The following is a 53,188-nucleotide window of genomic DNA, read 5'->3' on the forward strand; positions in this document are numbered from 1 at the left end:
CCAAGTTCGTCGTAGAACACCCGGTAGCGCACTTCCTGCGCGGCCGCGATCTCGGCCTCGTTGCGAGCGAGCCGCACTTCAAGATTGCCTATACGGCCCAGCGCAGCGCCCTTTATGACGGAATCGACGTTACGTCCGGCAAGCAAGGCGCTGCTGGCGTTCGGCCGAGTGTCACATTCCGGCATAACTGTATGCACGAGTGATTCTCCTTCGAGCCATCCCTCTTGGCACGGGGATACGGTGTAGGTGCAACAGGATTGTGACAGTACCGTGATACGACGTCATGGGCAATACTTCGTCGGCTGGCGAATACGATCAACCGGCTACGTTTAAGTGATCGCCCGTGCCGAATGACGGTGGAAAGCTCAGGCCGCGACGACCTGCCCCTCGACAGCATTGACCAGCGCCTCGGGGTCGAGCGGCTTGGTGACAAAGCCGCTGGCGCCATGGGCCAACACCGCATGACGGGTCTTTTCCTGGCTGTCGGCCGACAGCACCATGATCGGCACCGGCCGCACTGCACTTTCTTCCTCATGGCGGCGGATGGCGGCAATCGCGTCCAGCCCGTCCATGACCGGCATGTGCAGATCCATCAAGACCACGTCGAAGCGGTCCTTGTGCGCGGCGCCGGTGACAGCCTCGACGGCGGCCTTGCCGTTGCCGACCACCTTGACGCGATGCCCGGCCTTCAGCAGCGTGGCGCGGGCCAGCATGGCGTTGATGTCATTGTCCTCGGCGATCAGCACCGACAGGCCGCGCTGGCGGTTGCCGACGGCGCGCAGCGTCGGCGCGCCGCGCCTTTCCGGCTGCGGCGGGCCGAGGCTCGGAGCATGGCTGCTCAACAGCACACGCAGAAGTGTTCCGCCACGCACCGGTCTGGCCAGGAAGGTTGCGTAGCCGCTGGCTCGGAACTCGCCAAGCATGCCGCGATCGGTCGGCGCGATCAGCGTGATCGCCTCACAGTCGGAGAAACCGCTTTGGCGCAGGCGCTTGAGCAGCCTTCCGTCGCCTTCTTCCATCGCTGCATCGACCAGGATCGCATCGCAGCCGGCGGCGAAAGGCGCGGCCTGTGCGGCAGTGGTGGCGATGTCGACCGCGCCGCCATTGGCGCGGATGGTGCGGGCGATGGCGTCGGCCTCGACGGCGTTCTTCGACAGGATCACCGCGCGTCTGCCCGAGAGAGCATTCTGGTGGCCCTGCGGCGCTTCGGTGGCCGCTATCGCAGGGATTTCGAAGACGAACTCGGATCCCTGGCCGAGCCGGCTGGATACCGAGATCGTGCCGCCCATGGCGGCCACCAGGCGTCTGGAGATGGCAAGGCCGAGGCCGGCCCCGCCATGTGTGCGTGTCGACGTGCCGTCGGCCTGCTCGAACTCCTCGAAAATGCGCTCCAGGTCGGCATCACGCAGGCCCGGACCGGTATCGGCGATGGTGAAGCATATGCGGTCGCTGGTTTCGGTGCGTGCGCATGCTATGCTCACCAGCACGCCGCCGCTGTCGGTGAACTTGATGGCGTTGCCGATGAGGTTGAGAAGCACCTGCCTCACCTTGCCCGGATCGGCGGTGATCAATTGCGGCACGTCGGGTTCGACATGGCAACCCAGCCCGATATCCTTGGCGAAAGCCCGCGCTGCCAGCAATTCGATGATGTTGTCGGCGATCTCGCGCACCGACATCGGCTGCGGCTCGGGGTCGAAACGCCCGGCTTCGATCTTGGAATAGTCGAGAAGATCCTCGATCAGGGCAAGCAATGCGCTGGCCGAGGTCGAGACCGCGCCGACATAGGTTTGCTGCTCCGGCGACAGGCTGGTGTCGGCGAGCAACCTGGCCATCCCCATGATGCCGTTCATCGGGGTGCGGATTTCATGGCTGACGGTGGCGAGGAAGCGCGATTTGGCCTGGCTGGCATATTCGGCCCGTTCGCGTGCGGTGATCAGCGAGGATTCGGCGCGTTTGCGGGCGGTGATGTCGCGGGCGATGGCGCGGTGCGAAACCGCGCCGCTGTCCTTGTCGCGCACCGACAGTTCGATCCAGGAGAACCAGCGCTGCCCGCTCGGCGTGCTGATAGAGACATCGGTGGAACTCAGGCACTCATGGTCGGAAAAGGCGGCATCGGGAACCATGCCGACCTCGATGCCCAGTTCTGCCAGGGTCTTGCCGGCAAGGTCGCGCTGGTCGATCTCGACGAGATCGGCGAAGACCTTGTTGGCATAGACGATGTAGCCATCGCGGTCGCGATGGATGACGAGATCGCCAAGCGCGTCGATCAGGCCGCGAAAGCGCTCATCGCTCTCCTGCATCTCCCACATGCGGTCGGCCAGCGTCTCGATCTCGGCGCGGCTGCGGGCAGTGGTTTCGTCAAGAAGGGCAGAGGTGCGATGTTCGCTCCGCCTGGCGCGCAGATGCAGGGCAAGACCGGCAAGACCGGTTGCCAGCAATGCGACGCTAATGAAGATTGGTGCCCCGGTCAGATGCGCCAGCCCGGCCACCACCACGATGGCGACGAATGTCAGAAAGGGCAGGCTTTCGCGCCTGGAGAATTCCGGCTCGGGCACCAGCGGCGGGAGCACCGCATCGACGTCGTCGCCAGTGTCCGCCTGTTGGCTGCCGGATTCCGCGATCATGCGAAATCCTTGCCAGACAGAGATTATGGAAAATTGCGGCGGATCGTTCGAATTTTAGCGGATGAGCGCTTTTTGCCGAGGCGCGGCGGGTTTGCCGCAGATCTGGCGATTCCATCCCTTCCGGCAGTTGGGCGGAGTCACATATCCACGACGACGCGGCCGCGGATCTTGCCGTCGACGATGTCGCGCGCGGCATCGACGATGCCGTCGAACCCGATGGTGCTGGACAGGCTGGCGAGCTTCTGAAGATCGAGGTCGGTGCCGATGCGGCGCCATGCCTCGAGGCGGACTGCTTTCGGCGCCATCACTGAATCGATGCCGAGCAATGAGACGCCGCGCAGGATGAAGGGCGCGACGCTGGTCGGCAGGTCCATGCCGCCGGCCAGGCCGCAGGCGGCGACCGCGCCGCCATAGGAGGTCATCGAGAGCACATTGGCCAGCGTGTGGCTGCCAACTGCGTCGATGCCGCCGGCCCAGCGCTCCTTGGCCAGCGGCTTGGCCGGCTGGGCAAGCTCGTCGCGCGATATCACTTCGGCGGCGCCAAGGTCGATCAGATAGGGGCTTTCGGCATTGCGGCCGGTGGAAGCAATGACATGGTAGCCGAGGCTGGACAGGATCGAGACCGCGACCGAGCCGACACCGCCGGCCGCCCCCGTCACCACCACCGGGCCGCGATCGGGCAGGATGCCGTGCCGCTCCAGGGCCATGACGCAGAGCATGGCGGTATAGCCTGCGGTGCCGACGGCCATCGCGTCATGCGGGCTGATGCCCTGCGGCAGCGGCACCAGCCAGTCGCCTTTGACACGGGCGCGGCCAGCATAGGCGCCGAAATGGGTTTCGCCGACGCCCCAGCCGTTCAGGATGGCTTTGTCACCGGCGCGCCAGTCGGGATGGGAAGACGAGATGACGGTGCCGGCGAAATCGATGCCCGGCACCAGCGGCCAGCGGCGGATCACCGGCGCCTTGCCTGTGATCGCCAGGCCATCCTTGTAGTTCACCGTCGTTGCCTCGACCGCGATGGTGACATCGCCTTCCATCAGGTCGGCGTCGGTGAGATCGGTCACGGTTACCGACTGCTTTTTCTCGGCGTCACGCGAAACGAGGATGGCTTTGAAGGTTTCGGACATGTCTTTCTCCGCGATCGTGTTTGGCGACATGAACTGTGCGGCGATGGCGGCACGGGGTCAATCCTTCGAAGACTTGGCCTTCGAAGACTTGGCCTTGGAAGGCATGGCTTTGGAAGGCTTGGCGTTGGACGGCCCGGGCTCGCGCCGCCAGCCGAACAGCTCGTCGAAGACGACCAGTGCCGCGCCCACCGAGATGAAGGCGTCGGCAAGGTTGAAGACGGCGAACGACCAGACCGTCGTGTGGAACAGGATGTAGTCGATGACGTGGCCGTAGACGGCGCGGTCGATCAGGTTGCCGAGCGCGCCGCCGACGATCAGCGCAAAGCCGGTGCGGGCAAGGATCTGGGACGGCGCGATCCGCGTCGCCAGGAACAGCACGAAGGCAACGACGGCGAGCGAAATGACGATCAGCCCGGTGTCGCCGAAGGATGAGAACATCGAGAAGGCGATGCCGGTATTGTAGGTGCGAAACAGCGCCAGGAAGGGCAACAGATCAACCTTTTCCTGAAAAGGCAGACCGGCCTCGACCAGGTACTTTATCCACTGGTCGAGCGCGATGGCCGCGACGACGAGCAGTGCGTAGGGAGTCCATGATCTCACGGGCAGGCAACCTTCATTGCTGGTCCAGGATTGGCTCGAGCTTCAGCGCGCCGCGCCGGATCTCGAACAGCATGATGCCGGTGGCGACGGCCAGATTGAGCGAATCGGCACGGCCCGCTTGCGGAATCCTGAGCAGCCTGTCGCAGCTCGCAGCCAGGCTTTCGGGCAGCCCCTGCTGCTCGTTGCCCATCATCAGCAGCACGGGCCCGCGGGAAAAATCGACCGAGCGGTAGTCGACGGCGCCTTTCAGGTGGGTTCCGGCGACGAGGCCTGAGAAGCCGCCTCGCCAGGCAAGGAAAGCCTCGGTCGTCGCCTTGGCTACCGGCACGGCAAAGATCGAACCCATGGTGGCGCGCACCGTTTCCACGGAGAATGGATCAGTGGTATCGCCGACCAGGATGACGCCTTTGGCGCCGACGGCATCGACGGTGCGGATGACGGTGCCGAGATTGCCGGGATCGCGTACCCGATCGAGCGCCACCCAGACGTCGCCATTGTCGGCGCGCACATCCTTCAAGGCGAGGAATTTCTGCGAAAAGACGCCCACCACCATTTGCGGATTGTCGCGGCGGGTGATGGCGACCAGCACCTTTTCCGACACTTCTAGCACCATGCCGCCTGCGGCAACCGTGCGTGCGGCCACCTTCTCCACCGCCGCATTGCCGCGCCCTGCCTTGGCGAAAACTAACGTCCTGATCTGCCAGCCGAGATCGAGCGCATCGATAACCAGCTTCAACCCTTCGGCCATGAAGGCGTTCTGCTGGTCGCGGAATTTCTTCTGCGCGAGCGCCTTGATGTCCTTGACCAGCGGATTGGCGAGGCTGGTGACCTCCTTCACCTGGCCAGGTGCGCCTGCATGCCGCTCGTTCATTCAGCCACCCAACGCGAAAACAGTGAGGTCGAGAGCGCCCGGCCGGCGGACTTTTCACGGATGATCAGCTCACCCGATTCCATCTTGCCGCCCATGCCGGCAAACGTATCGCGCATCAAGGCGTGGATGGCGAAGAAGGAGGCGCGGATGGAATAGGCGGTCAGCACCACGGCAAGCGGCTTCGGCGTCAGGATCGCCCGGCAAAGTTCGGTCAAATCAGGCAGGTCCTCGAACAATTGCCAGACCTCGCCCTTGGGGCCACGGCCATAGGCCGGCGGGTCGAACAGGATGATGTCGTAGCGGCTGCCGCGACGCTCCTCGCGCTCGGCGAATTTGACCGCGTCGTCGACGATCCAGCGGATCGGCTTGCTGCCGAGGCCGGCCATCTCCTGGTTTTCACGGGCCCAGCCAATTGCCTTCTTCGAGGCATCGACATGGGTGACCTCGGCCCCGGCGCGAGCCGCCACCAATGAGGCGAGACCGGTATAGCCGAACAGGTTCAGCACCTTGACCGGCCGCTTCGCCGCCGCGATCAGCCCGGCCATGTGATCCCAATGGGAGGCCTGCTCGGGAAAGACGCCGACATGACGAAACGAGGTGAAACGGCCGAGATAGTCGATGCCGTCATGCTTCATCGGCCAGGTCTCGCCGAGTGGCAGCTTGGGAAAACGCCAGCGGCCGATACCCTCCTCGTCGGTGTCGCCGGTGAAGACGGCGTCGGCGCGCTCCCATTCCTTTGCCGGCAAGGCCTTTTGCCAGATCGCCTGGCCCTCGGGCCGTACGATACGGTAGGGGCCATATTGTTCGAGCTTTTGGCCGGTGCCGCTGTCGAGGAGCGCATAATCGGCATTGGGCGCCACTTCCAGGATCACGGGAAGATGTTCGGCGGGCAGAGCGCCTTCGCGGCGGGCCAGGATGCGCGGCGCCGAGTTCGGTTCGGAACGACTTTCCGTCTTCGCCTCATGGCGCTCGCGCGGTGGCGCTTCCGGTCTGGCGGGAGCCTGGCCGGGACGCGGACGCGACACGTCCGCCGCACCCTTCGCGGATGGATGTGGACGGTTGTCGCGGCGTTTGTCGCGAAAAGACTTCAAGCGGGGGCAACTCCGAACGGGGTGGCCGCTTTTGACATAGGGCAACCGGCTTCGCAACCAAGTCCGACAGGTCGGCCTCTCCGGTTCAGGTTGGCCGCGATGGACCAATGTCAAAGAAACAGGCAAATCTACCGGATGTCCCGCTCCGAACGCCTGCTCGACCTGATCCAGTGCCTGCGCCGGCATCGCCGGCCGGTGAGCGGGCAAGCGCTGGCCGATGAACTCGGGATTTCGATCCGCACGCTCTACCGCGACATCGCCACGCTGCAGGGCCAGGGCGCGCCGATCGAGGGCGAGGCGGGTGTCGGTTATGTGCTCAAGCCCGGCTTCATGCTGCCGCCGCTGATGTTCAGCGACGAGGAGATCGAAGCCATCGTGCTCGGCTCGCGCTGGGTCGCCAAGCAGCCGGACCAGCGTCTTTCGGCCGCCGCTGCCAACGCGTTGGCCAAGATCGCGGCTGTCCTGCCGGACGATCTGCGCGAGGATCTCGACGCGAGCACACTGCTGGTCGGCCCTCCCGCCATGGCCATCGAGACCATCGACCTTGGCCTCGTACGGCAGGCCATCCGCAACGAGCGCAAGCTCGGCTTTCTTTACCGCGACGCTGGCGGCGCTGCGTCCGAGCGTGTCGTGTGGCCATTTGCGCTGGGCTTCTTCGACAAGGTGCGGGTGGTGGTGGCGTGGTGCGAGATGCGGCACGATTTCCGGCATTTTCGCACCGATCGCATTACCGAACTCCATGCAACAGATACGCGCTATCCCCATCGTCGCCAGGCGCTGCTCAAGGAATGGCGGGCAACGCTCGACACGTCGCGTGGTTCGTGACGGCTACTGCCAGAAACTGACAGTAGCGCATCCTATGTTCGCCAAGTCGAAACGCTGAACCTTGGAGAGCAGACATGACCACCCCGAATTTCGTCATCCTCTATGTCGACCAGCCGCAGCAGAGCGGCGCCTTCTACAGCGCGCTGCTCGGCCGTCAGCCGGTCGAAAGTTCGCCGACCTTCGTGCTGTTCGTGCTCGATGCCGGCTTCAAGTTCGGCCTGTGGTCGCGCCATACGGTGGAGCCGGCAGCCGCCACGTCAGGCGGTGGCGCCGAAATCGTGTTTGCGCTGGATACGCCCGATGCGGTCGATGCCGCCCATGCCGACTGGTCCGGGCGCGGGCTGACAATCCTGCAGACGCCGACCGACATGGATTTCGGCCGTACTTTTGTCGCGCTCGATCCCGACAATCATCGCCTGCGCGTCTATTGGCTGTCCGACGGCGCACAAGCCGATGGTGACCAGAAATGAGCGCGTATTGGATCGCGGTGGCATCGGCCGAACATGTCCGGCGGGGTCGCGCAGCCGGCTTCATGCAGGTCAATCACGGCAAGGCGGCACCGCTGCGTCGCGTCAAGCCAGGCGATGGCATCGTCTACTATTCGCCGACCACTGTTTTGGGCGAGAAAGATGGCCTGCAGGCCTTCACCGCGATCGGCACGGTGCGGGAAGGCGGGCCCTATCAGGGCGATATGGGCGCCGGCTTCACGCCGTTCCGCCGCGATGTTGCGTGGGCTAAGGCCGAGGAAGCGCCGATCAAGCCGCTGCTCGACAAGCTCGAATTCACCGTCGGCAAGTCGAACTGGGGTTATCAGCTTCGCTTTGGCCTGTTTTCGGTCAGCGCGGCCGATTTTGCTCTGATCGCAGAGGCGATGGGCGCCAAAACGGCTGCGGCAGCGAATTAAGTCTTCATCGCCTTGTAGACGGCAATGCCGGCGGCAAGATCCTCGAGCGCCGCGCCGACCGACTTGAACAGCGTGATCTCACCGGCGCTCTCGCGACCCTTCTTCTGCCCGCGCGCCAATTCGTGCAGATCGGCGACGATGGTTTCCGGCTTCAGCACGCCGGAGGCCAGCGGCTGGACGATGTCGCCGGCTTCCTTGGTGGCGCCGGCGCGGGTGTCGACATAGACGCGGGCAAGCCTGATCGCGTCGTCATCGCTCTCGCGCATCGTCGGCGTAAAGCCTCCGACCAGGTCGACATGGGTTCCCGGCTGCAACAGCGCACCCTTGATCAACGGCGTGGTGGTGATCGTCGCCGAGGAGACGATGTCGGCCTGCCCAAGCTCGGCATCGAGATCGCTCGCCGCGCTGGCTGCAAAACCCTCGGCGCGCAGGTCGGCGGCGACTTTCTCGGCATTGGCCGGAGTGCGGTTCCAGATGCGGATGGTCTTGATCGGCCGTACGGCCGAGTGCGCCTTGGCGAGGAAGGGCGACAGCGCGCCGGCGCCGACCACCAGCAGCCGCGAGGCATCGTCGCGGGCGAGATAGGAGGCCGCGAGCGCCGAAGCGCAGGCGGTGCGCCACTGTGTCAGCCGCTGGCCGTCGATCAAGGCCTCGGGTTCGCCGGTGGCGCCATTGAGCAGGAGATAGAGCCCCATCACCGCCGGCTTGCCGATGGCATTGTTGTCGGGGGACACGGTAACGATCTTGACGCCGACGTGACCGCCGGCCGACGTGCCGGCCGCGTTGAGATCGGTCCAGGCCGGCATCAAAAGCAGGGTGGAGGCGGCACCATCTGGCCGCTCGATCGTATGATGATGCCTGACCGGCTGCACCGCACCGTCGCGAAACGCCATGCGCAGCGTCTCGACCAGCCTGGCAAAGCTCAGGGCATGGTCAACCTCTGCGGCCGAAATGGTCAGCATGCAAAACTCCGTGGGGACAAAACCGCCAACAGGCGGTTCAAGCGGTCGGCTTCGGCAATGCGGACCCTTGGGCGGACCCGTGGGCGGAGCCTGGGGCCGTTCCCGGAGCCTGGCTTTGTGATACCGCCGGCGCACGGCTGACCGCCTGGCGCAGGTTCTCGGCCTCGACGCCGCGCTGGCGCGCCAGCTTGCGATAGCGGCCCTGCTTGACCCAGGTTGCCAGGCTGCCGACGATCATGCCGATGGCGAGTGCCAGGAACAGGAAGATGAACAGCGGCAAAGTCAGGGTCAGCTTCGGATTGCCGGGGTTGAACGGATCCAGCGTGAAGGCGACCAGTTCGCGGTTGGCAACGGCGAGTGCGATCAGGATGATCGCCAGGGGCACGAAGATCGCGATGAGCATGAAGCGATTGAACATGATGTTTTCCGTCGGAAGCTGGCCTGTCCGAAGGCCGTCAGGCGCTGACGTCGCGCCTACTTGCCGCCGTTCAGCCTTTCACGCAGTTCCTTACCAGTCTTGAAGAACGGCACCCATTTCTCCTCGACCTCGACGGATTCGCCTGTGCGCGGATTGCGGCCGGTGCGGGCGGGACGATTTTTCACCGAAAAAGCGCCGAAGCCACGCAACTCGACCCGGTTGCCTTCGGCAAGGGCGTCGGTGATTTCATCGAAGATGGCGCCGACGATGTTTTCGACGTCGCGCAGGAAAAGATGCGGATTGCGCGTGGCAATAATCTGCACAAGTTCGGACTTGATCATGAGACGGGTCCCCGTGAAAGCAGTGCGGTCAAAATTATGAGGATGATTTTATTTGCTTTTTTCACTTGCCCCAAACGGCGTCTCAAGGGTGCCAGACGGAAACGAGACCGTCAAGAAACAAGCGGTCGGCTCCGAGTTCATGGATGACGTCGCCGCTGTAGGCGGGCAGGCCGAGCGCACTGCCGATGGTTTGCGCCATCGCTTTCGAGAACAGGAAGCTGCCGCGCCGTTCGGTATCCTTCCACTCGACGACCTTGAGCTTGGCATCGACGCCCTTGGTGGCCAGCCAGTCGACCGCTACGGCCTCGCCGCCGACGGCGTCGATCAGCCCGTTGGCAACGCCTTGGCGCCCGGTGAATATCGAGCCGTCGGCAAGCGCCAGCGCTTGTTCGCGGGTCATCTTGCGGCGTTCGGCGACGATGTCGACGAACCAGTTGTAACTGTCGAGGATGAGTTTGCGAACCATGGCGCGCTCGTCGTCATTGGTCGGCTTGAAGGGAGAGGGCGCGGCTTTCAGCGGCGAGGATTTCACCTCCTCCAGCTTGACGCCGAGCTTGTCCATCAGGCCGCTGACGTCGGGATACTGGATCAGCACGCCGATCGAGCCGACGATCGAGGTCTTGCGGGCAACGATGTGATCGGCGGCACTGGCGATCATATAGCCCGCCGATGCGGCGAGCGTGCCGACTTCCGCCACCACCGGCTTGTCGGCGGCCAGCTTGCGCACTTCTTCATAGATCGATTCACCGCCAACGGTGGTGCCGCCAGGCGAATCGATCGACAGGATCACCCCTTTCACCTTCGATGAAAGACGGATGGTTTCCAGGCGCTTGATCAGTTCCTCGTCCTCGGTGATCGTGCCTTCGATCTTGACCTTGGCAATATGGTCGACCGTCGAGCCGCCGAAATCGTCGCCATAGAACCAGGTTGAAAGCGCAATCACCCCAAGGGCTACGATGCCTATGGCGACAACGCGCCAGAATGTCAGCTTGCGCCGCAAACGGCGGCGGTCGATCAGGTCGTCGGCTCTCAGTGCCATGGTCAGCCTTTCAGTCGGCGGAAGGGGACGCTTTTAGACCATGATCCTCTCATCGGGAAGCAGTTCTCTTTCCGGCAGTGTCTCAGTCTGAAGTTTGCGCAAACGGCTAATCCTTTGGCCGAGTTGCGCAAACGCCCTATATACCGGCAAAAGGCATAGGAGATTTCATGATCGCCAAACACACAACCGCCGAAGATATGGCTCGAACTGTAGGCGTCGACCCGAACACATTCCGCCAAGCGTTGCGTAATGTGAAGCACCCTCGGAAACGCAACACTGATTGGGAAGTGAAAATTGGCAGCCCATCGTATTCGGGAATGCGCACCGTTCTTGTTGGTCTCATACAGAGGAAGGCGGCCTGACGCCGACCGGATCTAAAGCCAAAAGCGTCCCGCCGACGTGATCGGCAACGCCGCATACACGATCGGCCAGGCTGGCCAGGCGGGGCATCCGACATCTCCCCTCACGTTTTTGGGCAATTACCGCGAGGTCGGGCGGCGAGACAGGCGCTGATAAATTTTACGCCGCGTGTCTGTTTCTGCTATGGAGAACACGCAGTTGTGCGGACTTCGTTTTCGTCTGTACAAAGGCGGTTGTCACACTTTTGCAGTTTTCGTGGGCTTGTGCTTGCTTGAAAGCGCCGGCGTCCCACCTATAGGCGGTGCTCAAGGGCGGGCAGGGTTAGAAGAAAGCAGTGAATGTTAGCGCGACCTATTGAACCAACCAACGCCGAGGCGGTGTTGGCTCCCCCGGCGGACGGCCGGACGCGCGGCGATGCTTTCGACCGTGCACAGCGTCATTCGCGCCGCGTGCGCGTTCTCAAATTTGCCGTGCCAGTGGCCGCGGCACTGATAGCGGTCGCTTTCCCGGTCTATTCCTATCTCGCCGCACCCGTCGCCGTGAAGGTTCAGGCGGAAGGCACTGCCTTTTCCAACGGCAAGCTGGTGATGGCCAATCCCAAGCTCAACGGTTTCACCAAGCAGAAGCAGCCTTATTCGATGACGGCGCTGCGTGCCATTCAGGATGTCAGCACGCAAGGTATCATCGAGTTGGAAGGCATCGACGCCAAGGTGCCGATCGCGCCCGACAATGTGGCGGCGGTCAAGGCCTCGCACGGCACCTACGATCGCGACGGCAATACGATGAACCTGACCAGCGACGTGACGATCACCACGACCGACGGCATGCAGGCCAAGTTCAAATCGGTCTTCCTCGACATGGGCAAAGGCACTATGAAGACGGGAGATCCTGTCGATGTTAGCCGTGGCGGGTCGCGGATCACGGCGGATACGATGTCGGTCCAGGACAATGGCAAGGTTCTGGTTTTCGAGAACAAAGTGCGCGTCAACATCGATTCCGCCGCCTTGAAGGCGGCACAGGGAAACAGCGGAGAAACCAATGCGGCTCAGTAGTTCGACGCGGCTCGCGGCTGCAACTTCAGCGTTGCTGCTGCTCGGACTCGTGCCGTCATGGGCGCAGACGACCAGTCAATCAGGCCTCAAACTGTCCGGCGACAAGCCGATCCAGATCGAGAGCGACAAGCTGGAAGTCCGCCAGGCCGACAGTGTCGCCATCTTCACGGGCAATGTCAGCGTCGTCCAGGGGCCGACATTGATGAAGGCCGGCAAGATGACGGTCTACTACGTCAAGGACCCCAACGCCGCTGCCAAGGGCACGGAGGCCGCGGGTGCGGCGATGACGGGCTCGGCCAACATCGATCACCTGGAGATCTCCGACAAGGTTTACATCAAGTCGGATGCGCAGGTCGCGACCGGCGATCAAGGCAGCTTCGATATGAAGAGCCAGGTGCTGGTGCTTTCGGGCAAAAAGGTCGTTCTGTCGCAAAACGACAATGTTCTGGTGGGCTGCAAGCTTACGGTGCAGATGAAAAGCGGACTGGCTCAGGTGGATCCATGTGCTGGGCAACGCGTCCAGATGTCGATCACGCCGCCGCCGAAATCGGGAGCGACGAACCCCTGATGGCCAGCCTGTCGTCGTTGACGGCGCGTCTTCCGGGACGGGCCGCCGGCAAGCTTTCGGCGCCGGCCACGGTGACCGTCGATGCGGGAAAGTTCAAGGGAACCCTGATCGCCAAGGGGCTGACCAAGAGCTACAAGGGCCGCAAGGTCGTCAGCGGCGTCACCATCGGCGTGCGCGCCGGCGAGGCCGTTGGACTGCTCGGCCCCAACGGCGCCGGCAAGACGACCTGTTTCTACATGGTTACCGGCCTCGTGCCGGTGGATGAAGGCACGATCGAGATCGACGGCTTCGACGTCACGTCGATGCCGATGTACCGTCGCGCACGCCTCGGCATCGGCTATCTGCCGCAGGAAGCGTCGATTTTCCGTGGGCTCAATGTCGAGCAGAATATCCGCGCGGTGCTGGAAGTGGTCGAAAAGGACCGCAAGGTGCGCGAGCGCAATCTCGACGAACTGCTCGAGGAATTCCACATCAGCCATCTGCGCAAGGCGCCATCCATGTCGCTTTCGGGCGGCGAGCGGCGACGCCTGGAAATCGCGCGAGCGCTGGCGACGCGTCCGGCCTACATGCTGCTCGACGAGCCTTTCGCCGGCATCGATCCGATCGCTGTCGCCGATATCCAGCAACTGGTGCGCCACCTGACAGCGCGCGGCATCGGCGTCCTCATCACAGATCATAATGTGCGCGAAACGCTCGGCCTGATCGACCGCGCCTACATCATCCATGCCGGCCAGGTGCTGACCCATGGCAGGGCCGACGAAGTGGTGGCAAACCCGGATGTGCGGCGACTTTACCTCGGCGAGGGTTTTACGCTCTGAACGGTTCGTCGTTCATGGAAAACGCCAATCCCCTCCGTCTTTTCGTCTTGACGCAATTCCCAAGGGAAAGCGCTATGCGCTTTTCCGGGAAAACCGTTTCACACTTTTCCTGGAATTGCTCTGAGCGTGAAATTTGTTTCCTGACACGATTTTTGCGGTTCGCGCGGCGCTTTTTTCTCGATTTTGCTCCGGGATAACGCTCCGGTAAGCGCGTTTTGCTACCAATTGCCTTGACAAGCAAAAGCCGGGCCAGTTTTTATGGCCGGCTGCAAAATTCTTGCCCGGAAGTCGGGATGCGTAGACGAGGCGTTTGAAACCGAACCATGGCGTTGGCGGCCAAACTACAGCTACGACAATCGCAGTCGCTGGTGATGACGCCGCAGCTGATGCAGTCGATTCGGCTGCTGCAGTTCACCCATGTCGAGCTTGAGCATTTCATCGACGAGGAAATCGAGCGCAATCCGCTGCTGGAACGCGCCGAGCCGCAGGACGATGCCGCCAGCGACCAGGCGCAGAAGATCGAGGCGGAGCCGCAAGCCACCGCCGAAGGCGACTGGTTCGAAAACGAGACGCAGTGGAGCGCCGAGGCGATCTCGGACAAGCTCGACACGTCGCTGGAAAACCTGTTTCCCGACGACCCGGGCACCAGCGAGCGGCTCGGTCCCGACCTGACGGCACAATGGAAGTCGGCTTCGGGCAATGGCGCGGGTTCCTCATCCGAGTGGTTTGATGCGGGCGATATGGCGGCCGCGACGATCACGCTGCGCGACCATGTCGGTGAACAGGTGGCGCTAGCCTTCGCCGATCCGGCTGCACGGCTGATCGCCGCCGAACTCGCCGACGGCCTTGACGAGAGCGGCTATCTGCGTGCCGACCTGGCCGAGATCGCCGTTCGTCTCGGTGCGGATGCCGCCGCCGTCGCGAAGGTGCTGGCGGTGTGTCAGACCTTCGAGCCGGCCGGCCTGTTTGCCCGCGACCTAGCCGAATGCCTGTCGCTGCAACTTGCGGTGCGCAACCGGCTCGATCCGGCGATGAAGGCGCTGGTCGCCAATCTCGAACTCCTGGCACGGCGTGATTTTCACGCATTGAAACGGATCTGCGGTGTCGACGAGGAGGATCTGCTCGACATGCTGGCGGAGATCCGGGCGCTCGATCCCCGGCCGGGCATGGCGTTTTCGGGCGGCGCCAGCGACGCGATCGTCGCCGATGTCGAGGTGCGCGCGGCCAATGACGGCAGCTGGACGGTCGAGCTCAATGCCGAAACGCTGCCGCGGGTTTTGGTCGACCATATCTATTTCGCCCAGGTCTCACCGCAGGCCAAGAACCAGGCGGAAAAGGATTTTCTGGCCGAATGCCTGCAGAATGCAAACTGGCTGACGCGCAGCCTCGACCAGCGGGCAAAGACCATCCTCAAGGTCGCCTCGGAAATCGTTCGCCAGCAGGATGCCTTCCTCGTCCATGGCGTGCGGCAGCTGAAGCCGCTCAATCTGCGCACGGTGGCCGACGCCATCGGCATGCACGAATCGACGGTCAGCCGGGTCACAGCCAACAAATACATGCTGACGCCGCGCGGCGTGTTCGAGCTCCGGTATTTCTTCACCGCCTCGATCGCCGCCTCGGGCGGCGGCGATGCGCATTCCTCGGAAGCCGTGCGTGACCGCATCAAGCAGTTGATCGACGAGGAAAAACCCGTCGACGTGCTTTCCGACGACGCAATCGTCGACATGTTGCGTGAAAGTGGCGTCGACATTGCAAGGCGTACGGTCGCCAAGTACCGGGAAGGCATGAATATCCCCTCTTCGGTGCAGCGCCGACGCGAGAAACGGGCGATGGCCAGCGCCGGGCGCTGAGCGGGTCGATTTTCCACAGGCCGGCACTTCATTGACAAGCCGCGGTGAAGTGGCTAGAAGCCCGCCCGCATGAGACGGGCTAGATGCCCGCATGCGGATGGTCCGTCACGACGTTGGCCTCGGGACGGTCAAAGGGCGGCTTGTGATCAACCGGAAAGTTTGGATTTAAAATCGGCGCAAGTGACGCCGCAAAGCTTGTGCGCACGGATCACGAGTATAAACTCGGGCCAGTTTGAAGCCTGAGCAGGAAGGTCAGTTTTCAGATGAATCTGCGCATATCGGGAAAACACATGGACATCGGCGATGCGTTTCGGACACGCATCAATGATCGCGTCGGCGAAGCGATCGGCAAATATTTCGATCGCGGCTTTGCCGGACATGTCACGGTCATCAAATCGGGCTCGCGCTATTCGGCGGACTGCATGATCCGGCTGGATTCCGGCGCTTCGCTGCAGGCCACCGGCGATGCCCAGGATCCGACATTGGCCTTCGAGGCCGCGGCGGATCGTCTGGAAACCCGCCTGAGGCGCTACAAGCGCCGGCTGAAATCGCACAATTCGGGCGCCGCCAACGGCCAGCCGACCGACATAGCCTACACGGTGATGGCGCCGCTTGCCGATGACGACGAGGACATTCCGGAGAATTTCGCGCCGGCCATCGTCGCCGAATCAACCATGACGCTGAAGACCATGTCGGTGGCGTCGGCGGTCATCGAGCTCGACACCAAGGACAGCCCGGTCTTTGTCTTCCGCAATGCGGGAACCGACCATCTCAACATCGTCTATCGCCGACCCGATGGAAATATCGGCTGGATCGACCCGTCGACGACCAAGGTCGCGCAAGCGTGACGACAAAGGTCGCACGGACGTGACGACCACGGTCGCACTGGGATAAGAGCCGGCCGCACGAGGGGTGGGGACTGGTGACGGCAGGCGAACAAGGGATTTTCAAGCATGGATCTGAGCGATCTTATCAACGTTCCGGCGATACTGCCGGCGTTGAAGGCGAACTCCAAGAAGCAGCTGCTGCAATTGCTGTCCGAACGGGCAGCGGCGATTTCCGGCATTCCGGAGCGGGAGGTGTTCGACACCATCCTGCAGCGTGAGCGGCTGGGTTCGACCGGCGTCGGCAACGGCATCGCCATTCCGCACGGCAAGCTGGCCGGCGTGAAGCGCATCGCAGGTGTTTTCGCCCGGCTGGAGACGCCTGTCGATTTCGAATCGCTGGATGATCAGCCCGTCGATCTCGTGTTTCTGCTATTGGCGCCGGAAGGGGCGGGCGCCGACCACCTCAAGGCACTGTCGCGCATCGCGCGGGTGCTGCGCGATGCCGACACGGTGGCCAAGATCAGGGGTACGCGCGACGCCGCCGCTATCCACGCGCTTTTGTCGGACACCCAGGCTTCGCACGCGGCCTGAATTTCGAGAATGATATCGCCACAGGGCCGCCATGGGCGGCCCTTTTCCGTTTCAGCCGGAATCGCTGTCAGTGAATGGCGACGGTGGTCAGGTCGTTTTCCATGGCGCCGGCCAGAGCGCGGTCACGCGCATCGGAAAGCAGGATCGGCTGACCATTGGCGGCAAACAGCGCCCACAGTTCCATGCCGGGGGCGATTTCGCCGAGATTGGGGAAACGGCCGAGCAATTCGTCGCTCGAGACCTTTCTGAGATAAGCGACCGAGCCTTCGCCGAGATGAGCGAATTCGCCATTGGTCATGGTGATGTTTTCAGTTCTGGTCATTTCAAAGCCTCCTTGGCGCGAGGACGCCGCTCAAGGCCATCCCGCATGAGAGCCATTCAATTTGCTGCATCGTGCTTTCGAAAAATCGGTGCCGATTTTCCGGCCGATGCAGTGGTAACGATCAGTCTTTCACCGATATGTTTATTTTCCGTACCAGCCGTTCGGACTCCGGCCGATCGAGGTCGATCGACAAAAGACCGTTCTTCAACTCCGCCGCGATCACCCGCATGCCGTCGGCCAGCACGAAACAGCGCTGGAACTGGCGCGCGGCGATGCCGCGATGAAGAAATTCGCGCTCGGTGTCGTCGGTCTGACGGCCGCGCACGACCAGCTGGTTTTCCTCCGTGGTGACATCGAGATCGCTTTCGGCGAAACCGGCGACCGCCAATGTAATGCGCAACCTTTCGGTCTTGCCGTCGGCGCCGCTGAGGCGTTCGATGTTGTAGGGAGGGTAGCTGTCGCCGGATTTCGCCAAGCGTTCCAGGGTCTTTTCCATGGCGTCGAAACCAAGGAGAAGCGGGCTGGAAAAGGGCGTCATTCGGCTCATGTTACACTGTCCTCTCAAGAGCGACATAAAGTGGAAAAACCCAGATGGCATTTTTCCCGATGGCCTTGATATGGTCCGCCCCGCGACCAAGTTCAAGCCGTCAACAGACCCGCCCAAAAAGACCAGGCGTGGACTCACAGGAATGACCGACATGGCGCTTGAAACGGCGAGCAGATGCAAGGAGAAGCGCGCAGGTCGGGGATTGTCTTCCCCGGTCGAGCGGTTCGGCGTGGCAGCTCGCGGCCGCTTCGGCGTCATTTGGATGCTTCGATCGGATCGGTTCAAGCCCACGACCTCGCCAAACAAGGAATTGAAATGCCCCAGTCACGCAAGATCATCATCGACACGGATCCCGGTCAGGATGATGCCGTCGCCATATTGCTGGCGCTCGGCAGCTCCGAACTGGAGATCGTCGGCATATCAGCCGTTGCCGGAAACGTGCCGCTGAAGCTTACCGAAAAGAATGCCCGCAAGATCTGCGAGTTGGCTGGCCGTCCGGACATCAAGGTCTATGCCGGCGCCATCCGGCCCCTGATGCGCGAATTGGTCACCGCCGAGGAAGTGCATGGCAAGACCGGTCTCAACGGACCGCAACTGCCCGAACCGACGATGAAGCTGCAGGACCAGTACGCGGTCGATTTCATCGTCCAGACGCTGATGAGCGAAGAAAGCGGCACGATCACGCTTTGCGCGCTCGGCCCGCTCACCAACATTGCGCTGGCGCTGATCCGCGAGCCGCGCATCGCACCACGCATCAAGGAAATCGTGCTGATGGGCGGCGGCTTCTTCGAAGGCGGCAACGTCACCCCGACCGCCGAATTTAACATCTATGTCGATCCGCAGGCCGCCGATGTCGTGCTCAAATCCGGCATCCCGATCGTGATGATGCCGCTCGATGTCACCCATAAGGCGCTGACCACTGCCAAGCGCACGCAAACCTTCCGCGCGCTCGGCACCAAGGTCGGCACCGCCACCGCCGAGATGCTGGAGTTCTTCGAGCGCTTCGACGAGGAGAAATACGGCACCGACGGCGGCCCGCTGCACGACCCTTGCGTCATCGCCTATCTGTTGAAGCCGGACCTGTTCAAGGGCCGCAACTGCAACGTCAGCGTGGAAACCGCCTCGGAACTGACCATGGGGATGACCGTGATCGACTGGTGGGGCGTCACCAAGCGGCCGAAGAACGCCATGGTGATGCGCGACATCGACCATGATGGGTTTTTCGCGTTGCTGGTGGAGAGGCTGGGGCGGCTTTAAAAGCTTCCCTTCTCCCCGTTTAAGGGGAGAAGGTCCCGGCAGGGGGATGAGGGGCGGCACAAACGTTAATATTTTGTCTGCAGACCCGGCGTTGCCCCTCACCCGATCGCTTCGCGACCACGCTCTCCCCGTAAACGGGGCGAGGGAAGAGGCGCACCTTACTTCGCCTTTGAAAACGCCAACCACAGGCCGCCGCCGACCATGAAGCTGCCGCTGATCCTCGACAAAAGTTTTATGCGGCCGGCCGACAACAGGCGCCCGGCGCGGCCGGCGGCCAGCGCATAGGTCGAATCCGAGAAGGCGGCGAAGATCATGGCGGTCAGGCCCATGATGGCGATCTGCAGCGAGTAGTTGCCTTGCGGCGAAATGAACTGCGGAAAGAAGGCGCCGAAAAAAATCAGCGTCTTGGGATTGCTGAGCGCCACCAGCAAGCCCTGCAGGAAGAAGCCGCCGCGTGGCTTTCTCGCTGTTCCATCGGCATTCAGCGTGCCTTTGGAACGGAACATCTGCACACCCATCCAGATCAGATAGGCGGCGCCGATCAGCCTGACCCACTCGAACCAGTGGCCCATGCCTGCGATCAGCGTGTTGAGGCCGATGCCGACGATGGCGATCATCACGGCAAGCCCGGCCTGCGTGCCGGCGACATTGGCGAGGCCGGCGCGCGAGCCATGGCGAATGCTGTTGGCGATGATCAGCGTGACCGTCGGACCGGGCACCAGGATGATAACGATGCAAGCGAGGACATAGGCAGCGTAGAGTTCGAACGACATGATTTTTCCCCAGGAATACCGCCGAGGCGGCGCGGTTGAGGGTAATCAATGCATAGCAGCGCAGCCGGTGCAAGCCGCTACCTAGCGCCCTGCGACACGCCAGTCCGCCCGGTTCAGGCGCCGGCCTGCCAGGGCAGTGTAGCCTCATAGGCCGCCGCCGCCTTGAGTACGGCGAGGTCGCCGCGCGGCCGCCCGATCAGCTGCATGCCCATCGGCCGGCCCCGGTCGTCGAAGCCGACCGGCACGTTGACCGCCGGGCAGCCGCCTAGGGTCGCGAAGGCGGAAACCTGCATCCAGCGGTGGTAGCTGTCCATTGCGCGTCCGGCGACCTCACGGGGCCAATGCGTGCCTATGTCGAAGGGGAAGACCTGCGCCGTCGGCAGCGCAATCAGGTCATAGCGGTCGAAGAGCGACAGCAGCTTGCGATGCCAGGATGTACGGGTCACGGAGGCGGCGCGGATCTGCGGCGCCGTCAGCCGCATGGCGTTCTCCACTTCCCAGATGGCTTCCGGCTTGAGCAGCCGGCGCTTCGCGGGATCGTCATAGTGGGTTTTGAGCGCGCAGCCGCTGCTGGCCTGGCGCAGCGTCACGAAGGCCTGCCACAGCGCTTCGAAATCGAAATCCGGCAGCAGGGGCTCGGTCGCGAAGGACGCTTCCGTAAAGCGGCCAAGTGCCGCCTCGCACAGGCCGAGAATGCCTGTTTCAACCGGCAGATGACCGTGGAGGTCACCGAGCCAGGCGATGCGGCCACCAGTTGCCGGTATTCCAAGCCCTTCGAGGAACGAGCCGGGTTTCTCGTAGGACAATGGCGCGTGCGGGTGGTAACCGGCCTGCACATCGAGCAGCAGCGCCATGTCACGGACGTTGCGGCCCATCGGCCCGTCGACGCCCATCTGCGCATGGAAGACTTCGAAATCGGGTCCGCCGGGAACAAGTCCTTGCGACGGGCGGAAGCCAAAAACATTGTTCCAGGCAGCCGGGTTGCGCAGCGAGCCGCCGAAGTCGCTGCCATCGGCGACGGGCACCATGTCGAGCGCCAGGGCCACCGCCGCGCCGCCGCTCGAGCCGCCGGCGGTCAGGGCCGGATCGAAGGCGTTCAGCGTCGGCCCGAACACGGCATTGTAGGTGTTGGAGCCAAGCCCGAATTCGGGGACGTTGGTCTTTCCGATGATGATGGCGCCGGCATTGCGGATACGCTCGACGAAGAAATCGTCTTCCTGCGGCACGAAATCGGCGAAGATCGGCGAGCCGAAGGAGGTCCTGAGGCCCGTGGTCGAGGCGAGATCCTTGATGGCGATGGGCAGGCCGAAGAGCGGCCCCGCCGCTTCGGCTCGCGACGGGCTGGCATCGGCCGCATCGGCTTCGCGCAGGATATCGGCGCGATCGCGCAAGGAGACGATGGCGTTGACCAGCGGATTGACCGCCTCGATGCGGTCGAGGAATGCCGCCACCACCTCGCGCACGGAAAGCTCTCTCTCCCGGATCGCGCCGGCGAGTTCGACCGCGGACAGGCGGCAGATGTCGCCTGCCGGCGGCACGGCATGCTTCGTTTGAGGACGCAGCATTTTAACGGGTTTCCTGCAGCGCCTGATCGACGTCTTTGGCGAGCGGGATCGCCGGTTGGGCGCCAGGCTTCAGGCAGGCCAGCGAGCCGGCCGCGCCGGCGCGCGCCAGCGCCTGTTCGAGCGTGAGGCCCGACGACAGGCTGGCGGCGAAATAGCCGCAGAACGTGTCGCCGGCGCCGACCGTGTCGACAGGGGTGATCTTGCGCGCAGGAACGGCCAGGAACTCGGTCGATGTCGCCGCCAGCACGCCGTCGCCGCCGAGCGTGACGACGACGGTGCGGCCGGTCTTTCCGGCAAAGTCGCGCATGCGGGCCGCCCGGTCGCGGCCTTGCAGCGACAGCGCTTCGCCATAGAGGTCGAACTCGGTTTCGTTGGCGACGACATAGTCGGCCTTGTCGAGAAAGCCGGCTGCCTGCCCCTGGAAAGGGGCGGTGTTGAGCACGGTGATGGCGCCGGCCGCCCTTGCCTGGTCGAGGGCGGCATCGACGGTGCCCAGCGGAATCTCATTTTGCAGCAGCACGACGTCGCCTTTTTTCAGAAAGGCCTTGGAGAGATCGCCGGGCACTACGGAAGCGTTGGCGCCCGGCACCACGGCGATGATGTTCTCGCCGTCGTCGGCGACCATGATCAGTGCCGTGCCGGTCGAGGCGTGAGTCTCGGCAACGCCGGACAGGTCGACCTTGCCGTCGCGCAGCAATGCCAGTGCCTCGGCGGCGAAGCTGTCCCTGCCGACGGCGCCGACCATGCGCACCGAGGCGCCGGCGCGTGCGGCGGCCAGCGCCTGGTTGGCGCCCTTGCCCCCGGGCGCGGTGGTGAAGGCCGAGCCGCCTACCGTCTCGCCGGGGCTAGGCAAGCGGTCGACCTTGGCAATAAGGTCGAGGTTGATCGAACCGATGACGATAATCAAGCAAGGCCTCCTGGCAACGCAAATTCAAATGTCGGAGCATCCTTGTGCGTCCAAGCGAACCCAGGTCGTTCCGATTGCGCGGAAGCTAACCTGTAAGGCCGCGGCTTGCCAGACCACGCGCATGGTCCAGCCCGATTTGGGGTGTCGTGGCCTTATTCGCAGCGCAGGGTGACCGTGCCCTGATAGTTGCCGGCGGGAAAGATACCGCTCGACCTGGTGGCGGTGAGGTCGACCTGCATCGTGTGGGTGCCGTTGGCAACCCTCTGCGGCACACTTCCGTTGACATCTGCCCCCGAGCCATCGAGGCGGAAGACCGAAGCGAAGGTCACGTTGGTGCCGCCGCCGCTCGGCGCGGACGAGAATGCGGCAGGCGCCGGCGCCGAAACCGAATAGCAGTCAAGCAAATTAAGTATCGAGCACAACAGGGAGCTTGCCACCACGGTGGCGCTGGCGCTCGATCCGCCTGCCTGTTTGGAGCCCAGTATGCTGATGGCGGGATTGGCCTTCATCGTTCCGGACGCCCCGACCATGATGGTGCAGGTGCCGATGATCGCCGCCTGCACCGGAAGGCAGGAACCGGCAAGTGCTGCCATCGCAAGCAGCGCGCGACTACTGCTTCTTCTTTTTCTTGCCATCACCACTTCCGGTCCTGATGCTCCAGCCTTCGTTGGCCCACCCCGGTGACGCGGCCGTAGAAGTGCTGGCAGCCACGCTCGCCGTCTGGCCGTCGGCGCCGAGGCCCATTTTGAGGAGCTTCAGTTCCAACTGCAGGCGCTCGACCTCAAGCTCATAGAGACGGCTGCAATCGACGCGCTTCGGCGTGCGCCCGATCGGGATCACCACCCGACCATAGGTGGCAACGCTGTTGTCCGACTGGCTGTTGCCTCTGATAACGCCGAGATCGACATAAGCGCCGGAACCGGAGACGGCGGAACGGCAAGTGGTACCGTCCGCGGCATGGACCTCGTCCTGGCCCTGGGGCAAGGTGACGCCGGGCAGGTTGAAGCCGCTCTCATTCTGGTTAAGGTTGTAGACGTCCTCGGCCCCGGCCGGCGACGCACCCGCCCAAGCAGCCGCGAGCGCCAGTGTCAGGACTTGCGGCGCCCAAAAAACTTTCCGCATATCTGTGCCCTTATCTGCGTCTGTTGATTGGGAAAGGGGATGCTTTCGGTACAGATACGCACTTTACGCTCGGCAGCGCCGTCAAAAGGCACAACCACAAGGACAGAACGGGAGGCCTGGGAAGCCAGCTGGAATATATCTGGAGAGATTCTGGCATCTACCGGCTGAAAATCCTGATCGTAGACATGGATTTCGACCCGGATCTTCCGGTCGTAGGGATTGGCGGGGAAGACGCGAACCGCGAAGACGTCGGTGAAGCTGTTGATCTCGCCACGCATCGGCGACATCGACTGGGCCTTGGCGGCAATGGGCGCCAATCCGACGGCCAGTGCCGTCGCCAGGATTCGAGCATGTTTCACGACCCCCTCCTTCGCTCGCGTCATTCGCAGCGCAGCGTTACCGTTGCCTGATAATTGCCGTTGGCGAAGCGATTGCTGCCGCCCTTGGTGCCGGCGAGGTGGACCGAAACGAGGTCGGCGCCGGGGGTGGTGATGCTGCTTGCCGAGCCGGTCTCACCGATGGCATGCGCGCCGGCGGCTGAGTAGGTGGGCGTCCAGGTCGTCGACGTGCTGTCTGCCGATGGCACCGTCATGGTGGTGACCGGGTCGACACTCAGCGACACACCTCCGGTCGTCGTCAGCGTCACGGTTCCAGCCGAGCCGCCGCTGTTGTGCGAACTGAGGGACTGGAGATCGGGGCTGGCCGTCATCGTGCCGTTGGTGGCAACGACAAGTGTGCAGGTGGGCGCGATCGTACCATTGAATATGACATTCTGCGTCGTGGCCAGCGCGGCCTCGTCGATGCTGGCAACCAGCAGAGCTGCGCCGCAGACGGCGCGAAACAACGTCATCGGGACCTCCTATCAAGCCGGATCGTCCGGATTAACATGGGGTATCATCACTTTATCGTGGTTAATTTAGAGTTACCTAAAATAAAGGCTCGAAATAACAATTACAGGAACCGGAGGTTGTCCTCGGTTGCAAAGGCGAAAACCACAGTGGAAATCGCGCTTATACTTAATAACGCCGACATACCCATGGTTTTCTTCCTAATATCGAAAAAAATCGATATTACGATACCTGTCCGGCTTCCCAGCCCAGAATGGCGCGCTTGCGGGTCAGGCCCCAGTGATAGCCGGTGAGGTCGCCTGATTTACCGATGGCGCGGTGACAAGGCACCACGAAAGAGAGCGGATTGGCGCCGTTGGCCGCACCGACCGCACGGCTGGCGGACGGTGCGCCGATGCTGGCCGCAATCGAGGAATAGGTGCGGGCCTTACCCATCGGGATCTTGAGCAGCGCCTCCCAGACGCGAACCTGGAAGTCGGTGCCGATCATGACGACATGCAGCGGCTGGTCGGGGCGCCACAGCGCCGGGTCGAAGATACGGGCGGCATAGGGGCCGGTAGCAATCATGTCCTCGACATAAATGGCGTTCGGCCAGCGGCTGGACATGTCGGCGAAGGCGGCGCGTTCCTCGCCGGGGTCGCTGAAGGCGAGGCCGGCGAGTCCGCGCTCGGTGGCCATGATCAGGGCGGTGCCGAACGGCGAGGAATGGAAGCCGTAGCGGATGGTGAGCCCGGCGCCGCGTGTCTTGTAGTCGCCCGGCGACATCGCCTCATGCGTGACGAACAGGTCATGCAGCCGGCCCGGGCCGGACATGCCCAATTCGAACGAGGTCTCGAGCAGCGGCATGCCGGAATCGAGCAGCCTGCGCGCATGGTCCAGTGTCACCGCCTGCAGGAAGGCCTTGGGCGACAGGCCGGCCCAGCGGGTGAAGAGTTTTTGCAAGCCGGTTGGCGTCTCGCCGACCTCCTCGGCCAGTTCTTCAAGGGAAGGCTGATCACGATAGTCGAGACTGATCTTCTCGATGGCACGGCGCACGATTTCGTAGTCGCTGCCTTCAGGCGTGATGTCCTTTTTGAGGACCGCGGTGTGTGTGCTCATGGAACTGTCTCCTTGAGCCGGAATATCGCCCCTCGGGGCGTCGATCGCCACCCGAAACTTGCCTTCTTGCGGCGCATACCCAGATAGGCACGGGATTCGAGCCCTGGAGTCGCTCGTGGCTGGCTCAGCGTGCCTTGGCTGTCGCCAGCGCTCGCGAAAAGGCCGTGGCAAAACTCTCGCGGGAATCGGGGTCCAGAAACGATCCGATCGGCACGTTCCGGCCTTCGCCTTCCACCATCATCCCTGTGATGCCGATCTCGGCGTGACGGGCCACCGAAAACCGCGCCCAGAACGGATTGAAGCGATGGTCTTCCGATTTCCCCGAGGGGGCTGTCTTGCGGATGTCGAGGCTGGTGCGCGAGACCGAGACTTCTTCGCGGGCACGAGCGGCACGATAGTTGATGCGAAAGGCGATGTAGACGGCGGCCACGTCGAGGCCGAAGAAGCCGAACACCGGCCAGGCGCCGCGCGACAGGAAAAACGCGCCTGTCACAAGCCAGCCGAACAGCAGCGCGCCCATCAGGACGAAGAATCCTGTCCGGCCCAGAGACCGGTGCGGGGTGAGTAGCGCCTGAAAGAATGGCTCGTCGGCCTGAAACGAGGCGTTTGTGTCGGTCATGAGGGAATATTATAGGAGGGAAATGGCAAGCCCCAAGTCCAAAGATTCTTCCCTTTCCAAAAAAGAGCTGTTGCCCGCACGACACGGCGGGTCGAACGCCAAGCCCCGTCCGCGGCCTGTGCGCCCCACTTCGCGCTACAGCCCGGCCGAAGTGCACGAGATATTCCGGCGCTTTTCCGTCCAGCGGCCCGAGCCGAAGGGCGAGCTCGAACATGTCAACGCCTTCACGCTGCTGGTCGCGGTGGTGCTGTCGGCGCAAGCGACGGATGCCGGCGTCAACAAGGCGACGCGGGCGCTGTTCAAGGCCGCCGATACGCCGCACAAGATGCTGGCGCTGGGGGAGGCAAGGGTCGGCGAATATATCCGCACCATCGGGCTGTGGCGCAACAAGGCGAAGAATGTGATTGCGCTGTCGCAGGCGCTGATCCGCGACCATGGCGGCGAGGTACCCGACAGTCGCGATGAATTGGTCAAGCTGCCCGGGGTCGGGCGCAAGACCGCCAATGTCGTGCTCAACATGGCCTTCGGCCAGCACACGATGGCGGTCGACACGCACATTCTCCGCATCGGCAACCGGCTCGGATTGGCGCCCGGCAAGACGCCGGAACAGGTCGAGCAAGGATTGTTGAAGATCATTCCGGACGAATATATGCGCCATGCACATCACTGGCTGATCCTGCATGGCCGCTACGTCTGCAAGGCGCGCAAGCCGGATTGCCCGGCCTGCGTCATCGCCGACATCTGCAAGGCCGAGGTCAAGACGACCGATGCGCCAGCACCGCTGGTGCCGATCGCACCGCTCGATCCTGTCGAAGAGATCCAGGACCGAAGCGGAACGACGACGTAGTTCAACTCTCCTCCACAAACACCTCTTCGCGCTTTTTCTTGACCGCCGGCAGGAAGACGATGACGAGCACGGCGAGCGCGATGAGCAGCAGGCCGGCGCTGATCGGTCTCGTCACGAAGGTGCTTGGGTCGCCGCGCGAGAGGATCATGGCGCGGCGCAGGTTTTCCTCGAGCAGCGGGCCGAGCACGAAGCCGAGCAGCAGCGGTGCCGGTTCGCAGCGCAGCTTGGTCAGGAGGTAGCCGAGGAAGCCGAAGAAGGCGACGGCGTAGAGGTCGTAGACGTTGCTGTTGACGCTGTAGACGCCGATCGAGCAGAACGCCATGATGATCGGGAAAAGCACGTAGTAGGGGATCGTCAGCAGCTTCACCCAAAGCCCGATCAGCGGCAGGTTGAGGATGATCAGCATCAGATTGCCGATCCACATCGAGGCGATGATGCCCCAGAACAGCGCCGGCTGTTCGGTCGCGACATTGGGGCCGGGCACGATGCCCTGGATGATCATGGCGCCGATCATCAGCGCCATGACCGGGTTGGCTGGAATGCCGAGCGTCAGCATCGGGATGAAGGAGGTCTGCGCACCGGCATTGTTGGCCGATTCCGGTCCGGCGACGCCTTCGATGGCGCCCTTGCCGAACTCCTGCGGGTTTTTCGAGACGCGTTTTTCGACCGTGTAGGACGCAAAAGCTGCCAGGATCGCGCCGCCTCCCGGCAGGATGCCGAGCGCCGAACCGATGATTGTTCCGCGCACGATGGGCGCTGCCATGCGCCGAAAGTCCTCGCGGGTCGGCATAAGGCCGGTGACCTTGCGGATCATCACGGAACGCTCATCCTCGTTTTCGAGGTTGCGCAGGATCTCGGCGACGCCAAAGACGCCGACCGCCACCGCAACGAAATTCAATCCGTCGGCATATTCCCGGATTCCAAGCGTGAAGCGCGGCGTGCCGGTGTAGATGTCGGTGCCGACAATGCCGAGCAGCAGGCCGAGCACGACCATGGCCAGCGCCTTGACGATAGAGCCGTGGGCGAGCGCGACGGACGAAACCAAGCCGACGATCATCAGCGAAAAATACTCGGCCGCGCCGAATTTCAGCGCGATCGCCGTCAGCGGCGGGGCAAAGATGGCGACGAGGAACGTCGACACCGTGCCGGCAAAGAACGAGCCGATGGCCGCGATCGCGAGGGCCGCTCCGGCGCGGCCGTTCCTGGCCATCTGGTAGCCGTCGATCGCGGTGACGGCGGACGAGGATTCGCCCGGCATGTTGATGAGAATGGCGGTGGTCGAGCCGCCATATTGGGCACCGTAATAGATGCCGGCGAGCATGATGAGGGAGGAAACCGGGTCGCCGATCTGGAAGGTGATCGGCAAAAGCATGGCGATGGTCGCGGTGGCGCCGATGCCGGGCAGGACGCCGATCAGCGTGCCGAGAAGGACGCCGATCAGGCAGAAACCGAGGTTGGTCAGCGACGTCGCCGTCGAAAAACCGAGCGCGAGGTTGTCGAGCAGATCCATGCTCATCGCCTCACGACACCAACCATGGGGCCAGCCACGGGCCGAAGCGGCGGAACGGCAGGCCGAGCGCGTAGCTGAAGACGAGGTACGCAAACAATGTCAGGCCGGCCGACAGCACGAGCGCGGTCAACGGCTTCATGCGGCGGCTGGCAAACGACGCGATCAACGCCGTCAGGAAGATCGACGGGATGAAGCCGAGGCCGCGCACCGTCAGGCCGAAGAAGATCGGAGCAGGCAGGATGAGCAGCATGCCGCGCCACGCAATATACCCGATTGCTTCGCCCCCGACGCGTACGGCCTGGACGAGAATGACGGCGCCAAGCAGGATCAGCACGATCGCCAGGACCAGCGGAAAATAGCCTGGACCCATGCGCAAGGCGGTGCCGATTTCGAGGCCGAGCGATTGCAGCGCGAACCATGCGCCGAAACCGATGAACAGGGCGGCGCACAGGCCGTTGGCCCTGTCGATCGCGAAAGGTTTCATGATGGTTCTCCCAAGCCCGCAGTGGCTAGCGGATGCCGAGCGAACAGGGGCGCGCTGGTGGCGCCCCTGTTCAAACCTCAGTCGGCGTACTGGCCGGCGGCTTCGATGATCGGCTTCCAGCGCGCGATCTCGCTTTCCAGCTTGGCCTTCAGTGCGGCGGGCGTCGCATCGGCCTCGGGCGACGGCTTGGTGCCGAGTTCGGCGAAGCGGGCCGCGACGTTCTGGTCCTTCAGCGCGACCTGCAGCGATTTCGACAGGCGTTCGGTGATCCCGGCCGGCGTGCCCTTGGGTGCATAGAGACCGTGCCAGATGCCGACCTGAACTTCGGGAAGGCCGCCTTCCACCGTCGTCGGCACGTCTTTCAGCACATCGAGGCGCTCCGGCGAGGTGACGGCATAGGCCTTGATGGTGCCGCCCTGGATCTGCTTGGTGGTGTTGGTCGTCTGGTCGCACATGATGTCGACCTGGCCGCCGAGGAGATCGGTCATGGCCGGGCCGGTGCCCTTGTAGGGTACGGTGACCAGCGGCGTCTTGATGGCGCTCATGAACAGCATGCCGCACAGATGCGAGGCCGCACCGATGCCGGCATTGGCGACGGTTATGGAATCCTTGTTGGCCTTGGCGTACTCCACCAACCCCTTGAGATCGGTCGGCTCCAGGTCCTTGCGGCCGACGATGGTCATCGGCACCTCGGTGACGAGGCCGACATATTCGAAGGCGTTCAGCGTGTCGTAGGCGAGCTTTCTGTACAGTGTCGCACTTGTCGCCATGCCGATATGATGGAGCAGCAGCGTATAGCCGTCAGGCTCGGCGTTGGCGACGCGGCCGGCACCCAGCGTGCCGCCGGCACCGCCGACATTTTCGACGATGACCTGCTGGCCGAGATCCTTCGACATCGCTTCGGCGACGAGGCGCGTGACCGTGTCGGTCGGGCCGCCGGCCGCAAACGGCACCACAACGGTGATGGTGCGTTCGGGATAGGTCTGCGCGCCGGCAGTGAACCCATAAAGCGTGACGGCCGCGGCAGCAGCCAGAGTGGCGACAAATCTTCTCATCGTGATCTCCTCCCAGTGTATCAATCTCCAACCGCTGCGCGGGGTCCCTCTCAGCACCGCCTGCGGATGAAGCAACAACTAGCGCAAGCTAGCAGATTGCAACCGGAGGCAAACGGCAAACTGCTGATCAGCCCTATCCTAGTAGCCGTAGCCGCGCGCCATCGCCGCCGCGAAGACCGGGATGAGCAGGAAGATGAAAGCTTCGGCTCGGATGTAGGTCTTCACGGACGCAAGCTCGGCCGCCGGCACCTGGAACGAGGCATTGCCGCTCGCCTGCCTGTTCCAGGATATGAAGCGGACGGTTGGGATGATCGACAGCAGGCCGACAGCGCCGAACGCCGCTATCTTGGCCCAGAACACCCAGTTGTAGACGTAGAATTCCCAGCCCTTGAGGCCATAGAAGACGCGGCCGATGCCGACGACGATGATCAGCGCGGCGATGACGCCGTAATGGCGGTCGGTGCCGGCGAGCCTCTTGAGTGTCGCAACGCCCAGGTCGCCGCGGATCAGGGCGAATTCGGCGCCGATGATTCCCGCCAGCGAAAACACCAGCAGATGATGGAAGGTCGCAAGCACAAGATCGGTGGTATCCATGCTCTTTCCCTGGGTTTGACGGCGCCAATGCGCGCCTGAAAAAAGTCGCGCTGGCAGGGTGTTGAATCAGCCTGCCGTGAAAAATAACACCGTCTCACAAAATTCCCATAGCGGCGCCTGGATGATGGGCCGTGTTGCCCTGGCCCCTTGCGCCGCACCGGCGATTTGCTAAGCGCTGGCGATCCGTGCGAGGCAGATCCCATGAACAATCCACAAGCGACCAGCGCCCCTGTCATCGAAACGAAGCGCACCATCCTGCGGGCACACCGGCTGGACGATTTCGACGCGTATGCCGCGATGTGGACCGATCCCGTCGTCACCCGCTTCATCGGCGGCAAGCCGCGCACGCGCGAAGAGAGTTGGATGCGCTTCCTGCGTCACGCCGGCCTGTGGTCGTTGCTCGGCTATGGCTTCTGGGCGATCGAGGAGAAGGCGACCGGGCGCTTCATCGGCGAGGCCGGGTTTCACGATCTGAAGCGCGACATGGAACCATCGATCGAAGGCATTCCCGAGGCCGGGTGGGCGCTGGTTCCGGCCGTGCACGGGGCGGGCTTCGCCACCGAGGTGGTTGCCCGCGTCCTGGCGTGGGGCGAAGTGATTTTCGGGCGCGAGAAGACCGTCTGCATCATCGATCCGGAAAACGGCGCTTCGCTGAGGGTGGCTGCCAAGTGCGGTTACCGGGAAGTGGTGAAGACCACCTATCATGACACTCCGACAATCCTGCTGGCGCGGTGACCTGAGCGGCGAGGCTGCCTGCTGCCGGCGCCGGCATGATGGCGCCTGTCGCCAGCAATGATGACGAGGCGGGCCCCGCCAAGAACCGCCGTGTGGTTCTGGTCAAATTGATCGAAGCGAGCCTTCCAACCGGGACGCATTCTACGGCATGGCGTCCGCTGCCAGGCTTGCCCGCTCCAGCATGGAGGCGTCCTCGCCGAAGGCGCGGGTGGCGCGGGCCGCCGCCTCGAGCAGCGGACGCTTCATGCGCTGCAGAAATGCCGCGTCGACGCGCGTGCTGGGCCCAGCCAGGGTCAAGGCGCCGAGCAGGACGCCTCCCGGGCCGAACACCGGCGCCGACACGCCCGCCGTCTCGGGATCGCGGTCGCCGACGGCGAGGCAGTTGCAGGTCTTGCGGATGGTCTCGTAGGGGTCGCCCTGCTGGCCCGAAAACGCTGCGAGCACGCGGCCGCCCGAGCCGAGCAGCAAAGGCAATACGTCGCCTTCGCGTATCGTGTAGCGGATCGGGTGCTTGGATTCGACGCGGTAGAGACAGGTGCGGACATCGCCCGAGCGAACATAGAAGGCAACGCTCTCCCAGCTTCGCTCGGAAAGATCGCGCATGATCGGCAGCAGGACATCGACCGCCACGACCGAACGCTGGTAGAGCGCACCGAGCCGAAAGGTCGCGGGCCCGACGCGGTAGCGCCCATTGTCGAGGCGCTCGAGCAATCGTCCGCGCAAAAGGGAATTCGCAAGCCGCAGGATGGTGCTCTTGTAGAGGCCGGTGCGCGCCGCGATTTCGGCCAGGCTGAGCGACCGGTCATCCGTGGTGAAGGTATCGAGGATGGCAATGGCCCGATCAAGCGCGGCAACACCGTCCGCCGAGGTGCGATCTATTTCCCCATTTGCCGATTTGCTTGGCGAGTCCATGGCGGTTCCAGGCTGAAGAAAGCCGAGCGACGCGACTCTGTCGCGCCGCCAACTCGTTCTGTCCAGTAGAATATCGTTTCCGTTGACAGAACTCCGTAACATCTGCTTGAAATCGATGACGGGTCTGGATGCAGGCGCGTTTTGGCGGGCACCGGAGGAGGTGTCGTGATTTGGAGGAATCCCCATGCTGAACAGACGCAGATTTTTGATGAGCACCGCAGCCGTGGGTGCCGGGCTGATGACGTCGCATCTTTCTCCCGCTGTCGCCGAAGGCGCGCCCCAGATACAGCTCTTCGTGCCTGCCGCACCGGGTGGTGGCTGGGACCAGACTGCGCGCACGATCGACCAGGTGCTGCGCAGTGAAAAGCTCATCTCGGGTTCGCAGATCACCAATGTCGGCGGCGCCGGCGGCACTGTCGGGCTGCCGCAATTCATCAGCCAGTGGAACGGCAAAGGCAATTCCCTGATGGTTGCCGGCATGGTCATGGTTGGCGCCATCATTGCCAACAAGGCCGCGAACAATCTGACGCAAGTCACCCCGATCGCCCGCCTCACCGGCGAGTTCGAGGCCTTGGTCGTGCCGGCGGAGTCGCCGTTCAAGACGGCCGCTGATTTCGTCGCCGCGCTCAAGGCCGATCCGACAAAAGTTCCCGTCGCCGGCGGCTCCGCCGGCGGTTCGGATCACATCCTGTTCGGCTTGATTGCCAAGACGGTCGGCGTGCCGGCGACAAACCTGTCCTACGTGCCGTTCGCCGGCGGCGGTGAGGCATTGTCGGCGCTGCTCGGCAACCAGGTCGCGGCCGGCATCTCCGGCTTTGGCGAGTTCTCCGAGCAGGTCAAGGCGGGCGCGCTGCGGCTGCTCGCCATCTCGGCAGACAAGCGCCAGGACGGCATCGATGCGCCGACGCTGAAGGAGGCCGGCATCGATGTCGAGCTGTTCAACTGGCGCGGCGTCTTCGCACCGCCGGGCATTTCCGACGCCGACAAGGCGGCGATGGTCACAATGATCGAGACCATGGCCAAGAGCGATGCATGGGCAACCGAGTGCAAAAACCGCAACTGGACGCCCATCCTTTTGACTGGCGACGACTACGCAAAATTCCTCACCGAGGACACGGCCCGCATCACCGCGATCCTCAAGGATCTCGGCCTCGCCTGATGTCTTCAGGGGGCGGTTAGAGTGCCGCCCCCTTCCCATCTCGCCTGCCGCATGGACATATGATGCGGCGAAACTGCGGATGCGGTCGGCTGGAGGATGCCGGCCACCTTGGGAGGACACCGATGAGCACCAGCGACCCTCAGGCGGCGGCGCCGCGCCTTGCCATGCCCGAATTGTTGATCGGCGTCGGGCTTCTCGCCTGCGCCGGGGCCGTAGCCTGGCAGACCTTGGCGATCCCGGTGTCGCCGCTCTATTCCAAGGTCGGGCCGACCGTCTTTCCCTATATCACCATGACCGGCATGATCGTGCTTTCGCTGCTGCTCATCCTCGCAGCGCTGCGCGGCGGCTGGCAGCCGGAGGAAGAAAAGGAAACGCCGACCGACTGGAAGGCGATGGGCATCGTCGTTATCGGGCTGGTGGCAAACCTGGTGCTGATCCAGCCGCTCGGCTTTACCGCCGCCTCGGTCATTATGTTCGTTCTGGTCTGCTACGGCTTCGGCAGCAAGCGCACACTGCGTGACGCAGTGCTCGGCCTGATCCTGGCGCTGGCCGCCTATTTCGGCTTCGCCAGGGCGCTTGGCGTCAACATCGGTGCCGGTTTCATCGAGAACCAGCTGAACACGGTCATCGATGCGTTCATCACCGTGTTGAGGGGCTGACGCCATGGAAACGCTCGGACATCTCGCACATGGCTTCTCGGTCGCCTTCACCCCGGTCAACCTTCTGTGGTGCCTGCTTGGCACCACGCTTGGCACCGCCATCGGCGTGCTGCCCGGTCTTGGGCCGGCGCTGACCATCGCGCTGCTTTTGCCGATCACCTATCAGGTGGCGCCGGAGGCATCCTTCATCCTGTTCGCCGGCATCTACTACGGCGCCATGTACGGCGGTTCGACGACGTCGATCCTGCTCAACACGCCCGGCGAAAGCGCCACCATCGTCACTGCGTTGGAAGGCAACAGGATGGCGCGTTCCGGCCGTGGCGGTGCGGCGCTCGCCACGTCGGCGATCGGCTCGTTCGTCGCTGGCACGATCGGCACGATGGGCGTTGCCTTCCTGGCGCCGGTGGTGGTCAAATTCGCGCTGGCCTTCGGTCCGGCCGAATATTTCTCGCTGATGGTGCTGGCCTTCATCACCGTTTCGGCGGTGCTCGGCTCGTCGTCGGTGCGCGGCCTGACCAGCCTGTTCGCCGGCTTCGTCATCGGCATGATCGGCGTCGACCTGCAGACCGGCCAGCCGCGCTTCACCTTCGGCACGAACGAACTGCTCGATGGCGTCGATGTCATCATTGCCGCGGTCGGCCTGTTTGCCGTCGGCGAGACGCTCTACATGGCCTCGCGCCGCTATGCAGGCAAGGACGAGATCGTGCCGCTGAAGGGCTCGCTCTACATGACGGCGGCCGAATGGGGGCGTTCGTGGAAGCCGTGGCTGCGCGGCGCTGCTATCGGCTTCCCGATCGGCGCCATGCCGGCCGGCGGCGCCGAGATCCCGACATTCCTGTCCTACGCCATCGAAAAGAAGCTGTCGAAGCACAAGGAGGAGTTCGGCACGGTCGGCGCCATCGAAGGCGTCGCCGGCCCGGAAGCCGCCAACAATGCGTCTGCAGCCGGCGTGCTGGTGCCGATGCTGACGCTCGGCCTGCCAACGTCGGCGACGGCGGCGATCATGCTGTCGGCCTTCCAGAGCTACGGCATCAATCCCGGACCGCTGCTACTCACGACCCAGGGCGATCTCGTCTGGGGGCTGATCGCCAGCCTGTTCATCGCCAACGTCATCCTGGTCATCCTCAACCTGCCGTTGATCGGGCTGTGGGTGCGGTTGCTGAAAATCCCGGCGCCGCAGCTTTATGCCGGCATCCTGGTGTTCGCGACGGTCGGCACCTATGGTATTTCGCAGTCGCCCATCGACCTCGTCATCCTCTATCTGCTGGGAGCGGCCGGTTTCCTGATGCGGCGGTTCGATTTCCCGACCGCGCCTGTCATTATCGGCATGATCCTTGGGCCGCTCGCCGAAACCCAGTTCCGCCGGGCGATGACCATCTCGAATGGCGACTGGTCGGTGTTCTACACCCACAAGCTGTCGCTGACGCTGCTGACGCTCGCCTTCATCGGCCTCGCCGGCCCGCATATCTGGGCCTTCATCGAGCATCGGCGTCGGCGCGGACCGGAGCATGTGCCCGGCGATGCCTGATCGATCCATGATGCCATGACAGAACTGCTTTCCGGTATCCGCGTCCTTGACCTGACCAATGTGCTGGCCGGTCCCTACTGCGCCTATCAGCTGGCGCTGCTTGGCGCCGATGTGATCAAGGTCGAGGCGCCGCAAGGCGGCGACCTGGCCCGCCAGCTCGGCGGCTCGCCAAAGCTGAACAGCGCCGGCATGGGCGCATCGTTCCTGGCGCAGAACGCCGGCAAACGGTCGGTGGTGCTCGACCTCAAGAAGCAAGCCGATCGCGAGCGCTTTTTCGATCTGGTGGCCAGCGCCGATGCCCTGGTGGAGAATTTCCGCCCGGGCGTGATGGATCGGCTGGGGCTTGGCTACGAGGCGCTGAAGACGGTGCGTCCAGGCCTCGTCTATTGCGCGATATCGGGTTTCGGCCAGACCGGGCCGATGCGCGACAATCCCGCCTATGACCAGATAATCCAGGGCCTGTCGGGGATCATGAGTATCACCGGCACACCGGAAACGGCGCCGCTGCGGGTCGGCTATCCCGTGGCCGACACGCTTGGCGGACTGGTCGGCGCGTTCGCCATCGCCTCGGCGCTGGTGCGGCAGAAGACGAGCGGCGAGGGTGCCTTTCTCGACGTCTCGATGCTCGAATGCACACTTTCCGCGCTTGGCTGGCCGGTTTCCAACTATCTGACCGCAGGCATCGACCCCAAGCCGATGGGCAATGAGAACATGACGGCGGCACCCTCCGGTGCGTTTCGCACCGGCGACGGGCTCATCAATATCGCCGCCAACAAGCAGGAACAGTTCGTGACGCTGTGCCGGCTGATCGGCCGGCCGGAACTGGCCCTGGATGCCCGCTTTGCCGAGCGCGAGACGCGCAAGCGCAACCGTACGGCGCTTAAAGTCGAGATCGAGCACGCCCTGGCGAGCGCCCCGGCCGCGGCCTGGGAAGAGACGCTCAATCGTGCCGGCGTGCCCGCCGGCAGGGTGCTGACGATCCCGCAAGTGCTCGCCGAGCCGCAAGTCCTCGAACGCCAGGTGACCGCGAATTTCGACGATGTGGCTGGTATGGACAAACCGCTGACCGTTCTGCGCGGCGGCTTCATGGTCGATGGCGAGGCGCCCTTGCCGACAAAGCCGCCGCCGGCGCTCGGCGAACATATGGGCGAGGTGTTCGCCGACCTGCCACCGCGCGTCAAGACAAAGGCAAGCGCATGAGCGGCACGGAGAAGAAGACAGGCCGTGAGCGCGGCGAGGAATGGTGGCAGACCGACATCATCGAGATGCGGCCTGGTGTCATCCGGCTGCGCGGCTACGAGATCCAGGATCTGATCGGCCGCGTCAGCTTCCCGGCTGTCATCTGGCTGATGCTGCGCGGCGAACTGCCCAGCGAGGATCAGGCCGCGCTGCTCGGCATTGCGCTCGGTGCCGCCGTCGACCACGGACCGCAGGCGCCATCGATCGCCATCGCGCGCATGGCTGCAACCTGCGGCGTCGGTATCAACAGCGCCATGGCCTCGGCCATCAACGTTCTCGGCGACGTGCATGGAGGCGCCGGCGAGCAGGCGCTTTCCTTCTATGGTGACATTGCCGTGGCGATCGATGCCGGGATGACGCTGAATGAGGCGGTCTCGGCGCGGCTCGACCGGTTCTTCGCCGAGGAGAAAGGCTATGTGCCGGGGCTCGGACATCGCTTCCATCCCGTCGACCCGCGCGCGCCGCGCTTGCTGGAACTGATCCGCGAATTCGCCGCACGCGGTGCCGTCAATGGACGTTTCGCCGACATCGCTGCTGCGATCGAGGCTGACGTCGAACGCCGCAAGGGGAAAAAAATACCGCTCAACATCGATGGCGCCACCGCCGTCATCTATGGCGAACTCGGTTTTCCGCCGCCGCTGACGCGAGGGCTTTTCGTGCTGTCGCGCTCGGTCGGCATCCTGGCGCATGCTTGGGAGCAGTCGCAGCAGGCCGAGCGAAACAAAGGGCCGCTGCCGCGCGAGTGGCTGTGGGCCTATACCGGCACGCCGGTGCGGCCGTTTCCCGAAAGCGATGACCCCGGCGAGTGAGGCTTTACGCCTTGTCCACCTGCATAGGCTGGGGAAGCTTCAGCGTCTTCACCAACGTTGAAAGATCCGGCTCGTCGATGAGCATGGCCGCATCGGCTGGTGCCAGCCAGGCCCGCTGGCGTCGTTTGGCTTCCTGCCAATCGGCCAGTTCCTCCGTTACCTCGAGCAGATAGACGATGACGTCGACGCGGACAAAGCGATTGGCCAGCCGCTTCCAGTAGGAATAGGTGCCTGCCGGCTGCTTCAGCGTCTTGCCGAGTACGCCGGCTTCCTCCTGCGCCTCGATGGTGGCCGCCTTGCGCCCGCTCTTGCCCTTCATCGGCCAGCCCTTGGGTACGATGAAGCGCCTGGTGGTGCGCGACGTAACCAGCATGACCTCGATGTCGCCGCGCGCGATCAGCCGAAAGGGAACAGCCGCCACCTGGCGGATTCTTTCGCCCTTTTTTGCCTTGCGTACGGCTTTCTTCTTGGTGGCTGCCATTCGTCAATCCAGTCGATGCAATGCCGCATAGCGCGACAAGGCGTCGTTGCAAAACCAAAACTTTCGCATGTGCCGCCAAAACTTTCGCATATGCCGAAAGACACTCGAAATACCTAAGTCGGCTAAATAAATGAAAAAGGCCTTGTTGTCAGCGGCAATTGCTCACGGCGGTGGTGCCGATTATCTGGGTCTGGCAGCTTGGCTTGAGCTGCTGCACGACCGGGGGCGGTTGCTGAACGATCTGGCGGTCCTGGGCGCGGTACTGCCGCTGTTGCTGCTGATATTGCTGCCGCTGTATCCTGTTTTGCAGGATTTGCAGGTCGTTCTGCCGGATCAGCGCATTGTTGCCGGTAGCGGAATTGAGCGCTTGTGCGGAAGCCGGCAGGCAAACGCCCGCCAGCACTGCCGTGGCCAGCATTGCCACTGTGAAGATCGTTGATGGCCGAAGTGCCGACATTCGCTCATTCCCGCGCAAAAAACTCTGCCCACTGATATAGGACGTTTGCGCGGCGATGCCATGGCCAGCGGGTCGAGCGACCAAATCTGCTTGTCACCCCCGAAGGTCGCTTCGCGGCGGCGGAGAATCTGCCTGGCAACCCCGCATTGCACTTGACGGAGGCCGTCGATTCGCCGCTCTATCGGGTCGGCGCCGGCCTTGAGCTGAATGGCGTCAATGGCGTCGGCATGTCCGTCAGGTATAATGGCGCCTTCGGCGAAACGGTTAAACAGAACGCGATCAGCGCGTCTCTCAAGGTCAGTTTCTAGCTGGCCCGAGGCGGAGCCGGGCGGGAGGGATCTTGATGAGGAAGTACGCGCATTTCGTGGCGATGCTGGGTGTTGCCTGCACCGTCGGCGTGGCGGCCGTGGCGGCACAAACCAAGAGCGACAGGGCGGTCGCGGCACCCGCTGCCGCGGATGCGCCGCAGTTGCCCGGCGGCGCGTCGGCACTGTCTGAAACCCACGGCGACTGGACGGTCAATTGCCAGATATCGGGCACGGCCAAGACCTGCAGCCTGTCGCATCAGCAATTCAACAAGCAAAGCAATCAGCGGCTGCTGGCGATAGAGCTGTCGAGCAAGACCGGCGAGGATGCCACGGGCACGCTTGCGTTGCCGTTCGGCCTGGCGCTGGCCAAGGGGGTCAGCCTGACCATCGAGGATCAGAAGCTGGACGGCAGCCTGGCGTTCAACACCTGCCAGGTCGTCGGCTGTCTGGTGCCGGTGGTGTTCGATGCGACTGTCACGCCACTGCTGAAATCAGGCACCACACTGAAGATCGACGCTTTCGCGGCAGACACCGGACAAGCGGTGAGCTTTTCCATTCCGCTCAACGGCTTCGCCGGCGCGCTTGCCCGGACCGCCGAGCTTTTGACCAATTGATGTAGAGCCGCAGGACTTAAAGCGCGCCGCCTGAATGCCGTCTCGCGGCAGGGCGGTGCGTCACTGCAGCAGAACGTCTTTCAGCTCAAACGACGATCGTTTTAAGCCTTTCGGCGATCAGGGCGGCGAGCCGCGCCGCCACATCATCCTTGCTCATCTCCGGCCATTCCTCGACGCCAGCCTTTGACACGATCCGCACCCGGTTGCGATCGCCGCCCATCACGCCCGAAGAACCGACGCCGCTTCCCTGCGACACGTCGTTGGCGACGATGAGATCGGCGCCTTTTTTCTTGAGTTTGGCCTCGGCGTTGCGCAGGAGATCCTGCGTCTCGGCGGCGAAGCCGATAACCAGGCCGGGTCGCTGGCTGTGATGGCCGACGCCGGCGAGAATGTCGGGATTCTCGACCATGCGCAGCACCGGCGGCCCTTCGCCGGCGACCTTCTTGATCTTCTCACCGGCTGAATTCTCGGTTCGCCAGTCGGCCACGGCGGCGACGAACACCGCCGCGTCTGCGGGCAGGAGCTGTTCCACCGCGTCCCGCATCTCTTGCGCACGTTCGACATGGATGGTCTTCACGCCAGCCGGATCGGCAATGCCGACAGGGCCGGAGACGAGGTGCACATCGGCGCCGAGCCTGGCCAGCGCTGCCGCTATGGCATGGCCCTGCTTGCCGGACGAACGGTTGGCGATGTAGCGCACCGGGTCGATCGGCTCATGCGTCGGGCCGGAGGTGACGATGATCTTGCGCCCCGACAGCGACTTCGGGCCGACGTCGAGCAGTGCCTCGATGGCGGCGACGATCTCCAGCGGCTCGGCCATGCGGCCTTCGCCGGCTTCATTGCTTTCGGCCATCTCACCCCTGGCCGGACCGACGAAGGTGACGCGGTCCTTCTGCAGCGTCGCGCGATTGCGGCGGGTGGCCGGATGCGCCCACATTCTGGTGTTCATGGCCGGCGCCATCAACACCGGCTTGTCCGTGGCGATGAGCACCGTGGAGGCCAGATCGTTGGCGTGGCCGTTTGCGAGCTTGGCCATCAGGTCGGCGGTGGCGGGCGCCACCACCAGCAGATCGGCCTCGCGCGACAGCCTGATGTGGCCGACATCGTGCTCGTCCTGGCGGTCGAACAGTTCGGTAAAGACATGGTCGGCGGAGAGCGCGCCGGCCGACAGCGTGGTGATGAATTCCTGTGCCGCCGATGTCATGATCACCCGCACCGCCGCACCACGCTCGCGCAGCCGGCGGATCAGATCGAGCGCCTTGTAGGCGGCGATGCCGCCGCCAATGATGAGCAGGATGCGCTTGCCGGAGAGGCTCATGCCTGAGACCAGTTCCTGTCCAGTGTCATGCCGGCTTCAGCGCCGGTTCGATATCGGTATGGATGAAATCATTACCCTTGAAAAGCAGCGGCAGGTTTCGCGTCTTGGCCAAGGCGTAAGCGAAACAGTCGCCCATGTTGAGATCAGCACGATGATGAGATCCACGGCCATAGAGAGAGTAGGCAAGCCGTGCGACTTCAAGCTGCGCTAAATCAAAAGGAACTACCGTCAACTCGAGAAGATCGATTAGCAGTTTGAGTTCGTTGACGTTAACGCCATCACTCGACCGGCTCGCGACACAATGCGCCTCCAGCAGCGTCGCTGCGCTTACCAGTGCAACAGATGAGGTACCGAAAACGTCGACGAATGCAGCGGCATCCGGCTCCGCGCCAAGGATTGCGATCAACGCCGAGGTATCGACCGCGACTGTCACAGAAGTCCCTCGTCCCACATATGGTCAGTAATCGCTTTGAGATCAAAAGGGCGTTCCAGCTTCCGCCCGAGCGCCAAGATTTCGTCACGGGAAGCCTTCAGTCGCCACGCCCCATTCTCAAGCCTGGTTTTTGGGATTGCCGCCTCACGCAAGGCATCCCGCACTTCCTGCTCCATCGAAACGCCGCGCGCGGCGGCGCGCTCGCGGAGCACCTGCTTCACGTTGTCGTCAAGGTTGCGGACTGTTATCGTGCTCATGGTCTTGCTCCATGCCGCTTAATATAGGCAACAAGCAGCGTGCATGCAATGACAGCATTGCTGTCATTGCATGCACTCAGATGATCTTCCAGGCGATATAGACGAGCGTCAGCGCGATGACCCACAGTGCCCAGCGGCCGGAGCGGCTGTAGCGCGCCTCGGCCTTGCCAATGGCGTGGGCGGTGGTTTCGTCGAAGCGCAGGCCGTGCTCCGCCATCAGGTCGATCTCGCGCGACAGCCGGTCGGTGCGCGCCGCAAGCTCGGGAATCTGGCGGGCCAGCGTGAGCAGCGCCCTGGCGCCGTCACGCGCATCGATCATCATGCCACGCGGCCCAAGATTGCCTGATATCCAGTCGCCGACCACCGGCTCGGCCGTCTTCCACATGTTGAAGGCCGGGTCGAGCGTGCGCGCCACGCCCTCGACCACCACCATGGTCTTCTGCAACAGGATCAATTCGGGCCGCGTCGCCATGTCGAAGAGTTCGGTGACCTCGAACAGCAGCGTCAGAAGCTTGGCCATCGAGATGGTCTCGGCCGGCTGGCCATGGATCGGCTCGCCGATGGCCCGGATCGCCTGCGCGAAGGCTGCAACATTGTGCTGGCGCGGCACATAGCCGGCCTCGAAATGGACCTCGGCGACACGCAGATAGTCGCGCGTGATGAAGCCATAGAGAATTTCGGCGAGGAAGCGGCGCTCCTTCTTGCCGAGCCTGCCGGCAATGCCGAGATCGACGGCAACGATGGTGCCGTTTGCCTCGACGAACAAATTGCCCGGATGCATGTCGGCATGGAAGAACCCGTCGCGCAGCGTGTGGCGCAGGAACGACTGGATGAGGTTTGCTGCGATCGCCTTCAGTTCATGGCCGGCGGCCTCCAGGCCGGCAATGTCGTTCATCTTGACACCGTCGACCCATTCCATGGTCAAGACGTCGCGGCCGGTGCGCTCCCAGTCGACGGACGGCACGCGAAAGCCGGAGTCATCCCTGGTGCTTTCGCCGAGCTCCGAGAGAGCCGCCGCCTCGAGGCGAAGATCCATCTCGATCTTGGTGGTCTGTGCCAGCGTCTGGGTGACCTCGACCGGCCGCAGCCGGCGTGACGAGGGGATGTATTTCTCTTGCAGGCGAGCGGCGAGGAAATAGCTTTCGAGATCCTGGAAGAAACGGCGGCGCACGCCGGGCCGGATCACCTTGACCGCCACCTTGGTGGCAATGCCGTCATGGAGAGCGTCGGCGGCATGGACCTGGGCGATGGAGGCGGCGGCGACCGGGTCGCCGAATTGCGTATAGAGATCGCCGACCTTGCGCCCGAGCGAAGCCTCGACCGCCGCGATGGCCTCGGCCCTGGGGAAGGTGTGCATCTTGTCCTGCAACGTGGCGAGATCGAGCGCCATGTCGTTGCCGACGACGTCGGGCCGTGTCGCCAGGAACTGGCCGAGCTTTACATAAGATGGACCGAGTCGGACGACCGCCTTGGCCAGCCGGTCGCTGCGCTCATAGGCCAGCGCGCGGCGGCGGGTGAACAGCCGCGCCATCCGCCAGCCGAACTTCGGCAGGCCGGACAGCTCCTCACCCGGCAAGGCGGCGACGACACCCTCGCGGACCAGCACCCAGCCGGCCCTTACGAGCCGGAATCCTGCACTGACATTGCTCATGGCAGCGCCAATCCTGCCGGCTCTTTGAACCGGCATAGCACGCGTCGATTATGAGAAATGCGGTCCGGCCTCAAAGCTTCCAGCCCGAATGAAGTGCTGCAATACCGCCGGAATAGTTGCGGAAGGAAACGCGGTCGAAGCCGGCGCGGGAAATCATCGTCGCGAAATTCTGCTGATTGGGAAACCTGGCGATCGATTCGACCAGATAGGAATAGGGTTCGCCGTCGCCAGTGACCATCTTGCCGATCTTGGGAATGGCGTTGAACGACCAGGCTTCATAGGCCTTGTCGAGCAGCGGCATCTCGACCTCGGAAAATTCCAGGCACAGGAAGCGCCCACCGGGCTTCAGCACGCGAAACGCTTCGCCCAAGGCCACCTCGATGCGCGGTACGTTGCGGATGCCGAAAGCGATGGTGTAGGCATCGAATGTGGCATCAGGGAAGGGCAGTTCCTCGGCATTGGCCTCGACGAAATCGGTGTTGCCGGACAGGCCCTTCTTTTCGGCCCGGTCGCGGCCGACAGCCAGCATCGAGCCATTGATGTCGAGCACGGTGGCATGAGCATTGCCGTGGCTGGCATCGACGATGCGGAAGGCGATGTCGCCGGTGCCGCCGGCAACGTCCAGCACGCGCCAGCCGATCCTTTTGGGAGGATTGAGCCAGGTGACCATGGCGTCCTTCCACAGCCGGTGCAGGCCGGCCGACATCAGATCGTTCATCAGGTCGTAGCGGTTGGCGACCTTGTGGAAAACATCGTTGACCAGGGACTGCTTGTCGCCAGCCCCTACACGCTTGAAACCATAGGAGGTTTCCATGCCGCCCGCGGCCGTGGTTCTCTCAACTGACATTTTTTTGATCCGTCATAAAACCGGCGGGACCATAGCCGATCGATGGTGCGGGCGCTATTGTTTAAGGCGCGGTGTTCAGCCGCGCTTCCAGGTGGCGGGTTTTCGAGACCTGGACGGACCGACGGGATGATTGAATGCCTTTGAAAGCGGAACTGCACTGCCACATCGAAGGGGCAGCGGCGCCCGAACTCGTCGTCCGCCAGGCGCAGAAATACGGCAAGGACACCTCGCCCTATATCCAGAACGGTTCCTTCGTCTGGCACGATTTCACCTCCTTCCTGGCGGCTTATGATTTTTCCGCCGATCTGTTCCGGACCGAGGAGGACTATGCGCGGCTGGCCGACCATTATCTGACCAGTCTCGCTCGCGATGGCGCCATCTATTCCGAAGTGTTCACCTCGCCGGACCACGCGAAAAAGGCCGGGCTGTCGCCGAAAGCCTATACCGATGCGCTCGGCGAAGGCATGGCCCGCGCCAAGGCCAAGACCGGCATCGAGGGCCGCATGATCGTTACCGGCGTGCGCCATGTCGGCGTCGAGTCGATCGAGCAGGCGGCGCGCTTCGCGGCGCGCTGCGGGCATCCGCTGGTCACCGGTTTCGGCGTTGCCGGCGATGAGCGCATCGGCGATATGGAGGACTATGTCAGGGCTTTCGAGATCGCCCGCGAAGCCGGGCTCGGCATCACCATCCATGCCGGCGAACTGACGGGCTGGGAGACCGTCCAGGCGGCGCTCGATCATATCCGTCCGTCCCGCATCGGCCATGGCGTGCGCGCCATCGAGAACCTGGACCTCGTCAGGCGCATCGCCGACGAGGGCGTCGTGCTGGAATGCTGCCCCGGTTCCAACATCGCGCTCAAGGTGTTCGACAGTTTTGCCGACCATCCGTTTCCGTCCCTGCAGGCGGCAGGCTGCAAGGTGACGCTCAATTCCGATGATCCGCCCTATTTCTGGACCTCGCTGAAGCGCGAATACGACATTGCCGCCGAGCATTTCTCGATGAACGAAAAGGCGCTGGCCGCCGTTACCCGTACAGCCATCGAAGCCGCTTTCGTCGACAGAAAGACAAAGACGGCACTTCTTGCCCGGTTGAGCAGCGCGGCACGCTGATTTCCGCCGACAAAGCTGTGGTCGGTGCGGGCCAAGCGGTTCCTTGGCCGGCGCATTGCCGCTAGGGTTCGCCCAGGCAGCTTGAAGCGCGGCGCGTCCGAAAGGGCCATGCGCGCATTTTCGGGCGCAGGCATCAGGAGAACACCATGAAGGGCGTCACCGTCGTCGACCACCCGCTTGTCCAGCACAAGCTGACCATCATGCGCAAGAAGGAAACCTCGACGGCCGGCTTTCGCCGGCTGCTGCGCGAAATCTCGCTGCTGCTCGGCTACGAGGTCACCCGCAACCTCGAACTGACGACGACGACCATCGAGACGCCGATGGAAACCATGGAAGCGCCGACGCTTGAGGGCAAGAAACTGGTCTTCGCCTCGGTGCTGCGCGCCGGCAACGGCTTGCTGGAAGGCCTGCTCGACCTGGTTCCGGCGGCCCGCGTCGCCCATGTCGGTCTCTACCGCGATCACGAAACGCTGGAAGCGGTCGAATATTTCTTCAAGGCGCCGAGCGACCTCGCCGACCGGCTGGTGATCGTCGTCGATCCGATGCTGGCGACCGCCAATTCGGCGATCGCGGCGATCGACAAGCTGAAAGAGCGTGGTGCCACCAACATCCGTTTCCTTTGCCTGCTGGCGGCGCCCGAAGGCATCGAGCGCTTCATCAAGGCGCATCCGGACGTTCCCGTCTTCACTGCTTCGATCGACCGCCAGCTCAACGAGAAGGGCTACATCATGCCCGGCCTTGGCGACGCCGGCGACCGCATGTACGGGACCAAGTAATATCAGGCGAAGTCGCCTGGTCCGATTTACCAAATATTTACGCAAAGGCGCGGTTTTGGCGCGCGTTAAAGCGTCAAACACCATCCGGGTCTAACGATCGGCTGTCACTACGGCGCCGCGCGTCCATTTCGGACGCGCAAAGGACGCTGTAGCACTTTGATTTTGCGCATGAGCCTTTCCGAAAATCGATCCCGATTTTCGGGGTCATGCGGCGAGGCCGATCCATGCTGCGCAAGCTTCTCATCCTTGCCGTTTTCGCCGGTTCATCGGCATCGATACCGATTGTGTATCAGTCCAATCCGCAACTCGTCGAAAACCTGCTGAGGTCGGCGGTGCCGGGCAAACAAGCGGTCGAAGCCCAACCAGACGTCAATCTGGCATCGGTGCCCAACAAGCCCGCGGTACCGCTGCCGATGGGCCGCAAGGTGGTCGTCGCGGCTGACGAGCGCGGACATTTCTCATCGGCTTTCAAGTTCAACGGACGCCAGGTCGACGGCATGATCGACACCGGTGCGACATTGGTCGCCATCAACATTTCGACGGCACGCAGGATCGGCTTGTCGCTGAATGCTTCGGACTTCAGCCACGAGGTCAACACGGCCAACGGCACCATCAAGGCGGCCGTGGCCATGATCGACCGCCTGCAGATCGGCAACATCACGGTCAATGACGTCCAGACCATTGTGCTCGACGACAGGGCGCTGCGCACCAATCTGATCGGCATGAGCTTCCTCAACCGGCTCGACAAATACCAGGTCGAGAACGGCACGCTGCTGCTCGTCCAGTAAGGCTGTTCGTTTCCGCAATTCCCAAGGGAAAGCGCTATGCGCTTTTCCCGGGAAGCCGTTTCACACTTTTCCTGAAATTGCTTTAGCCGCGCGGCAGAATCCGCCGGATGACCGACTTGTCGGCGGGCGGCTTCGAGGCGCCGACCGTATAGGCCGAAAGCACGGTTGCGGCAGCGCTCTCGGCATCGGCCGATGAGCGGGCATGGACCAGCGCCAGCGGCTCGCCGATCCCAACCTCCGCACCGACCGGCAACAGCCTGGTGATGCCGACCGCGGGGTCGATCTGGTCGTCCGGCCGCGTGCGCCCCCCTCCCAGGCCGACCACGGCGAGCCCGATATCGCGGGTGGCGATGCCGGTGACGAAGCCGTTTGCGGTTGCCTTGACGGCAAATTCGATCGCCGCCGCAGGCAGATATTTTTCCGGCTTCTCGATGAAATCGGCGGGGCCGCCAAGCGCGGCCACCATGCGTGCGAAAGTGGCGGCGGCGCGGCCGCCGGCGAGCGTTTCGGTGGCGCGCCGCATGCCATCCTGGTTGGACGATACCAGCCCGGCCGACTGCAGCATTTCGGCAGCCAGCGCCAGCGTCACATCCTCGAGCCTCCGGTCGCGAAACCGACCGGTGAGGAAATCAACGGCGTTGCGCACCTCGACGGCGTTGCCGGCGGCCGACGCCAGCGGCTCGTTCATGCCGGTGATCAACGCCGAAGCCTTCAGTCCGGCGCCGTTGGCGATCTCAACCAGGCTGTTGGCGAGTGCGGTGGCGTCGCGCGATTTTTCCATGAAGGCGCCGTTGCCGACCTTGACGTCGAGCACCAGCGATTGCAGCCCGGCCGCCAGCTTCTTCGACAGGATCGAAGCGGTGATCAGCGGCACTGATTCGACCGTGCCGGAGACGTCGCGGATCGCATAGAGCCGTCGATCGGCGGGCGCGAGGTCGGCGGTCTGGCCGATGATGGCACAGCCTGTTTCGAGCACCGCCTTGCGAAACAGCGCGACATCGGGCTGGCTGATGTAGCCGGGGATGGCATCCATCTTGTCCAGCGTGCCGCCGGTGTGGCCAAGGCCGCGCCCCGAGATCATCGGTACATAGGCGCCGCAGGCGGCGACGATCGGCGCCAGCATCAGCGAGACATTGTCGCCGACGCCGCCGGTCGAATGCTTGTCCGTGACCGGGCCGGGCAGGTCCGACCAGTCGAGCACATCGCCGGAATCGCGCATCGCCAGCGTGAGCGCCACGGCCTCGTCGCGGCTCATGCCGTTGAAGAACACCGCCATGGCGAAGGCGCCAGCCTGGCCATCGGTAACGGCGCCTGACGTCACGCCCTCGACGAAGCCGGCGATCTCCTCTTCCGACAGCCTGAGGCCATCGCGCTTGCGGCGGATGATTTCCTGGGGAAGCATCAGGTCTCCAGCAGTCCGTCGTGGAACACGCGCTGCAGGATCGTCGCCAGCCGCGCGCCGCCTACCGGCGCCATGTCCTTGGTCTCCTGGTGCGATAGCTCGGCCCCGGTCATGCCGGCCGCCAAATTGGTGATGACCGAACAGGCGGCGACGCGCAGTCCGAGGAAGCGGGCGAGAATGACCTCCGGTACGGTCGACATGCCGACCGCATTGGCGCCCATGATGCGCGCCATGCGGATCTCGGCCGGCGTTTCGAAGCATGGGCCGGAGAACCACATATAGACGCCCTTGTGCAGGGTGGTGCCGGTCGCATTTGCCGCCCGTTCGATGGCCTGGCGGATGCCGGCATCATAGGCTTCAGTCAGGCCGACGAAACGCCGGTCGCTTGGTTCGCCGATCAGCGGGTTGGTGCCCGAGAAATTGATATGGTCCGATATCAGCATCACCGAGCCCGGCGGCATGTCCGGATCGACCGAGCCGGCGGCATTGGTGAGGATCAGCTTCGTGATGCCGATGCCGGCAAGCACTTCCAGCACCGGCCGCATCGCCGCGGCAACGCCGTGCTCGTAGTAATGGGCGCGGCCCGAAAGCATCAGCACCGGCACGCCGGCAAACAGCCCTGCCACCACTTCGCCGGCGTGCCCGGTGACACCGCTTCTGGGAAAACCGGGCAGGTCGGCATAGGAGATGCGGATCGGGTCCTCGATCTGGGCGACCAGACCGCCGAGGCCCGAACCGAGCACCAGTGCCGTGGCCGGCGCCAGGCCGTCCAGCCTTTCGACGAGATGATCCAGGGCTTTTTCCGTCATCGCTGCCAGCTGTTCATTTGAGCCCGTTGTTCATTTCAAAATATCGCCGCGGAAGCCGTAAGGCAGCATGTCGCCCATGGTCACGGTCTCGGCCACACCTGCATTGTCGCAGAGATAGAGCTTTGTTTCCGGCCGGCAGAATTCGGCCAGCCGCTGCCGGCAGCCGCCGCAAGGCGAGCATTTCGCCATGCGTTCGGCGATGACGGCGATTTCGACGATCTTGCCGCCGCCGCCCATAATGTAGTGGCCGAGCGCCGTGGTCTCGGCGCACCAGCCTTCCGGATAAGAGGCGACTTCGATGTTGGCGCCGGTAAAGACGCGCCCGTCTTCGGTTCGCAAGGCAGCGCCGACCGGAAACTTCGAATAGGGCGCGTAGGCCCTGGCCATGGCGGCCTTGGCGGCCTCGAACAGATCATGCGACATTCCGGTGTTCTCTCCGATGATCGTGTTCAAAACCCGGCGCAAAGCCGACCTGCCGCTCAACGTTCCTTGACATAAGGCACGCCGCCGGCGCGTGGTGGGATTGCCTTGCCGATGAAGCCGGCGAGCAGGATGACGGTGAGGATGTAGGGCAGCGCCTGCATGAACTGCGCCGGCACCTTGCCGATGATGGGCAGCGGTGATCCCTGCAGGCGGATCGACGCCGCGTCCAGGAAGCCGAACAGAAGGCAGGCGAACATAGCGTTGACCGGCTTCCACTTGGCGAAGATCAGGGCTGCCAGCGCGATATAGCCCTTGCCGGCGGTCATGTCCTTCACGAATCCGCCATTTTGCACCATCGACAGGTAGGCGCCGGCAATGCCGGTGAGGATGCCGGTGCAGATCAGCGCCCTGTAGCGCAGCCAGGCGACCGATATGCCGGCGGTATCGACGGCGGCCGGGTTCTCGCCTACGGCGCGCAGCCTGAGGCCAAAACGGGTGCGAAACAGCACCCACCAGGTGAACGGCACCATCAGGAAGGCAAGATAGACCAGGATCGAGTGGCCTGACAGGAGCTCGGCATAGATCGGTCCGATGATCGGCACGTCGCGGATGGCCTCGGCACCCGGCAAGGTGATGGCCTCGAAGCGCTCGCCTGGTTGCAGCGCCGGCGTGCGCCCGCCCTGCTGGAACCAGGCCTGGCCCAGGATGATGGTCGAGCCGGCGGCGATGAAATTGATCGCCACGCCGGAGACGATCTGGTTGCCGCGATGGGTGATCGAGGCAAAGCCGTGGACCATGGCGAAGGCGACCGAGATCAGGATCGCCATGCCGAGGCCGAGAAAGGCCGAATGGAACACGGAAGCGGCCGCAGCACCGGCGAAGGCGCCGACCAGCATCTTGCCTTCGAGGCCGATGTCGAAGATGCCGGCGCGCTCCGAATAGAGCCCGGCGAGGCAGGCAAGCAGCAGGGGCACCGAGAGGCGGATGGTGGAGTCCAATGTCTGGATGATCGCGTTGAACACATCCATCTCAGGCACCTTTCCCCTTGACCGCTTCCATACCGACCGATCGCGGACTGAACGAGGCGAACAGCGCCTGGATGTAGGGCCGGAACATGTGCTCGAGGGCACCGGCAAACAGGATCACCAAGCCTTGAATGATGACGATCATATCGCGGCTGATTGCCGGCATCTCGAAGGCGAGCTCGGCGCCGCCCTGGTAGAGCATGCCGAACAGGATCGCCGCCAGCACGATGCCGACAGGGTGCAGGCGGCCCATCAGCGCCACGGCGATGCCGACGAAGCCGGCGCCGGAAACGAAGTCGATGGCGACATTGTGCTGATCGCCCATCACCGGATTGAGTGCCATCATGCCGGCCAGCCCGCCCGAGATCATCATGGCGGTGATGATGATGCGGGTTTCGGAAATGCCGGCATAGCGTGCCGCTTTCGGGCTGTGACCGTAGGTGCGCATTTCATAGCCGAGCTTGGTGCGCCAGATCAGCAGCCAGACCAAGAACGCCATGACCAGGGCCAGCAGGAAGGTGACGTTGAGCGGCGCCGAACGGATCTTGGCGCCGAACAGCTCGATGATCCAGTTGAGCTTGGGCAATTCCGCGCCGGCGAGGAAGTTGCGCGTCTGCGGCGCTTGCGAGGCGGCTGGCTTCAACGGGCCGACCAGCAGGTAAACCATGATCGAGGCGGCGATGAAGTTGAACATGATGGTGGTGATGACGATGTGCGAGCCACGCTTGGCCTGCAGATAGGCCGGGATGAGCGCCCACAATGCGCCCACCGCCGCCGCAGCAATGATCGCCAGCGGGAAGGTCAGCCACCATGGCAGTGTGCTGTCGAAGCTCAGGCAGACGATGGCGATGCCGAGGCCGGCGATGTAGGCCTGCCCTTCGGTGCCGATGTTGAACAGGCCGCAATGCGCGGCCACCGCCACCGAAAGCCCGGTGAAGATGAAGGTGGTGGCATAAAAGAGGGTGAAGGCGATGCCGGTGCCTTTGCCGAAGGCGCCTTCGACCAGGATGACGGCTGCGCGCAACGGATTCTCGCCGACCAGAAGCACGACGAAGCCGGCGACGACGAAGGCGACGAACAGATTGATCAGCGGGATCAGGCCATAGTCGGCCCAGGCCGGCAGTTTGGCGTAAGGCGCGCTCATTCGGCGGCCTCCTGGTGCTCGATGCCGGCCATCAGCAGGCCGAGCTCGCCCTCGGTCGCTTCGGGGCCGCGCTCGCCGACGATGCGGCCGGCAAACATCACCAGGATACGGTCGGACAGCGAACGGATCTCGTCAAGCTCGACCGACACCACCAGCACCGCCTTGCCCTGGTCGCGCATGGCGATCAGGCGCTTGTGGATGAATTCGATGGCGCCGACATCGACGCCGCGTGTCGGCTGGCCAACGATCAGAACACCAGGGTCCTGTTCCATCTCCCGCGCCAGCACGATCTTCTGCTGGTTGCCGCCGGAAAAATTGGCGGTCTTCAGCCGGCAGTCGGCCGGGCGGATGTCGTATTTGGCGATCTTGTCCCTGGCATCGTTGCGGATGGCATCGATGTTGAGGAACGGCCCCTTCAAATAACGGGGATCATCGTGATAGCCGAGGATCGAATTCTCGTTCTCCTCGAAGGCCAGCACCAGCCCGACGTGATGGCGGTCCTCCGGCACATGCGCGAGGCCACGGTCGCGCAGTTCGCCGGGGTCGGCGGCGCCGGTCAGGTCGATCGGCTTGCCGTCGAGCATGACCGAGCCGGACACGGCACGCCTGATGCCGGAAATCGCCTCGAGCAGTTCGGATTGTCCGTTGCCGGCAACACCGGCGATGCCGACGATCTCGCCGGCCCTGATATCGAAGGAGATGTCGTCGACCATGGTGACGCCGCGCGTATCCTTCACCGTCAGGTTCTTGACCGCGAGCTTGACGGCGCCGGCCTCGGCCTCGCCCTTCTCGACCCGCAAGAGCACGCGCCGCCCGACCATCAGCTCGGCCAGTTCCTCGACCGTGGTCTTCCTGGTCTCGCGCGTCGCCACCATCGTGCCCTGGCGCATCACCGACACGGTGTCGGTGATGGCCATGATCTCGCGCAATTTGTGGGTGATCAGCACCACCGTCTTGCCCTGGTCTTTCAACTGCCCGAGGATGCGGAACAGATGGTCGGCCTCGGCCGGTGTCAGCACGCCCGTAGGCTCGTCGAGGATCAGGATCTCGGCGCCGCGATAGAGTGCTTTCAGGATCTCCACCCGCTGCTGCAGGCCGACCGGCAGTTCCTCGATGATTGCATCGGGATCGACTTCCAGCCCGTATTCACGCTCCAGCCGCTCCAGTTCGGAGCGCGCCTTGGCGATGCTCTTCTTCAGCAGCGCATCGCTTTCGGCGCCGAGGATGACGTTCTCCAGCACCGTGAAATTGTCGACCAGCATAAAGTGCTGATGCACCATGCCGATGCCGAGCGCGATGGCGTCATTGGGGGTTTTGATCGAGGCCGGCTGGCCGCCAACGCGGATCTCGCCGCTGTCGGCCTGGTAGAAGCCGTAGAGGATCGACATCAGCGTCGACTTGCCAGCTCCGTTCTCGCCGACAATGCCGTGGATCGTGCCGCGACCGATCTCAAGATTGATGTCCCGGTTGGCGCGCACCGCACCAAAACTCTTGTTGATGCCGATCAACTCGATTGCGGCTTGCGCCATGCAGCCTGTCCCACTCTTATTTTTTTATCGCTTGGTCAAAACGCCTAGCATGACGCTCCGCCCGTGCCAATTGCCGGAGCCGGTTCACTCTCGACAAATCCCGGTGCGCTTGTCAATTTGCAACGTGGCCGGGGCCTTCACATTCGCTAGTATGACGGCGCCGGAATTCGCATTACGGCGCAAGACATCGCGGTCAACGACATCGCGATGAGACTGGGGAATTCACATGATCACGCCCGCTGACCGGCTGACGACGCTGGAAATACGCGCCGCCGAGCAGGAGAAGATCATCGAGGAACTGTCCGGCCAGATCGCCGAGCAGTGGAAAGTGATCGAGCGCATGCAGCGCAAGCTCGACGC

At 63.5% G+C, this 53,188-nt stretch carries 63 protein-coding genes (2 of these 63 only partly in view); 24 read left to right on the forward strand and 39 right to left on the reverse strand.

The annotated features are described in order from the left end of the window. From olsB to NKH97_RS09370, 6 genes are all read right to left on the reverse strand, one after another. Positions 1-185 carry the 5' portion of a l-ornithine N(alpha)-acyltransferase gene (olsB, locus tag NKH97_RS09345; protein WP_023812526.1) on the reverse strand. Its footprint begins 691 nt before the window's first position, so the window shows 185 of its 876 coding nt (coding positions 1-185); its start codon is at positions 183-185; the stop codon falls past the left edge of the window. Between the two features lie 180 nt (positions 186-365). Beyond that, entirely contained in the window at positions 366-2,624 is a 2,259-nt protein-coding gene (locus NKH97_RS09350) for a response regulator (RefSeq protein ID WP_352610179.1), read from the reverse strand. A 137-nt stretch (positions 2,625-2,761) separates the two neighbouring features. After that, entirely contained in the window at positions 2,762-3,751 is a 990-nt protein-coding gene (acuI, locus tag NKH97_RS09355) for an acrylyl-CoA reductase (NADPH) (protein ID WP_128303215.1), read from the reverse strand. Between the two features lie 57 nt (positions 3,752-3,808). Beyond that, a complete protein-coding gene (gene lspA, locus NKH97_RS09360) occupies positions 3,809-4,351 on the reverse strand; it encodes a signal peptidase II (protein ID WP_352610182.1) in 543 nt (180 codons plus the stop codon). A gap of 13 nt (positions 4,352-4,364) precedes the next feature. Further along, positions 4,365-5,222 carry a TrmH family RNA methyltransferase gene (locus NKH97_RS09365; protein WP_013529576.1) on the reverse strand — a complete coding sequence of 286 codons (858 nt, stop codon included), beginning with the start codon at positions 5,220-5,222 and terminating at the stop codon, positions 4,365-4,367. Beyond that, positions 5,219-6,313, reverse strand: a complete 1,095-nt coding sequence (locus NKH97_RS09370) for an RsmD family RNA methyltransferase (RefSeq protein ID WP_352440855.1) — start codon at positions 6,311-6,313, stop codon at positions 5,219-5,221. Before NKH97_RS09370 ends, NKH97_RS09365 begins: the two co-directional genes overlap by 4 nt. Positions 6,314-6,448: 135 nt before the next feature. On the opposite strand from NKH97_RS09370, the gene NKH97_RS09375 reads away from it, so the two are divergent. The 3 genes from NKH97_RS09375 (at position 6,449) to NKH97_RS09385 (ending at position 8,042) form a co-directional block, all read left to right on the forward strand. After that, the gene (locus NKH97_RS09375; protein WP_128303212.1) at positions 6,449-7,138 is read left to right on the forward strand and encodes a helix-turn-helix transcriptional regulator; all 690 of its coding nucleotides are present in this window, start codon (positions 6,449-6,451) and stop codon (positions 7,136-7,138) included. Positions 7,139-7,212: 74 nt separating this feature from the next. Then, the gene (locus NKH97_RS09380; RefSeq protein WP_128303211.1) at positions 7,213-7,608 is read left to right on the forward strand and encodes a VOC family protein; all 396 of its coding nucleotides are present in this window, start codon (positions 7,213-7,215) and stop codon (positions 7,606-7,608) included. After that, the gene (locus tag NKH97_RS09385) at positions 7,605-8,042 is read left to right on the forward strand and encodes an EVE domain-containing protein (protein ID WP_023812532.1); all 438 of its coding nucleotides are present in this window, start codon (positions 7,605-7,607) and stop codon (positions 8,040-8,042) included. The genes NKH97_RS09380 and NKH97_RS09385 overlap by 4 nt, the downstream gene beginning before the upstream one ends. Here NKH97_RS09385 and lhpI read toward each other — a convergent pair. The 4 genes from lhpI to sppA all read right to left on the reverse strand — a co-directional run bounded on the left by lhpI (position 8,039) and on the right by sppA (position 10,802). Continuing rightward, positions 8,039-9,004 carry a bifunctional Delta(1)-pyrroline-2-carboxylate/Delta(1)-piperideine-2-carboxylate reductase gene (gene lhpI / locus NKH97_RS09390; RefSeq protein ID WP_023812533.1) on the reverse strand — a complete coding sequence of 322 codons (966 nt, stop codon included), beginning with the start codon at positions 9,002-9,004 and terminating at the stop codon, positions 8,039-8,041. The two genes, NKH97_RS09385 and lhpI, sit on opposite strands and share 4 nt — an antisense overlap. 37 nt (positions 9,005-9,041) lie before the next feature. Further along, positions 9,042-9,422: a LapA family protein gene (locus tag NKH97_RS09395; protein WP_023812534.1), complete on the reverse strand. Its 381-nt coding sequence runs from the start codon at positions 9,420-9,422 to the stop codon at positions 9,042-9,044. A gap of 56 nt (positions 9,423-9,478) precedes the next feature. After that, entirely contained in the window at positions 9,479-9,763 is a 285-nt protein-coding gene (locus tag NKH97_RS09400; RefSeq protein WP_006200394.1) for an integration host factor subunit beta, read from the reverse strand. 82 nt (positions 9,764-9,845) lie between these two features. Continuing rightward, positions 9,846-10,802: a signal peptide peptidase SppA gene (sppA, locus tag NKH97_RS09405; protein ID WP_023812535.1), complete on the reverse strand. Its 957-nt coding sequence runs from the start codon at positions 10,800-10,802 to the stop codon at positions 9,846-9,848. Positions 10,803-10,969: 167 nt separating this feature from the next. Between sppA and NKH97_RS09410 the strand changes: the two genes are divergently transcribed. The 7 genes from NKH97_RS09410 to ptsN all read left to right on the forward strand — a co-directional run bounded on the left by NKH97_RS09410 (position 10,970) and on the right by ptsN (position 16,868). Beyond that, entirely contained in the window at positions 10,970-11,164 is a 195-nt protein-coding gene (locus NKH97_RS09410) for a hypothetical protein (RefSeq protein ID WP_127296383.1), read from the forward strand. 336 nt (positions 11,165-11,500) lie between these two features. After that, positions 11,501-12,214, forward strand: a complete 714-nt coding sequence (lptC, locus tag NKH97_RS09415) for an LPS export ABC transporter periplasmic protein LptC (RefSeq protein WP_128303210.1) — start codon at positions 11,501-11,503, stop codon at positions 12,212-12,214. Continuing rightward, positions 12,201-12,782 carry an LptA/OstA family protein gene (locus NKH97_RS09420; RefSeq protein WP_023812537.1) on the forward strand — a complete coding sequence of 194 codons (582 nt, stop codon included), beginning with the start codon at positions 12,201-12,203 and terminating at the stop codon, positions 12,780-12,782. The genes lptC and NKH97_RS09420 overlap by 14 nt, the downstream gene beginning before the upstream one ends. Continuing rightward, positions 12,782-13,600: an LPS export ABC transporter ATP-binding protein gene (gene lptB, locus NKH97_RS09425; RefSeq protein WP_013529586.1), complete on the forward strand. Its 819-nt coding sequence runs from the start codon at positions 12,782-12,784 to the stop codon at positions 13,598-13,600. The genes NKH97_RS09420 and lptB overlap by 1 nt, the downstream gene beginning before the upstream one ends. Before the next feature lie 323 nt (positions 13,601-13,923). Continuing rightward, positions 13,924-15,450: an RNA polymerase factor sigma-54 gene (gene rpoN / locus NKH97_RS09430; protein WP_352674935.1), complete on the forward strand. Its 1,527-nt coding sequence runs from the start codon at positions 13,924-13,926 to the stop codon at positions 15,448-15,450. 263 nt (positions 15,451-15,713) lie between these two features. Next, entirely contained in the window at positions 15,714-16,298 is a 585-nt protein-coding gene (gene hpf, locus NKH97_RS09435) for a ribosome hibernation-promoting factor, HPF/YfiA family (RefSeq protein WP_013529588.1), read from the forward strand. Positions 16,299-16,403: 105 nt separating this feature from the next. Further along, a complete protein-coding gene (gene ptsN / locus NKH97_RS09440; RefSeq protein ID WP_013529589.1) occupies positions 16,404-16,868 on the forward strand; it encodes a PTS IIA-like nitrogen regulatory protein PtsN in 465 nt (154 codons plus the stop codon). A gap of 67 nt (positions 16,869-16,935) precedes the next feature. Here ptsN and NKH97_RS09445 read toward each other — a convergent pair whose 3' ends face one another. Then, on the reverse strand, positions 16,936-17,190 hold the full coding sequence (locus NKH97_RS09445) for a BQ00720 family protein (protein WP_023760740.1): 255 nt from the start codon (positions 17,188-17,190) through the stop codon (positions 16,936-16,938). Between the two features lie 121 nt (positions 17,191-17,311). Then, positions 17,312-17,737 (reverse strand): Hsp20 family protein, encoded by a 426-nt coding sequence (locus NKH97_RS09450; RefSeq protein ID WP_023760739.1) that lies wholly within the window; start codon positions 17,735-17,737, stop codon positions 17,312-17,314. Between the two features lie 315 nt (positions 17,738-18,052). Between NKH97_RS09450 and NKH97_RS09455 the strand changes: the two genes are divergently transcribed. Beyond that, positions 18,053-18,994 carry a nucleoside hydrolase gene (locus NKH97_RS09455; RefSeq protein WP_352554957.1) on the forward strand — a complete coding sequence of 314 codons (942 nt, stop codon included), beginning with the start codon at positions 18,053-18,055 and terminating at the stop codon, positions 18,992-18,994. 158 nt (positions 18,995-19,152) lie between these two features. Here NKH97_RS09455 and NKH97_RS09460 read toward each other — a convergent pair whose 3' ends face one another. The 9 genes from NKH97_RS09460 to NKH97_RS09500 form a co-directional block, all read right to left on the reverse strand. Further along, positions 19,153-19,767, reverse strand: a complete 615-nt coding sequence (locus tag NKH97_RS09460) for a LysE family translocator (RefSeq protein ID WP_352554956.1) — start codon at positions 19,765-19,767, stop codon at positions 19,153-19,155. Positions 19,768-19,880: 113 nt separating this feature from the next. Beyond that, a complete protein-coding gene (locus NKH97_RS09465; protein WP_352796310.1) occupies positions 19,881-21,332 on the reverse strand; it encodes an amidase in 1,452 nt (483 codons plus the stop codon). 1 nt (position 21,333) lies between these two features. Beyond that, entirely contained in the window at positions 21,334-22,239 is a 906-nt protein-coding gene (locus NKH97_RS09470) for a ribokinase (RefSeq protein ID WP_352610189.1), read from the reverse strand. A 152-nt stretch (positions 22,240-22,391) separates the two neighbouring features. Further along, positions 22,392-22,874, reverse strand: a complete 483-nt coding sequence (locus NKH97_RS09475; RefSeq protein ID WP_023812543.1) for a hypothetical protein — start codon at positions 22,872-22,874, stop codon at positions 22,392-22,394. Next, positions 22,849-23,361, reverse strand: a complete 513-nt coding sequence (locus tag NKH97_RS09480; protein WP_023812544.1) for a hypothetical protein — start codon at positions 23,359-23,361, stop codon at positions 22,849-22,851. The genes NKH97_RS09475 and NKH97_RS09480 overlap by 26 nt, the downstream gene beginning before the upstream one ends. Continuing rightward, positions 23,328-23,720 (reverse strand): hypothetical protein, encoded by a 393-nt coding sequence (locus NKH97_RS09485; protein ID WP_023812545.1) that lies wholly within the window; start codon positions 23,718-23,720, stop codon positions 23,328-23,330. Before NKH97_RS09485 ends, NKH97_RS09480 begins: the two co-directional genes overlap by 34 nt. 20 nt (positions 23,721-23,740) lie before the next feature. Continuing rightward, positions 23,741-24,211 (reverse strand): hypothetical protein, encoded by a 471-nt coding sequence (locus NKH97_RS09490; protein ID WP_023812546.1) that lies wholly within the window; start codon positions 24,209-24,211, stop codon positions 23,741-23,743. 220 nt (positions 24,212-24,431) lie between these two features. Next, the gene (locus NKH97_RS09495; protein ID WP_352796313.1) at positions 24,432-25,307 is read right to left on the reverse strand and encodes a methylated-DNA--[protein]-cysteine S-methyltransferase; all 876 of its coding nucleotides are present in this window, start codon (positions 25,305-25,307) and stop codon (positions 24,432-24,434) included. Between the two features lie 124 nt (positions 25,308-25,431). After that, positions 25,432-25,926 (reverse strand): DUF2244 domain-containing protein, encoded by a 495-nt coding sequence (locus NKH97_RS09500; protein WP_352796316.1) that lies wholly within the window; start codon positions 25,924-25,926, stop codon positions 25,432-25,434. A gap of 22 nt (positions 25,927-25,948) precedes the next feature. Between NKH97_RS09500 and nth the strand changes: the two genes are divergently transcribed. Next, positions 25,949-26,773: an endonuclease III gene (gene nth / locus NKH97_RS09505; protein WP_352796319.1), complete on the forward strand. Its 825-nt coding sequence runs from the start codon at positions 25,949-25,951 to the stop codon at positions 26,771-26,773. 1 nt (position 26,774) lies between these two features. Here the strand turns inward: nth and NKH97_RS09510 are convergent, their stop codons facing one another. From NKH97_RS09510 to NKH97_RS09525, 4 genes are all read right to left on the reverse strand, one after another. Then, positions 26,775-28,283, reverse strand: coding sequence for a tripartite tricarboxylate transporter permease (locus NKH97_RS09510; RefSeq protein ID WP_023812550.1), 1,509 nt, complete (start codon positions 28,281-28,283; stop codon positions 26,775-26,777). 10 nt (positions 28,284-28,293) lie between these two features. Then, on the reverse strand, positions 28,294-28,767 hold the full coding sequence (locus tag NKH97_RS09515) for a tripartite tricarboxylate transporter TctB family protein (protein WP_352774395.1): 474 nt from the start codon (positions 28,765-28,767) through the stop codon (positions 28,294-28,296). Positions 28,768-28,844: 77 nt separating this feature from the next. After that, positions 28,845-29,822 carry a tripartite tricarboxylate transporter substrate-binding protein gene (locus NKH97_RS09520; RefSeq protein WP_352440873.1) on the reverse strand — a complete coding sequence of 326 codons (978 nt, stop codon included), beginning with the start codon at positions 29,820-29,822 and terminating at the stop codon, positions 28,845-28,847. 138 nt (positions 29,823-29,960) lie between these two features. After that, on the reverse strand, positions 29,961-30,416 hold the full coding sequence (locus tag NKH97_RS09525; protein ID WP_352796323.1) for a DUF2214 family protein: 456 nt from the start codon (positions 30,414-30,416) through the stop codon (positions 29,961-29,963). Between the two features lie 201 nt (positions 30,417-30,617). Here NKH97_RS09525 and NKH97_RS09530 point away from each other — a divergent pair, with 201 nt between their 5' ends. Further along, positions 30,618-31,151 (forward strand): GNAT family N-acetyltransferase, encoded by a 534-nt coding sequence (locus NKH97_RS09530; RefSeq protein WP_352440876.1) that lies wholly within the window; start codon positions 30,618-30,620, stop codon positions 31,149-31,151. A gap of 141 nt (positions 31,152-31,292) precedes the next feature. On the opposite strand, the gene NKH97_RS09535 is transcribed toward NKH97_RS09530, so the two are convergent. Beyond that, on the reverse strand, positions 31,293-32,063 hold the full coding sequence (locus NKH97_RS09535; RefSeq protein WP_352796326.1) for an IclR family transcriptional regulator: 771 nt from the start codon (positions 32,061-32,063) through the stop codon (positions 31,293-31,295). A 184-nt stretch (positions 32,064-32,247) separates the two neighbouring features. Between NKH97_RS09535 and NKH97_RS09540 the strand changes: the two genes are divergently transcribed. The 5 genes from NKH97_RS09540 to NKH97_RS09560 all read left to right on the forward strand — a co-directional run bounded on the left by NKH97_RS09540 (position 32,248) and on the right by NKH97_RS09560 (position 37,457). Then, positions 32,248-33,222, forward strand: coding sequence for a Bug family tripartite tricarboxylate transporter substrate binding protein (locus tag NKH97_RS09540; RefSeq protein WP_352796329.1), 975 nt, complete (start codon positions 32,248-32,250; stop codon positions 33,220-33,222). A gap of 122 nt (positions 33,223-33,344) precedes the next feature. Continuing rightward, a complete protein-coding gene (locus tag NKH97_RS09545) occupies positions 33,345-33,881 on the forward strand; it encodes a tripartite tricarboxylate transporter TctB family protein (protein WP_023812557.1) in 537 nt (178 codons plus the stop codon). Positions 33,882-33,885: 4 nt separating this feature from the next. Further along, positions 33,886-35,409 (forward strand): tripartite tricarboxylate transporter permease, encoded by a 1,524-nt coding sequence (locus tag NKH97_RS09550; protein WP_023812558.1) that lies wholly within the window; start codon positions 33,886-33,888, stop codon positions 35,407-35,409. Between the two features lie 15 nt (positions 35,410-35,424). Beyond that, complete coding sequence (locus tag NKH97_RS09555; RefSeq protein WP_352796334.1) at positions 35,425-36,609, forward strand: CaiB/BaiF CoA transferase family protein; 1,185 nt, start codon at positions 35,425-35,427, stop codon at positions 36,607-36,609. Then, the gene (locus NKH97_RS09560) at positions 36,606-37,457 is read left to right on the forward strand and encodes a citryl-CoA lyase (RefSeq protein WP_352554945.1); all 852 of its coding nucleotides are present in this window, start codon (positions 36,606-36,608) and stop codon (positions 37,455-37,457) included. Before NKH97_RS09555 ends, NKH97_RS09560 begins: the two co-directional genes overlap by 4 nt. Before the next feature lie 4 nt (positions 37,458-37,461). Here the strand turns inward: NKH97_RS09560 and NKH97_RS09565 are convergent, their stop codons facing one another. Together NKH97_RS09565 and NKH97_RS09570 are read right to left on the reverse strand one after the other, a co-directional pair. Then, entirely contained in the window at positions 37,462-37,938 is a 477-nt protein-coding gene (locus NKH97_RS09565; RefSeq protein WP_023812561.1) for an NUDIX hydrolase, read from the reverse strand. Between the two features lie 148 nt (positions 37,939-38,086). Continuing rightward, the gene (locus tag NKH97_RS09570) at positions 38,087-38,395 is read right to left on the reverse strand and encodes a hypothetical protein (protein ID WP_023812562.1); all 309 of its coding nucleotides are present in this window, start codon (positions 38,393-38,395) and stop codon (positions 38,087-38,089) included. A gap of 152 nt (positions 38,396-38,547) precedes the next feature. On the opposite strand from NKH97_RS09570, the gene NKH97_RS09575 reads away from it, so the two are divergent. Next, positions 38,548-38,703: a hypothetical protein gene (locus NKH97_RS09575; RefSeq protein WP_164892878.1), complete on the forward strand. Its 156-nt coding sequence runs from the start codon at positions 38,548-38,550 to the stop codon at positions 38,701-38,703. A gap of 35 nt (positions 38,704-38,738) precedes the next feature. Then, positions 38,739-39,317: an invasion associated locus B family protein gene (locus tag NKH97_RS09580; protein ID WP_352796339.1), complete on the forward strand. Its 579-nt coding sequence runs from the start codon at positions 38,739-38,741 to the stop codon at positions 39,315-39,317. Positions 39,318-39,402: 85 nt separating this feature from the next. Here NKH97_RS09580 and coaBC read toward each other — a convergent pair whose 3' ends face one another. The 5 genes from coaBC to ubiE all read right to left on the reverse strand — a co-directional run bounded on the left by coaBC (position 39,403) and on the right by ubiE (position 43,823). Next, positions 39,403-40,635, reverse strand: coding sequence for a bifunctional phosphopantothenoylcysteine decarboxylase/phosphopantothenate--cysteine ligase CoaBC (coaBC, locus tag NKH97_RS09585; protein WP_128303195.1), 1,233 nt, complete (start codon positions 40,633-40,635; stop codon positions 39,403-39,405). Between the two features lie 25 nt (positions 40,636-40,660). Further along, positions 40,661-41,068, reverse strand: coding sequence for a type II toxin-antitoxin system VapC family toxin (locus NKH97_RS09590; RefSeq protein WP_127290735.1), 408 nt, complete (start codon positions 41,066-41,068; stop codon positions 40,661-40,663). After that, positions 41,065-41,325: a FitA-like ribbon-helix-helix domain-containing protein gene (locus tag NKH97_RS09595; protein ID WP_023812567.1), complete on the reverse strand. Its 261-nt coding sequence runs from the start codon at positions 41,323-41,325 to the stop codon at positions 41,065-41,067. The genes NKH97_RS09590 and NKH97_RS09595 overlap by 4 nt, the downstream gene beginning before the upstream one ends. Positions 41,326-41,401: 76 nt before the next feature. Continuing rightward, on the reverse strand, positions 41,402-42,976 hold the full coding sequence (ubiB, locus tag NKH97_RS09600) for a 2-polyprenylphenol 6-hydroxylase (protein ID WP_128303194.1): 1,575 nt from the start codon (positions 42,974-42,976) through the stop codon (positions 41,402-41,404). A 70-nt stretch (positions 42,977-43,046) separates the two neighbouring features. Then, on the reverse strand, positions 43,047-43,823 hold the full coding sequence (gene ubiE / locus NKH97_RS09605) for a bifunctional demethylmenaquinone methyltransferase/2-methoxy-6-polyprenyl-1,4-benzoquinol methylase UbiE (protein ID WP_127328341.1): 777 nt from the start codon (positions 43,821-43,823) through the stop codon (positions 43,047-43,049). 134 nt (positions 43,824-43,957) lie between these two features. Here ubiE and NKH97_RS09610 point away from each other — a divergent pair, with 134 nt between their 5' ends. From NKH97_RS09610 to NKH97_RS09620, 3 genes are all read left to right on the forward strand, one after another. Then, positions 43,958-44,932: an adenosine deaminase gene (locus NKH97_RS09610; RefSeq protein ID WP_128303193.1), complete on the forward strand. Its 975-nt coding sequence runs from the start codon at positions 43,958-43,960 to the stop codon at positions 44,930-44,932. A 146-nt stretch (positions 44,933-45,078) separates the two neighbouring features. Next, complete coding sequence (upp, locus tag NKH97_RS09615; RefSeq protein WP_023812571.1) at positions 45,079-45,708, forward strand: uracil phosphoribosyltransferase; 630 nt, start codon at positions 45,079-45,081, stop codon at positions 45,706-45,708. 224 nt (positions 45,709-45,932) lie between these two features. Further along, the gene (locus NKH97_RS09620) at positions 45,933-46,496 is read left to right on the forward strand and encodes a TIGR02281 family clan AA aspartic protease (RefSeq protein ID WP_352610227.1); all 564 of its coding nucleotides are present in this window, start codon (positions 45,933-45,935) and stop codon (positions 46,494-46,496) included. 82 nt (positions 46,497-46,578) lie between these two features. Here the strand turns inward: NKH97_RS09620 and deoA are convergent, their stop codons facing one another. From deoA to NKH97_RS09650, 6 genes are read right to left on the reverse strand one after another with little or no spacing between them, the layout of a single operon-like run. After that, on the reverse strand, positions 46,579-47,898 hold the full coding sequence (deoA, locus tag NKH97_RS09625; RefSeq protein ID WP_352796348.1) for a thymidine phosphorylase: 1,320 nt from the start codon (positions 47,896-47,898) through the stop codon (positions 46,579-46,581). After that, complete coding sequence (locus tag NKH97_RS09630; RefSeq protein ID WP_352796351.1) at positions 47,898-48,707, reverse strand: purine-nucleoside phosphorylase; 810 nt, start codon at positions 48,705-48,707, stop codon at positions 47,898-47,900. Before NKH97_RS09630 ends, deoA begins: the two co-directional genes overlap by 1 nt. Positions 48,708-48,737: 30 nt before the next feature. Then, complete coding sequence (gene cdd, locus NKH97_RS09635) at positions 48,738-49,130, reverse strand: cytidine deaminase (RefSeq protein ID WP_023812575.1); 393 nt, start codon at positions 49,128-49,130, stop codon at positions 48,738-48,740. Between the two features lie 56 nt (positions 49,131-49,186). After that, positions 49,187-50,158, reverse strand: a complete 972-nt coding sequence (locus NKH97_RS09640; RefSeq protein WP_224700631.1) for an ABC transporter permease — start codon at positions 50,156-50,158, stop codon at positions 49,187-49,189. Between the two features lies 1 nt (position 50,159). Beyond that, positions 50,160-51,299 (reverse strand): ABC transporter permease, encoded by a 1,140-nt coding sequence (locus NKH97_RS09645; protein ID WP_023812577.1) that lies wholly within the window; start codon positions 51,297-51,299, stop codon positions 50,160-50,162. Then, complete coding sequence (locus tag NKH97_RS09650) at positions 51,296-52,828, reverse strand: ABC transporter ATP-binding protein (protein ID WP_128303187.1); 1,533 nt, start codon at positions 52,826-52,828, stop codon at positions 51,296-51,298. The genes NKH97_RS09645 and NKH97_RS09650 overlap by 4 nt, the downstream gene beginning before the upstream one ends. 229 nt (positions 52,829-53,057) lie before the next feature. Between NKH97_RS09650 and NKH97_RS09655 the strand changes: the two genes are divergently transcribed. Next, on the forward strand, positions 53,058-53,188 hold the 5' portion of the coding sequence (locus tag NKH97_RS09655) for a SlyX family protein (RefSeq protein ID WP_206517192.1). The gene runs 76 nt beyond the window's last position; the window shows 131 of its 207 coding nt (coding positions 1-131); the start codon lies at positions 53,058-53,060; its stop codon lies beyond the right edge, outside the window.

Origin of the sequence: Mesorhizobium sp. M0870 (genome assembly GCF_040319775.1) — a bacterium.
Classification (GTDB): Bacteria; Pseudomonadota; Alphaproteobacteria; order Rhizobiales; family Rhizobiaceae; genus Mesorhizobium.

Bases quoted from the DNA above. Each gene is read 5' to 3' on its own strand.
- NKH97_RS09350 (WP_352610179.1), bottom strand. From the start codon at position 2,624: ATGATCGCGGAATCCGGCAGCCAACAGGCGGACACTGGCGACGACGTC.
- acuI (WP_128303215.1), bottom strand. From the start codon at position 3,751: ATGTCCGAAACCTTCAAAGCCATCCTCGTTTCGCGTGACGCCGAGAAA.
- NKH97_RS09365 (WP_013529576.1), bottom strand. From the start codon at position 5,222: ATGAACGAGCGGCATGCAGGCGCACCTGGCCAGGTGAAGGAGGTCACC.
- NKH97_RS09375 (WP_128303212.1), top strand. From the start codon at position 6,449: ATGTCCCGCTCCGAACGCCTGCTCGACCTGATCCAGTGCCTGCGCCGG.
- NKH97_RS09380 (WP_128303211.1), top strand. From the start codon at position 7,213: ATGACCACCCCGAATTTCGTCATCCTCTATGTCGACCAGCCGCAGCAG.
- NKH97_RS09385 (WP_023812532.1), top strand. From the start codon at position 7,605: ATGAGCGCGTATTGGATCGCGGTGGCATCGGCCGAACATGTCCGGCGG.
- lhpI (WP_023812533.1), bottom strand. From the start codon at position 9,004: ATGCTGACCATTTCGGCCGCAGAGGTTGACCATGCCCTGAGCTTTGCC.
- NKH97_RS09395 (WP_023812534.1), bottom strand. From the start codon at position 9,422: ATGTTCAATCGCTTCATGCTCATCGCGATCTTCGTGCCCCTGGCGATC.
- NKH97_RS09400 (WP_006200394.1), bottom strand. From the start codon at position 9,763: ATGATCAAGTCCGAACTTGTGCAGATTATTGCCACGCGCAATCCGCAT.
- sppA (WP_023812535.1), bottom strand. From the start codon at position 10,802: ATGGCACTGAGAGCCGACGACCTGATCGACCGCCGCCGTTTGCGGCGC.
- NKH97_RS09410 (WP_127296383.1), top strand. From the start codon at position 10,970: ATGATCGCCAAACACACAACCGCCGAAGATATGGCTCGAACTGTAGGC.
- lptC (WP_128303210.1), top strand. From the start codon at position 11,501: ATGTTAGCGCGACCTATTGAACCAACCAACGCCGAGGCGGTGTTGGCT.
- NKH97_RS09420 (WP_023812537.1), top strand. From the start codon at position 12,201: ATGCGGCTCAGTAGTTCGACGCGGCTCGCGGCTGCAACTTCAGCGTTG.
- lptB (WP_013529586.1), top strand. From the start codon at position 12,782: ATGGCCAGCCTGTCGTCGTTGACGGCGCGTCTTCCGGGACGGGCCGCC.
- rpoN (WP_352674935.1), top strand. From the start codon at position 13,924: ATGGCGTTGGCGGCCAAACTACAGCTACGACAATCGCAGTCGCTGGTG.
- hpf (WP_013529588.1), top strand. From the start codon at position 15,714: ATGAATCTGCGCATATCGGGAAAACACATGGACATCGGCGATGCGTTT.
- ptsN (WP_013529589.1), top strand. From the start codon at position 16,404: ATGGATCTGAGCGATCTTATCAACGTTCCGGCGATACTGCCGGCGTTG.
- NKH97_RS09445 (WP_023760740.1), bottom strand. From the start codon at position 17,190: ATGACCAGAACTGAAAACATCACCATGACCAATGGCGAATTCGCTCAT.
- NKH97_RS09450 (WP_023760739.1), bottom strand. From the start codon at position 17,737: ATGAGCCGAATGACGCCCTTTTCCAGCCCGCTTCTCCTTGGTTTCGAC.
- NKH97_RS09455 (WP_352554957.1), top strand. From the start codon at position 18,053: ATGCCCCAGTCACGCAAGATCATCATCGACACGGATCCCGGTCAGGAT.
- NKH97_RS09460 (WP_352554956.1), bottom strand. From the start codon at position 19,767: ATGTCGTTCGAACTCTACGCTGCCTATGTCCTCGCTTGCATCGTTATC.
- NKH97_RS09465 (WP_352796310.1), bottom strand. From the start codon at position 21,332: ATGCTGCGTCCTCAAACGAAGCATGCCGTGCCGCCGGCAGGCGACATC.
- NKH97_RS09475 (WP_023812543.1), bottom strand. From the start codon at position 22,874: ATGGCAAGAAAAAGAAGAAGCAGTAGTCGCGCGCTGCTTGCGATGGCA.
- NKH97_RS09480 (WP_023812544.1), bottom strand. From the start codon at position 23,361: ATGCGGAAAGTTTTTTGGGCGCCGCAAGTCCTGACACTGGCGCTCGCG.
- NKH97_RS09490 (WP_023812546.1), bottom strand. From the start codon at position 24,211: ATGACGTTGTTTCGCGCCGTCTGCGGCGCAGCTCTGCTGGTTGCCAGC.
- NKH97_RS09495 (WP_352796313.1), bottom strand. From the start codon at position 25,307: ATGAGCACACACACCGCGGTCCTCAAAAAGGACATCACGCCTGAAGGC.
- NKH97_RS09500 (WP_352796316.1), bottom strand. From the start codon at position 25,926: ATGACCGACACAAACGCCTCGTTTCAGGCCGACGAGCCATTCTTTCAG.
- nth (WP_352796319.1), top strand. From the start codon at position 25,949: ATGGCAAGCCCCAAGTCCAAAGATTCTTCCCTTTCCAAAAAAGAGCTG.
- NKH97_RS09510 (WP_023812550.1), bottom strand. From the start codon at position 28,283: ATGGATCTGCTCGACAACCTCGCGCTCGGTTTTTCGACGGCGACGTCG.
- NKH97_RS09515 (WP_352774395.1), bottom strand. From the start codon at position 28,767: ATGAAACCTTTCGCGATCGACAGGGCCAACGGCCTGTGCGCCGCCCTG.
- NKH97_RS09520 (WP_352440873.1), bottom strand. From the start codon at position 29,822: ATGAGAAGATTTGTCGCCACTCTGGCTGCTGCCGCGGCCGTCACGCTT.
- NKH97_RS09525 (WP_352796323.1), bottom strand. From the start codon at position 30,416: ATGGATACCACCGATCTTGTGCTTGCGACCTTCCATCATCTGCTGGTG.
- NKH97_RS09530 (WP_352440876.1), top strand. From the start codon at position 30,618: ATGAACAATCCACAAGCGACCAGCGCCCCTGTCATCGAAACGAAGCGC.
- NKH97_RS09535 (WP_352796326.1), bottom strand. From the start codon at position 32,063: ATGGACTCGCCAAGCAAATCGGCAAATGGGGAAATAGATCGCACCTCG.
- NKH97_RS09540 (WP_352796329.1), top strand. From the start codon at position 32,248: ATGCTGAACAGACGCAGATTTTTGATGAGCACCGCAGCCGTGGGTGCC.
- NKH97_RS09545 (WP_023812557.1), top strand. From the start codon at position 33,345: ATGAGCACCAGCGACCCTCAGGCGGCGGCGCCGCGCCTTGCCATGCCC.
- NKH97_RS09550 (WP_023812558.1), top strand. From the start codon at position 33,886: ATGGAAACGCTCGGACATCTCGCACATGGCTTCTCGGTCGCCTTCACC.
- NKH97_RS09555 (WP_352796334.1), top strand. From the start codon at position 35,425: ATGACAGAACTGCTTTCCGGTATCCGCGTCCTTGACCTGACCAATGTG.
- NKH97_RS09560 (WP_352554945.1), top strand. From the start codon at position 36,606: ATGAGCGGCACGGAGAAGAAGACAGGCCGTGAGCGCGGCGAGGAATGG.
- NKH97_RS09565 (WP_023812561.1), bottom strand. From the start codon at position 37,938: ATGGCAGCCACCAAGAAGAAAGCCGTACGCAAGGCAAAAAAGGGCGAA.
- NKH97_RS09570 (WP_023812562.1), bottom strand. From the start codon at position 38,395: ATGTCGGCACTTCGGCCATCAACGATCTTCACAGTGGCAATGCTGGCC.
- NKH97_RS09580 (WP_352796339.1), top strand. From the start codon at position 38,739: ATGAGGAAGTACGCGCATTTCGTGGCGATGCTGGGTGTTGCCTGCACC.
- coaBC (WP_128303195.1), bottom strand. From the start codon at position 40,635: ATGAGCCTCTCCGGCAAGCGCATCCTGCTCATCATTGGCGGCGGCATC.
- NKH97_RS09595 (WP_023812567.1), bottom strand. From the start codon at position 41,325: ATGAGCACGATAACAGTCCGCAACCTTGACGACAACGTGAAGCAGGTG.
- ubiB (WP_128303194.1), bottom strand. From the start codon at position 42,976: ATGAGCAATGTCAGTGCAGGATTCCGGCTCGTAAGGGCCGGCTGGGTG.
- ubiE (WP_127328341.1), bottom strand. From the start codon at position 43,823: ATGTCAGTTGAGAGAACCACGGCCGCGGGCGGCATGGAAACCTCCTAT.
- NKH97_RS09610 (WP_128303193.1), top strand. From the start codon at position 43,958: ATGCCTTTGAAAGCGGAACTGCACTGCCACATCGAAGGGGCAGCGGCG.
- upp (WP_023812571.1), top strand. From the start codon at position 45,079: ATGAAGGGCGTCACCGTCGTCGACCACCCGCTTGTCCAGCACAAGCTG.
- NKH97_RS09620 (WP_352610227.1), top strand. From the start codon at position 45,933: ATGCTGCGCAAGCTTCTCATCCTTGCCGTTTTCGCCGGTTCATCGGCA.
- deoA (WP_352796348.1), bottom strand. From the start codon at position 47,898: ATGCTTCCCCAGGAAATCATCCGCCGCAAGCGCGATGGCCTCAGGCTG.
- NKH97_RS09630 (WP_352796351.1), bottom strand. From the start codon at position 48,707: ATGACGGAAAAAGCCCTGGATCATCTCGTCGAAAGGCTGGACGGCCTG.
- cdd (WP_023812575.1), bottom strand. From the start codon at position 49,130: ATGTCGCATGATCTGTTCGAGGCCGCCAAGGCCGCCATGGCCAGGGCC.
- NKH97_RS09640 (WP_224700631.1), bottom strand. From the start codon at position 50,158: ATGGATGTGTTCAACGCGATCATCCAGACATTGGACTCCACCATCCGC.
- NKH97_RS09645 (WP_023812577.1), bottom strand. From the start codon at position 51,299: ATGAGCGCGCCTTACGCCAAACTGCCGGCCTGGGCCGACTATGGCCTG.
- NKH97_RS09650 (WP_128303187.1), bottom strand. From the start codon at position 52,828: ATGGCGCAAGCCGCAATCGAGTTGATCGGCATCAACAAGAGTTTTGGT.